Raw genomic sequence first — 56,208 nt, 5'->3', positions numbered from 1 at the left:
TAGAAGGTCGACATACTCTGGCCAATTAGGAGACCAGCCATGCGCAAGATCATTCTCATCGCTACCGCCATTGCCCTTTCCATTCCAAGCATCGCGGCCGCTGACGCCGCGACAGACGCGGTTAAGGCCCGTCAGGAACACATGAAATCCTACGGCAAGCAAATGGGCACCTTTGCCGCAATGGCCAAGGGCGAAGTCGAATACGATGCCGCTGCCGCCCAGGCCGCCGCCGACACGCTTGCGGAACTGATCAAGGTGGATCAGTCCGGTTTCTGGCTGCCCGGCACCTCTGCCGATGACATGCCGGGCGTCGCCTATGCCAAGGCCGACCTGTGGAACGAGTTCGACAAGGCCGGCGCGATCGGCGGCGAACTTGCAGCCGCCGTGGCCACGATGCAGGAAGTCGCGGGCACCGGCAAAGGCGAGATGGCCCAGGCGCTCGGCGGAATCGGCAAGAACTGCCAAGCCTGCCATAAGGCCTATCAGCTCAAGAAGGACTGACGGGAATGACGGACAGGTCGCCTGAGCCGCTTCACCGCATTCGCTTGTGGGATCCGCTTGTGCGGATTTTCCACTGGGCTCTGGCGATCTGTGTGATCGTTACCTGGTTGTGGGGGCAGATCAATCCGACCGGATATCTGACCCTGCATTTCTGGCTGGGCTATACCGTGATCGGCCTTTTGGTCTTTCGCGTGATCTGGGGACTGGTCGGACCCTGGCCGGCCCGCTTCGTGCATTTCCTGTACGGGCCGGGCACCTATGCGCGCTACATCGCGGGCATGCCGAAACGCAAGCCGAGCCATTGGCCGGGGCATAACCCGGTGGGCGCCCTGTCGGTTTACCTGCTGCTCGCTGTGCTAGCGTTGCAGGTCGTCTCCGGGCTCTTCGCTGACCCGGAAGATTACATCAATGCCGGACCGCTGGCCGACGACTTCCCGGGAATGGTGAAACTGGGAACCGAGATCCACCACACGCTCGCCCCGATCATCCTGATCCTGGTGCTGCTGCATCTTGGGGCAATCCTCTTCTACAAGGTCTGGAAAGGCGAAAACCTCGTTCCTTCCATGATCCACGGCAAGAAGGTGGTGAAGGGCGATGTGCCGGCCGACCGTATTATCGAAGCCGTACCCGAAGACGCGGCGTGAGCGGCGCAACGGCTTGACAAGCGGCCCCGGCCGCATAAGACCGGCACCATGATCCTGACAGTTCTACAAGTTGCCCTTGGCGGGGCCATCGGCGCCAGCTTCCGCTATCTGACCAATGTTGCCATGAAGGCGGTTATTGGCATCGGCTTCCCATGGGGGACGCTGACGGTGAATATCGTCGGTTCCTTCCTGATGGGGGCGCTGGTGGTGGTGCTGGAGCGCAAGGGGGGCAATCACCTGACACCTTTTCTCATGACCGGCGTTCTTGGCGGTTTCACCACCTTTTCGGCCTTTTCGCTGGATACGATCTTCCTGATGGAGGAGGGGCGCACCGAGATTGCGCTCGTCTATATCACGGCATCCGTCCTGATCTCGCTTGCTGCGCTGGTCGTGGGGCTTGCCGTGGCCCGTGGCGCGGTACCGTTGCCATGAGCCGGGTTCAGCAGATCGAAGTGAGCGTGGACGAAGCCGGCCAAAGGCTCGACCGCTGGTTCCGCCGCCATTTCCCGCATATCGGCCAGGGCCGCATAGAGAAGATGTGCCGCAAGGGCGAGTTGCGGGTCGATGGTGGACGGGTGAAAACGTCGAGCCGTGTCGAGGCCGGGCAGCTTGTGCGCGTGCCGCCGCTGCCGGACGAGGACGCGCCGCGGCCGGAAGTCCCCGCCGTCTCGGAGGCCGATGCGAAGATGATCCGCGCGACGGTGATCTATCGCGACGACCATATCATTGCGATCAACAAGCCCGCCGGGCTGCCCACGCAGGGCGGCAGCAAGCAGACGCGGCATGTCGACGGGCTGGCCGAGGCGCTTCGCTTTGGCCTGGACGAGAAGCCGCGCCTTGTGCACCGGCTGGACAAGGACACTTCCGGCGTCCTGATCCTGGCGCGCACGCGGGCCGTGGCGGGGGCGCTGACGGAAGCGTTTCGCGCGCGGGAGACGCGCAAGATCTACTGGGCCGCGGTGGCCGGTGTGCCGACGCCGCAGATGGGCACGATCCGCTTCGGTCTCGTGAAGGCCGGTGGCCATGGCGCGGGCGGCGAGGGCGAGAAGATGCATTGCATCCACCCGCGCGAGGTGGACAGCACCCCCGGTGCCAAGCGTGCCACCACCGATTACGCGGTGCTCTCCGCCCTTGGCGGACGGGTCAGCTGGGTGGCGCTGGTGCCGGTAACGGGGCGGACGCACCAGCTCCGCGCGCATATGGCCGAGATGGGTCATCCCGTTGTCGGTGACGGAAAATATGGCGGTTCCAGTCAGGAAAACCTCGGCGATGGCTGGGGTGCGGGCCTTGGCGGTGAGGTGTCGCGCAAGCTTCACTTGCATGCGCGCTCGTTGAGCCTGACCCATCCGGTTACCGGGAACCGTCTTGAGCTGACCGCCGCCTTGCCCGAGCACATGGCACGGACCTGGAAGTTGCTGGACTGGCGCACGGAAGACGTGCCCGCCGACCCGTTCGAGGAGCTGGAATGAGCGATTCCGAACTGCTGCGCCTCGTCGTCTTTGACGTCGATGGCACGCTGATCGATTCCCAGGCCCATATCATGGCCGCGATGACTCTGGCCTTCGAGAACGTGGGCCATGCCTGTCCGCCGCGTGCGCAGGTGCTCTCGATGGTCGGCCTCTCGCTGGCGGTCATGATGCCGAAACTGGCGCCCGGGCTCGACGCGGACGGGCATGACGCGCTGGTCGCGGCCTACAAGGACAGCTTCGCGGATATCCGTATGTCCGGGAACCCTCTCGAAACCGCGCCGCTCTTTCCCGGCGCACGGGAGACGCTCGATCACCTGCTGGGCCGCGACGATCTGCTGGTCGGAATCGCCACGGGAAAGTCCCGCCGTGGGCTGGACCATCTGCTGAAGGCGCATGGGCTGACCGGCGCTTTCGTCACCGAACAGGTGGCCGATCACCATCCCTCGAAACCGCACCCCTCGATGCTGCTGACGGCGATGAGCGAAACCGGTGTGGAGGCGCGGCACGCCGTCATGATCGGCGACACGACATTCGATATCGAGATGGGGCGTTCCGCCGGGTTCGGAACCGTCGGCGTCAGTTGGGGCTACCACCCGACCGAGTCGCTCGTCGCCGCCGGGGCAGACGAGGTGGTTGCGTCCTATGCGGCGCTGACGCCCGCATTGCACAAGATCTGGGAGGGGTGAATGTCCGAGTGGAAGCTCAAGCGTTTCTGGAAAACGGCCACGGCCGAGCCGGTCGATGGCGGCTGGCAGATCCTGCTCGACGGTCGGCCGGTCAAGACGCCGGCCAAGGCGTCGCTTCGGGTGCCCAGCCGCGCGCTCGCCGAGGCCATCGCCGCCGAGTGGGACGCGCAGCAGGAGGCGATTGATCCCTTATCCATGCCGCTCACCCGCTCGGCCAATGCCGCCATCGACAAGGTCGGCACGCAGTTCGACGAGGTGGCGGCGCTGATCGCGGCCTATGGCGAAACGGATCTGTGCTGCTACCGCGCCGAAGGGCCCGAAATCCTGTGCCAGGCGCAGGCGGAGGCCTGGGACGCGCTTCTTGAATTCGCACGCGACGAGTTGAACGCACCGCTGGGCGTTTGTGTCGGTGTCGTTCCGATCGCCCAGCCGGAGCAGAGCCTCGAAACGCTCCGGGGCAAGGTCTCCGAACTCGATGCCTTTGCCTTGGCTGCGCTGCACGACCTGGTCTCGATTTCAGGCTCGCTCGTGATCGGGTTCGCCGCGATCCAGGAGCGTTTCCCGGCCGAGGATTTGTGGCAGCGTTCCCGCGTGGACGAGAGTTTCCAGCAGAGTCAGTGGGGTGTTGACGAAGAAGCTGCCGCGACGTCAGCTTATAAACGGGAAGAATTTCTGCACGCTCAGAGATTCTTTTGCTTATCTCGTCCCTCTGCCTGAATTGTATCAAGTCACTGAATGCGCTGCCTAAAGATTGTGCGCACCGGGAAGGTGGCCTCTCGATCCTATAGGGGTGTTCGGTGGTGTCGGGAGAGCACTTGACGTTTTCTTGGGAATTTGCCCAAAGTTGATGCGCTGTGAGAGGGTGCCTCCTCTCGCGTGTTGTTCAAACGGGCCAATGGCCCATAAAAACCCACCCGCCCACTCACGGACGGGGACCATCAGGAAGAGGTACACATGAACAAGACCGTATTCGTTGGGGTTGTAGCGCTCGCTGGCATGTCCGCAAGCGTGGCCGCCGCCGGTCTGGTTGACGAAGTCAAAACCCGTGGAAAGCTGAACTGTGGGGTCGCCACCGGCGTTCCAGGTTTCGCCGCACCCGACGCCAACGGCGAATGGCAGGGGTTTGACGTCGCCGTCTGCCGCGCCGTCGCCGCCGCCGTCCTTGACGATCCGACCGCCGTTGAATTCGTTCCGACCACCGGCAAGACTCGCTTCACCGCGCTTGCTTCGGGCGAAATCGACATGCTGGCCCGGAACACCACCTGGACCTTCTCGCGCGATGTCGACCTCAAGTTCGATTTCGTCGGCGTGAACTACTATGATGGCCAGGGCTTCCTCGTCCGCAAGGACCTGGGCGTTTCCTCGGCCAAGGAACTCGATGGCGCCACCATCTGCATCCAGACCGGCACCACCACCGAGCTGAACCTTGCGGACTTCTTCCGCATCAACAACATGAGCTACGAGCCGGTTCCGATCGAAACCAACGCCGAAGGCCAGCAACAATACCTGGCTGGCGCTTGTGACTCCTACACGACGGACGCCTCTGGTCTCGCCGCGACCCGTGCGACTTTCGAAGATGCCGCGGAACATGTGATTCTTCCCGAGATCATCTCCAAGGAGCCGCTCGGCCCGCTCGTGCGTCACGGCGACAACGAATGGGCAGATGTTGTCCGCTGGACCCTGAACGCGCTGATCGCCGCCGAAGAGCTTGGCGTGACCTCGGCCAATGTTGCCGAACTGGCCGCCGCGCCCGGCAACAACCCGGAAATCAACCGTCTGCTCGGCACGGAAGGCACGCTGGGCGAGATGCTGGGTCTGCCGGCCGACTGGGCTGTCAAGGCGATCTCGGTTGCTGGCAACTACGGTGAGATTTTCGAGAAGAACATCGGTGAGACCACGCCGATCGGTCTGGCCCGTGGCCTGAACGCCCAGTGGACGTCCGGTGGCCTTCTCTACGCCCCGCCGTTCCGGTAATATCTTTCGGCAAGGGCGCGGGCTTCGGCTCGCGCCCTTGCCAACACCTCTCCACCAACGAGAAAACCCGGGCCAAGGAGAGCGGGCGCAAGACCCGCAAACAGGAAGCCCGGAAAAGCCGCAGGGATACACATGACCTCACTGACCGACCCGCCGAAGGAGTCGTTCAGGCTCGGCATGCTGATCTACGACACCCGGTATCGCTCGCTCACCATTCAGGTCGTTGCGCTCATCGGGTTCATGATCTTCGCCGCCTGGCTGATCAACAACACGCTGTATAACCTGGCCGAACAGGGCAAGAACGTTGCCTTCGGCTTTCTCAGCGACCCCGCCGGATATGACATCAACCAGCGATTGCTGGACTACAATTCCCAGTCCACCCATTGGCGCGCGGCCTTTATCGGCCTGCTGAACACGCTGCTGGTGGCCTTCTTGGGGTGTGTCACGGCGACGATCATCGGGGTTTTTGTCGGTGTCCTCAGGCTTTCGAACAACTGGCTCATTGCCCGCCTGATGACGGTCTATGTCGAGATGTTCCGCAACGTGCCGGTTCTGCTCTGGATCGTCTTCACCATGGCGATCATGATCGAGACCCTTCCGGCCCCGCGCGACTTCAGGGGAGAAAGCCCCGATGCCTCGATGGTGCTCTTCGATAGCGTGGCTTTCACCAATCGCGGCGTCTACATTCCCGAAGCGCTGTTCAGCAATGGCCTTGGCGATCTGGCGGTCCTGCCCGATCGTGAGAGCGCGGCCTGCCAGCCCGGCGAAGACGGCGCTGTGAGCGACGCTTGCGGCGTGTTCCAGATCAGCCTCGACCTGCTTCTGATTGTGGTCGTCCTGGGGGGCAGCCTGTTTGTCTCCGGTCTGATCCGCAAGCGGGCCGACCGTATCCAGAACGATACTGGCGAACGGCCAACCACGTGGTATTTGCGCCTCGGCGTCGTTCTGGTGCCAACCATCGCCGTTCTGGCGGTACTCGGCTTCCATCTCGGCTATCCCGAACTCAAGGGCTTCAACTTCCAGGGCGGCACGTATCTGCGCAACTCGCTCATCGCGCTCTGGCTTGCGCTCTCGCTCTACACGGCGGCCTTCATTGCCGAGATCGTGCGCGCCGGTATCCTGGCCATTTCCAGTGGCCAGACCGAAGCCGCAGCGGCGCTCGGGCTCCGATCAAACCGGATCATGTCCCTCGTGATCCTGCCGCAGGCGCTGCGGGTCATCATTCCGCCGCTGATTTCCAACTATCTCAACCTCACCAAGAACTCGTCCCTGGCGATCGCGGTGGGCTACATGGACATCACCGGCACGCTCGGTGGCATCACCATGAACCAGACCGGCCGCGAATTGGAATGCGTTCTGTTGCTGATGCTTGTCTACCTCACCATCTCTCTGAGCATCTCGGCGGTGATGAACTGGTACAACGATCGCGTCAAATTGGTGGAGCGGTAAGATGGTTGATATTCATTTCGTCCGCAAATCCATGATCGAGGAACAGGAACCGCCGGCGGCAACCACGGGTGTGGCCGGCTGGATCCGGGAGAACCTCTTCTCCTCGCCGCTCAACGCGGTTCTGTCGATCCTGTCGATTGGCTTTATCGTCTACGTGCTTTCCGCGCTTCTGCCCTGGGCCATCTCGCCGACCTGGGCGGCCACCTCGTTGGGAGAATGCCGCGAGATCCTGGCCGGGCATGAAGGCGCCTGCTGGGGCGTGATCCGCGAGCGCTGGCTGCAACTGCTGTTCGGCTTCTACCCCAAGGAGCTTTACTGGCGGGTCGTGCTCGACTTCGCGCTGTTGATCGTGGCCGTGGCGCCAGTTCTGTTCACGGGCCTGCCGCGCAAGATGCTGTACTTTTCGGCGATCTACCCGTTCCTGATGCCCTGGCTGCTATGGGGCGGTTCGGTCTGGAACCCCATCGCCGCCGCGCTTGGCTTTGTTCTGGGCTATTTCGCGCACAAGCTCGCCAAGCCGGCATTGGGCGGCCTCGCAGCGGTGATCCTCGCCTTCGTGGTGCCGATCATCTGGTGGATGGTTCTGTCGGGCCCGGTGGTCGATGCGCTCGGTTCGGTCCTGCCTCTGGCAATGGAAACGGTGCAAAGCCGGAATTTCGGTGGCTTCATGCTGTCGATCACCATCGGTGTCGTCGCCATCGCCATCTCGCTGCCCATCGGCATCCTGCTGGCGCTCGGGCGGCAGTCGAACCTCTTCATCGTCCGGTCGCTCTCGGTCGGCTTCATCGAGTTCATTCGCGGTGTGCCGCTGATCACGCTCTTGTTCGTGGCCTCCACCCTGCTGAACATCTTCATGCCGCCGGGAACGGATTTCGACATCATCCTGCGCGTCATCATCATGGTCACGCTCTTCGCCTCCGCCTACATGGCCGAGGTGGTGCGTGGCGGCCTCGCGGCCCTTCCAAAGGGGCAGTATGAAGCCGCCGACGCGCTCGGGCTCGATTTCTGGATGTCGCAGCGGCTGATCATCATGCCGCAAGCGCTCAAGATCTCGATCCCCGGCATCGTGTCGACCTTCATCGGTGTCTTCAAGGATACCACTCTGGTGTCGATCATCGGCCTTCTGGACCCGATCGGGCTGTCCACGTCCATCCGCGCCGACCAGGCCTGGAACGGCGTTGTCTGGGAGCTCTACGGCTTCATCGCGCTGATGTTCTTCATCTTCTGCTTCTCCATGTCCCGCTATTCCATGTTCCTGGAGCGCAAGCTTCAGACGGGCCACCGCTAAGGAAACGCCAAATGTCAGAAAACGCAGTTGAACGCCAAGTCGACCGCTCGCAAATGGAAGTCTCCGACAAGGTGGCGATCCAGATTACCCATATGAACAAGTGGTACGGCAGCTTCCATGTGCTCAGGGATATCAACCTGAGCGTCAACGAAGGGGAACGGATCGTCATTGCCGGTCCTTCGGGGTCGGGCAAATCAACCCTGATCCGCTGTATCAACCGGCTGGAAGAGCACCAGGCGGGCGAGATCATCGTCGACGGGACGGAGTTGTCTTCGGATCTTAAGAATATCGACAAGATCCGCTCCGAGGTTGGCATGGTGTTCCAGCACTTCAACCTGTTCCCGCATCTGACGATCCTCGAGAACTGTACGCTGGCGCCGATCTGGGTGCGCAAGATCCCCCGCAAGGAAGCGGAGGAAACGGCGATGCACTTCCTGGAGAAGGTTAAGATCCCCGAACAGGCGCTGAAATATCCCGGCCAGCTTTCGGGCGGTCAGCAGCAGCGTGTGGCCATTGCCCGCTCGCTTTGCATGATGCCGCGGATCATGCTCTTCGACGAGCCGACCTCGGCGCTTGACCCGGAGATGATCAAGGAAGTGCTAGAGACCATGATCCAACTCGCCGAGGAAGGCATGACCATGCTCTGCGTGACCCACGAGATGGGCTTCGCCAAGCAGGTGGCCAACCGGGTGATCTTCATGGACCAGGGCCAGATCGTCGAGCAGAACGAGCCGAACGAGTTCTTCAACAACCCGCAGCACGAGCGCACCAAGCTCTTCCTGAGCCAGATCCTCGGGCACTGAGCAGTTCTCCAAAGCCTGAAACAAACAAGGCCCCGGTTCCGCCGGGGCCTTTCTCGTTCTCTGACCTGTGCCTCAGTCTGTCTGATCGATGAGATCGTGCGGGGTCAGGAACTCGAGGACTTCTCCCTTGTGCGGCTCCAGCTTCGACCATTTCTTGATGTCGAAACGCGCAACCAGGGTCGCACCGGTCGGGAAATCGCCGAAACGATTGTGCTCCGGTGGGGTTTCGATCAGCTCATGGGCGAACATCGCGATACCCGGATTGTGACCGATCATCATCACGGTGGCGCCCTTGGCCGCTTTCAGTGCCGTGAGCATCGCGTCCGGACCGGCATGGTACAGCTCGTCCAACAGTTCCGGTTCGCCCTCAAGGCCAAGCCCTTCCCAGGTTTCCCGCGTTCGGCGCGCGGTCGAGCACAGGATCTGGTCCGGGTGGTACTCCGTGCCCCGCAGCCATTTTCCGAGCGCCTTGGCGCCGCGCTTGCCGCGCTTGTTCAGCGGTCGATCCATATCGTTCAGCTCGGGGTTCACCCAGCCGGATTTGGCGTGACGGAGGAGAATCAGACGTTTCATCGCTTCCCGTGAAATGCGCGCATGTGAAAAGCCGACTGCGCCGGATTGCGTCCCGAGCGCTGGCTGACGGGGCAGGCGCGGCGCGCCGCGCATCCCCGTACCATGCAATCCGACCCAGCGGAGGTGTCAAGATGATTGTAACAGGTGTCGACGGCATATTGACCGGTCCGGAAGGCGCAAACCGGGCAGGCGTCGCGGCAGGGTTGCGCCTCACAGCTCTCGCAGGGCGGTGTTCCCCAAGCGGGCGCGGGCATGGAAAAGGGCAGGGCAAGCGCACCCCGGAGCGAGACCATCAACCCGTCTTTCGCATGGGCAAGCATGTTGAGTGGCGAGGCGGCAAAGGCGCCGCTTTCCAGCGCCCAGGCGTAAAAGGGAGGGTAGGGCGGCCCGTCCGAAGGAAAGAGCGCCTGCCCGTCATGGCGCGCGGCGATCACCGTAAGAACCCGTTTGGACCAGCGGTCCAGCGGGTCCGTCGCGCCATCGCGAAACTCCTGCGAGGCGGTGAAATGGGGCCAGAAGACCGGATTGTCCGGGCCGATCAACAGAAGGGAGCGGCATCCTGAGGGAAGCGTCGGGTCCGATTCGGTGAGATCCAGCCCGCCCAGAACCGCAAGACAGTCCCGGGCGAGGCAGGCCTGTATGTCATCCGAATCCGGCACCGATCATTCGGCGCGGATCATCGAACCGGCACCATGGTCGGTGAACAATTCGAGCAGACATGCATTCGGCGCTCGACCGTCGAGAATGACCACGGCGCGCACGCCCTCACGGATTGCGGCGACGGCCGTTTCGGTCTTCGGGATCATGCCGCCAGCAATGACGCCATTCCGGGTCAATTCATCGACGGATTCGATGGTCAGGTTGGTGATCACCGACCCTTCGGCATCCTTGACGCCTTCGACATCGGTCAGCAGCAGGAGGCGATCTGCCTTCAGCGCGCCGGCAATTGCCCCGGCAGCGGTGTCTCCATTGACGTTGAATGTCTCGCCGTCGCGCCCGGCGCCGAGCGGGGCAACAATGGGAATGATGCCGTGGGAGTGCATCTGATGGATCAGGTCCGGCGTCACCTCGACCGGCTGGCCCACGAGGCCGAGCGCCGGGTCCACCGGATCGCAGACCATCATGTTCGCATCCTTGCCGGAAATGCCCACGGCGCGGCCACCTTGGCTGTTGATCGCCTGCACGATCCGCTTGTTCACCAGCCCCGAGAGGACCATCTCGACCACTTCCATCGTGGCCTCGTCCGTCACGCGCTTGCCATTCACGAACTCGCTCTTGATATCGAGCTTCGCCAGCAGGCTGTTGATCATCGGTCCGCCACCATGGACGATCACCGGATGCACGCCGACCTGGTTCATCAGCACGATGTCGCGCGCGAAGCTTGCCATCTGCTCCTCGTCGCCCATGGCGTGACCGCCGAATTTAATGACGACCGTGGCACCGGTATAGCGCTGAAGGTACGGGAGGGCCTCGGACAGGGTCCGGGCAGTGGCGATCCAATCGCGGTTCATGTTCTGCTTCTTCATTGATCCGGCTCGGGTTTTACTGGTTAGGCGTGTTACGCTGCGTAGCCCGCGCTGCCAAGAAGTTTATCCCTGCAGGCCGCAGCAAGCCGGAATGCAGCCACAACAGGCGGTCAGCTATCCGCGAGCGCCGCGATTGTGCTGCGCAATGTGGCGATGCCGTCCCCCTTCTCGGAGGAGGTGACGATCAACTCGGGGAAGGCCGCCGGATGTGCCTGAAGGCTGGCGCGCACCTGTTCGATCACTGTCTCCAGTTCGGCGGTCTTCACCTTGTCCGCCTTGGTCAGGACGGTCTGGAACGGGACGGCGGATTTGTCGAGCAGCGTGAGGATTTCTTTGTCCACGGCCTTCACGCCGTGGCGTGCGTCGATCAGCACGAAGGCCCGGCGCAGCGTCGGGCGGCCCGAAAGGTAGGCCTTGAGCAGATTTTGCCATTTCTCGACCACCGCAACCGGCGCCTTGGCAAAACCGTAGCCGGGCAGGTCCACCAGATAGTGGCTGTCGGCAAGGGTGAAATAGTTGATCTCCTGCGTCCGGCCCGGCGTGTTGGAGGCGCGCGCCAGCGCCTTGTGCCCGGTGAGCGCGTTGATCAGGGAAGATTTTCCGACATTGGAGCGCCCGGCAAAACACACCTCCAACCGGTCCGCCGGTGGCAGGCCGGACATGGCAACGACCCCCTTCAGGAAGGTGGTCTGCCCGGCAAAGAGCTTGCGCCCGCGTTCCATCATCGCGGCATCGGGTTCTTCGGCAATGGGGAAGGGGAGGGTAGTCATGTCAGGCTGGCCTCGTCGCCAATGTTGAGTGCGCCGCCTTCGATCACGGTCGCATAGACGCCAAAATCCCGGTGGCCGTAGGCTTCCTCGAGGATTCCGAGCGTGTCGACATCCGGAATTCCGGTTTCAGGGTCGACCTTCGTGGCATTGCATCGGGTGATCGGTTCCTCGACGCGCAGGAGCGCCTCTCCGATCCGAACTTCCTTGCCGATCCAGTCGAATTCTTCCCAAGGCGCGAAACCGTCGAGCCAGAGATTTCCACGGAACCGGTGGATGGACAGATCCCGGCCGGCGCGCTGGCCGAAAGCTCGCAGCGAAGACTGGTTCAGAACGGCGACGAACGGGTCCGGGACATCGCTCAGGGCCTGTGCCCCGGCCGATACCAGCCGAGCCACCTGTGGGCGCGTGTCCGGCCAGAGCGGGGCGAGCCACTCCAGTAGCGCGGCGGCATCCTGCGCCGCGTCGGGAGCGATTTCGATCACGGGACGCAAGGGATGCGTGAGGCGGATCTTCCGATCCGAATCTGTCATCTCTGCCTGAACCGCCATCAATTGCGGGCCGGCGACGCCGCGGACAAAGTTTCGTTTGGCGTACCAGCCATCCGGATCGCCATCGAATTCCGCGGCTTCGTGGGCCACGGCCCAGTGCCGGTCCAAAGGTAGAATGGCCCCGGCGGTCAGAACCACCGAGGCCAAGCTCTCCCACCCGATCGACTTGATCGGGTGGCGCAGGATATGGGTCAGCCGCCCTGTCATTCGGTGTTGGGCTTCTTGCGTTTGAAGGTCGACAGGATGTTGCCGAAGACATCAGGCTTGTAGCCGTGGCTCCGCATGATCAGGTATTGCTGCGTGAAGGTGATCACGTTGTTGGTGATCCAGTAGAGCACCAGCCCGCTGGCAAAGCTGCCCAGCATGAACATGAAGACCCACGGCATCCAGGCAAAGATCATCTGCTGCGTCGGGTCGGTCGGCGCCGGATTCAGCTTCTGCTGCATCCACATCGAAATCCCGAGCAGGATCGGCATGACACCGAGCGAGAGGATCTCGAACATACCCAGATCCGGCACTGCGAAGGGCAGCAGACCGAAGAGGTTGATGATCGAGGAAGGATCGGGTGCCGAAAGGTCCCGAATATATCCGATCCAAGGTGCATGACGCAGTTCGATCGTGACGAAGATCACCTTGTAAAGCGAGAAGAAGATCGGGATCTGCAGAAGGATCGGCAGGCAGCCCGAGGCCGGGTTCACCTTTTCCTTCTTGTAGAGCTCCATCATGTCCTTCTGGAGCTTCTGGCGGTCGTCGCCAGCGCGCTCCTTGAGCTTCTCCATCTCAGGTTGAAGCTCCTTCATCTTCGCCATCGACGAATAGGACTTGTAGGCGAGCGGGAATAGCAGCGCCTTGATGGTGATGGTCAGTGCGATGATCGACCAGCCCATATTGCCGATGAAGCCGTGCAGGAAGTGCAGGACGGTAAAGATCGGCTTGGTCAGGAAAAAGAACCAGCCCCAATCGATGGAATCGAGGAAGCCTTCAATGCCGCCTTCATTCTGGTAGTCACGGATGGCTTCCCATTCCTTCGCTCCGGCGAAGAGTTGCGAGCTCTGTTCAACGGTCTGCCCAGGCGCGATTTCGAGCGTCGGGTAGATCGTCTGGGTCTGGTAGATCCCACTGGCCGCCTGATAGAGCATCACTTGCTTGTGGCTCTGGCCGGGGGCGGGGATCAGGGTCGTCATCCAGTACTTGTCAGTGAAGCCGATCCAGCCGTTATCCCCAACTTCGACGGTTTCGCCCTGTACGCCGAGCGTCGGATCGATCTCGAAATCCTCGAAATCCTTGTACTCCTTCTCCATGAGCGAGCCGTCGGCCATGGCGACGACCCCTTCATGCAAGATGAAGAACCGTGTCAGCTCCGGGAGTCCATGACGGGCGATGATGCCATAAGGGGCCGCACGCCGCGCGGTTTCCGTGGGGTTTTCCACCGATTGGGTGACGATGAACATGTAGTTCGAGTCGACCGAGATCGTCTTGCGGAAGATCAGTCCGGCGGGGCTGTCCCAACGGAGGGTGACCGGGGTTTCGGAGGTCAGCGTCGAACCGCTTTCGACCGTCCAGATCGTGTCCGTGGCCGGAACATCCGCGGCTTCAAGGCCGCCACCGGGCGCCCAGCCGAACAGGGCGTAGTAGGAAAGCGCTTCGCCAACGGGTTCGAGAAGACGGACATTGGGCGAGCCGTCGTCAAGGGTCTCCTGATAGTCCATCAGCAGCAGATCGTCGATACGACCGCCGGCAAGAGAGATGCTACCCGAAAGGCGCTCGGTCTCGACCTGCACGCGCGGAACATCTACCGCCGGCGCTGCTTGGGTGGTGGTTGATTGTGCCGTGGGGTCGGCATTCTGCGGTACCGTGGCAATAGCACTGCCACTGGCGTCCGTGTTCGTCTCGCTAACCACAACTTCGTTGGTGGGCGCGACCGGTTCTTCCGGCGGGAATACCACGAACCAGACCAGGATCACGAGAAAGCTGAGTGCCGTGGCGAGAATGAGGTTCTTGTTCTGATCGTCCATCAGGGGATCACCGACGTCCTTCCTGTTTTCAGGTTTCGCGCCGGTTCAATCCGCCACGAGCAGAAACGTCAAGCAGAATCCCGATTTTGGGGGCTTCCTAAGCGGGCTATGGCGAAGAAAGCCGGTGCATCGCGGTTATCTGTCACTGTGTTGGGCGTCCGATCCGAGGTGGTTGGCCGATCCGGCAACTGTGTTTGTCCATCCAGGACATCGTCCCCTCGAAGGGAAGCGGCGGTGCAATGCCGTTGCCTTGGACATGGCCGCACCCCAGTTGTGCCAGCATCGCATGTTCGCCGTGAGATTCGACTCCCTCGGCCAGCGTCTGCAGATCCAGTTGTTCGGCCATCGCCAGAATCGCGGACACCATGCGCTGCTGGTCGCGCTGGTTATCCAAGCGAGTGGTGAAGGACTTGTCGATCTTGATTCGGTTGACGCCAAACCGGCGGATATTTGCAATTGAGGCATGCCGGGTGCCGAAATTGTCTAGGTCGATTTCGCAGCCGAGCTTTGCAAGCGCGGCGATATTTGCGGTGATCGTGTCGTTGTTCGAATCCGTCACGACGGTTTCCTGGATTCCGATGGTCAAGCGATCTGGCGTGAGGTCGAACCGGTCGAGTTCCCAGCGGATCTTGTCCACGAGACGTGGGTTGCGCAGTTCCGCGCCGGTGAAGTTGATGCCGACACGCGGGACGCGGTAGCCCGATTTATCCCACAGGCGAAGCGCAGAAAGGCTCTGAAACAGCATCACGTCGCCAAGGCGCTCCGACATTCCGGCGTTGTCGATGGCCTCCATGAAGTCTCTGAGCGGCAGGACACCGCGTTCCGGGTGGTCCCAACGGGCAAGAGCTTCGAAGCCGGAGACGAGGCCGGTATCGGTGGAGATCTGTGGCTGAAACCAGGGACGGACCTGGCCATCGCTGAAGGCCTGGACAATTTCTTCGGACAGGTTCTGGCGTATCTCGATCGCTTCGCCCATTTCGGAGGAATACGCCCGAATCGCGTTTTTTCCGGAGCGGCGTGCTTCGTCCATGGCCATTTCGGCGGCTTCCAGCATGGACGCCGCATCACGCGACGGTGCGCGCCGGGCAAGGCAGAAACCGACGGAGGCAGATACAAAAAACGTTCCTGCGTCGAGGCTTATCGGCTCACCGATTTCCGCCTGCAGTCGTTCCGCAACACGCAGTCCGACTTCCATATTTGCCTGGCGGACCGGCCCGAGGACAACGGCAAAACGGTGCTCGACAAGGCGCCCGGCGAGGTCGCCCGGTCGGATGGCCGTCAGGATTCGATCTGCCGTGCAGCGCAGGATTTCCTCCGTGCCGGTGCTCCCGAGGGCTTCGGCAATTTCGGAGAAATCGTCTAGTTGAATGACAAGGGCGACGGTCGACTGGCCGCGCCCCTCATAGGCTTCCAGATGGCCAGACAAGGTGTCGAGCAAGCGATCTCGGTTCGCCAGCCCGGTCAGCCCGTCGACCCAGTTCTTGTCACGATCTCCCTCCACCAAGCCGCCCAGCAGCAGCACAACGGGGAATGTCACCGCCGTGAGCATCAGCAGCCCTTCGCCTCCGAACCAGTACCCACCGAGCATCAACGCAGGCACGAAGGCCAGTGTTTGCGGGCGAATGAACGCCTGATTCAGGCGATTGCGGAACTGGCGATATCGGACGGCTTTGCGGGCCATGAACAGACTCCTCGAACTGGCGCCACGCGCCCTTCGCGGAGAAGCTAAAAGATCAAAATCAGAAGGTTCTTAATGCCAATCTGCCAATTGCCGTCAATTTTCACCAGTTTGATCCATTTTCAGCGACAGGCCGGCAAAGTCGAACAATTCCGGATCCAGCAAGTGGGACGGTCGGGCGTTCGTGAGGGCGCGGAACATCTTGTTGCGCCGGCCCGGATGGTTGGCTTCCCATCCATCGATGATCTTCTTCACCTGCTGGCGCTGCAGCCCGTCCTGGCTGCCGCACAGATCGCAGGGAATGATCGGGTAGTTCATTGCGGCGGCGAAGCGTTCGCAATCCGCCTCGGCGACATGCGCCAGCGGGCGATACACGAAGAGATCGCCATCTTCGTTCACCAGTTTGGGCGGCATGGTGGCCAGTCGTCCGCCGTGAAAGAGGTTCATGAAAAAGGTTTCCAGGATGTCGTCGCGATGGTGCCCCAGCACGACCGCCGAACATCCCTCCTCGCGCGCGATCCGGTAGAGGTTGCCGCGCCGCAGGCGCGAGCAGAGCGCGCAAAAGGTGCGCCCCTGCGGGATCTTGTCCATGACGATGGAATAGGTGTCCTGATACTCGATCCGGTGCGGCACGCCCATCCGCTCCAGGAACTCTGGCAGGACCGTGGCAGGAAACCCCGGCTGACCCTGATCGAGATTGCAGGCCAGGATCTCCACCGGCAGCAACCCCCGCCATTTCAGCTCGTGCAACACGGCCAGCATCGTGTAGCTGTCCTTGCCGCCCGAAAGGCAAACCAGCCAGCGCGCGTCGCGCTCGACCATGCCATATTGCTCGACCGCCTCGCGCACATTGCGCACGATCCGCTTGCGGAGCTTCTTGAACTCCGTGCTCGAGGGCGCGCCATGAAACAGTGGGTGAATATCGTCCAGATCGTCGAACATGGCCGCTCCTATGACAGAAATCGCCGCATGGGCAAAGCTTCCGGCAGCGTCATCTTTCCGAGAAATATCCGCGCCGGAGGCAAAGGACTCAATGCTTGCCGGAACACTCGTGCTCCGGGTCGCTCCCCGGAACCGGGTCATAACCGCAAGACCCCCAGGGGTTGCAGCGCGCGATACGCTTGAGCGCCATCCAGCCGCCACGAAGCGCGCCGTGCTCTTGCAACGCTTCCAGCGCGTACGCTGAACAGGTTGGCTGGTATCGGCAATTGAAACCAACCCAGGGGCTGAAGATCAGTCGGTAACCGCGGATCGGCAGCGAGAGGAGCCAGGCGAAAGGTTTCATGATGTCTCGGGCCGGGGCTTGTGGACCCGCTCCACGGCTTCGCGCAGTTCCTGCAGAAGCGTTTCGAATGGACGATTGGCCGTCACATTGGCCCGGCCGATCAGGACGTAATCCCAGCCCGGGCGACCCGCCTCTGGCAGAACCGCCCGCGCGATCTCGCGCAAGCGGCGCTTGGCGCGGTTGCGGGCGACGGCATTTCCGACCTTCTTGGAACAGGTAAAGCCGACCCGCACCAAGGTGGGATCGGCTTCGGACTCTTGCCGTTTGCGGGCCTGAAGCAGGAAGCCCTGCGTGCCGGCACGTCCGGCGCGGGCTGCTGCCAGGAAATCTGCGCGTCTGGTCAGGGTGGCCAGCATCGGCCGACCCATGCTTACGCGCTGAGCGATTTCCGGCCGCGGGCGCGGCGGGCGTTCAGGATCTTGCGGCCGGCCTTGGTTGCCATGCGGGCACGAAAGCCGTGGCGGCGCTTGCGGACCAGGTTGGAAGGCTGAAAGGTGCGTTTCATCGCTCCGTCTCCTTAATTATTGGTTTTCTGCCCAAATCCGGCGGCGGATTCGAAGGCCGATGTATCTCGAAGCCCGCCGAGTAAGCGAGATTCCCGGCCAAGTCAATTCGCTGACGGACAATTCCTGCAACATCCTCGAAAATCCGGGCCTGAAATGTTTCAGTGCAGGCCTTTTCTCCCGGGAAATGTCACGAAAGCGCAGCTACCCGATCAAGCGGGCGTGAGCAACCTGTCCATTGCCTCCACAAATCCGCATCTTTGTATCGACCCGGAACGGCAAGGCGACCAAGAATGTCCGAGATGACGCAAACCCCGAACTCCACGAGAACCCACCTCTGGCCACTGGCAGCGATTGCCGTGGTAGCCATCCTTGGGGGGCTGCTACTCAAGGAGTTCCTGAGCTTCGAAACGCTGGCCGCCAACCGCGAAGCGCTGATCGCCATGCGCGATGCCAATTACATCGCGGTCGTGCTGGGCTTCATTGCCTTCTACGTCGTCGTCGTGGCCTTCAGCCTGCCCGGCGCGACGGTGGCGACGCTGACCGGCGGTTTCCTGTTCGGTATCTTTCCCGGGGTCCTCCTCAACGTGATCGCGGCCACGCTGGGCGCTGTGGTGATCTTCCTGGCCGCCCGCTGGGGACTGGGTGACAAGCTCGCGGCGCGGATGGATGCGTCCGAAGGGCAGGTGAAGCGGATCAAGGCGGGAATCGACCGCAACCAATGGGAAATGCTCTTCCTGATCCGCCTCGTGCCCGTGGTGCCCTTCTTCGTGGCCAACCTCGTCCCGGCGCTGGTCGGTGTTCCGTTGGCCCGCTATGCGATGACAACCTTTCTCGGCATCATCCCCGGTGCGCTCGTCTACACCTCTGTCGGGGCAGGGCTGGGAGACGTCCTCGCCGCCGGAGAGACGCCCGATCTCGGCGTGATCTTCGAGCCCCATATCCTGCTGCCCATTCTTGGACTGTGCCTGCTTGCGGCGCTGCCGATGATCCTGCGGGCGGTTCGTGGCGGCGCGGGAGCGTGAGCATGGAACGGATCGAAACGGATCTCTGCATCATTGGCGCCGGTTCCGGTGGACTGTCGCTGGCCGCCGGGGCGGTTCAGATGGGCGCGAGGGTCGTCCTGATCGAAGGCGGCGAGATGGGCGGGGACTGCCTGAATTACGGCTGCGTGCCGTCCAAGGCGCTGATCGCTGCCGGAAAACAGGCCCACGCCATGCGGACGGGCCGCCTGCTCGGCATCACCCCCGTTCATCCCGAGATCGACTATGCCGCCGCAAAGGACCATGTCCGTCGCGCGATCGAAACCATCGCGCCGCATGACAGCCAGGAACGGTTCGAAGGGCTCGGGGTGCGGGTCATCCGCGATTGGGCGAGGTTCCTCTCGGACCGGGAGGTCGAGGCCGGCGGGACCCGTATCAAGGCCCGCCGCTTTGTCGTTGCGACCGGGTCACGCCCTTTCATCCCGCCCATCGACGGGTTGGACCAGATGCCCTTCCTCACCAACGAGACGCTTTTCGATCTGAGAGAGCGGCCGGAGCACCTGTTGATTCTCGGCGGCGGGCCAATCGGGATGGAAATGGCGCAGGCCCATATCCGGCTCGGCAGCCGGGTGACGGTCGTTGAGGCAATGACAGCGCTCGGCAACGAAGATCCCGAGATGTCGGAGCGCGTCCTGAACCGGCTTCGGGAAGAAGGCGTCGAGATCCTCGAAAACACCGCCGCGGAGCGGGTCTCCGGCCAGGAAGGCGCCGTCACGCTGGAAACAGCCTCCGGCCCGATCAAGGGAAGCCACCTGCTCGTCGCGGCTGGTCGCTTGCCAAACACGGAGAAGCTGGATCTCGACCGCGCGGGTGTGCGCTTCGACCGGCGGGGTATAGAGGTGGATCGCGGCCTGCGCGCCTCCAACCGCAGGATCTATGCCATTGGCGATGTCGCGGCGGGCCATATGCGCTTTACCCATGTCGCCGGGTACCACGCTGGCGTCATCGCCCGTTCCATCCTGTTCGGACTGCCTGCCCGGTCGGGCCAAAGCCATATCCCCTACGCGATCTACACCGATCCAGAACTGGCGCAGGTCGGGCTGACGGAGGCGCAGGCACGCAAGGCACATGGGACGGCCCTCGAAGTGGTCCGCTTCGCCTATGACGGCAATGACCGCGCGATTGCCGAGGGCAAGACGGAGGGGTTGATCAAGGTCATGGTCTATCGCGGCCGCCCGGTGGGCGCGTCGATCACCGGAGCGCTGGCGGGCGAGTTGATCGCGCCCTGGGCGCTGATGATTGCCAATCGGCTGAAAATGAAAGCCATGGCCAATACAGTGCTGCCTTACCCGACATTGGCGGAAATCGGCAAACGCGCCGCCGGGGCCTATTTCTCGCCGCAGCTCTTTGATAGTTCTATGGTCAAGAAGGTGGTCGGCTTCGTCCAGCGCCACATCCCGTAAGGCATTTACGTCTCATGTTCCTCAACTCGCTCTCCGGCCGCTTCCTGCTTCTGACGGTAGCTTTCGTAATGTTGGCCGAAGTGCTTATCTTCGTGCCGTCCATCGCGCGCTTCCGGGAGGATTTCCTGCTGTCCCGGCTGGAGCGGGCCCAGATCGCCTCGCTTGCCCTGCTCGCCACCGAGGACATGATCGACGCCGATCTGGAGGCGGAACTTCTCGAAAATGCCGGCGTCCTCAACGTCGTTCTGCGGCGGGACGAGATGCGACAACTCATCCTGTCTTCGCCCATCCCGTCCCCAATTCAGGCGACATTCGACCTGCGTCATGCCTCGGCATGGGAGTTGATCCGGGATGCGCTGGCCTGCCTTGTCGATCCCGAGCCTCAGGTGATCCGGGTCATCGGCGACCCGGTGCGCGAGGCCGGGTTGCTGATCGAGGTTACCATGACCAGCGACAGGCTCCGCATGGAGATGATGGATTACGGGCTTCGGATCCTGTTGCTCTCCGCGGTCATCTCCGCTGTGACCGCGTTGTTGCTGTTCCTGTCCGTGCGCGGCATCCTCGTCGCACCGATCCACCGGCTGGTGGAGGGCATGAAAAGCTACGCTGCCGCCCCGGAAGATGCGCGCCGCATAATTTCGCCGGAAGCGAAGGTGCTGGAACTGCGCGAGGCCGAGGAAGCGCTGCAAAGCATGCAGACAGACCTCACGGGCGCCCTGCGGCAGAAGGAACGCCTGGCCCAGCTGGGTGGCGCGGTGGCCAGGATCAGCCACGACCTGCGCAATATCCTGACCACGGCGCAGCTCTTTGCCGACCGGATGGAAACCAGCAAGGACCCGGCGGTGCAACGCGCCGCGCCGAAGCTGGTGGGCTCCATCTCGCGCGCCGTGTCGCTTTGCGAATCCACGCTGGCCTTTGGCAAGGCCGAAGAACCGGCCCCGCGGCTGGAACGCCTGCAGCCGGCGAGCCTCGTGAACGACGTGATCGAGAGCGAACGGCTGGCCGTGGGCGATGCCGATATCAGCTTTGCCGAAGACGTTCCCGCCGGCATGATTCTGCGCGCCGATCCCGAACAGCTCCACCGGGTGATATCGAACCTCGTGCGCAATGCCCGGCAGGCGATCCTTGCCACCGGCAAGCCGGGCGAGATATGCGTCTCCGCCGAGGAGCATGACGAAGGCTGGGCACTTATCGTGGCCGATACCGGGCCGGGGCTTCCGCCGAAGGCCCGGGAATACCTGTTCCAACCTTTCCAGGGCGGAACCCGCAAGGGGGGCTCCGGTCTCGGTCTGGCCATTTCCTTGGAACTCGTGCGTGGACATGGCGGACGGCTGGAACTGCTGCGTACCGGGCCGGACGGCACGGCGTTTTCCGTGTTCCTGCCCAAGTCCATTTCTCTCGCGGGATCAGACGGCAAGTAACCCGCAGGACAGGAGCGTTTTCCGCCCGACAACCACTTTTTTGTGTTTTTCCTCTTGCGCCCCCTGAAGGCCAAGGCTATTCGGTCACTCCCACGCGCTGGTAGCTCAGTTGGATAGAGTACTTGACTACGAATCAAGGGGTCGGGGGTTCGAATCCTCCCCAGCGCGCCACTTCTCCCAAGCATCCAACTGAAAACAAATAGAAATATCGCTATGAATTTCTATCGTTCCCCCAAAATACGACATTGTCGCAGACCTCGGCCCGAGGGCTGAGATGCGGTTCATGGGGGCAATGCGGGTGAGGATTTCGGCAGTTTCTTGTTCGGGCCCCTGCGCCATGATGCGCTCACTGAATGGCTTGAGGCTTCTCATTCTGGCCTCGGCGCGACTTAGGATGTGATAGCCGCTCCATTGCTTGCAGAGAGGCCCACCGACGTGGAGGGCGGAACAGCACCTTCACGCTCAGATGGAACTGAATTGCTAGGTTTGAGAAACGTCCTCTGGACGGATTTCCGATCCTCCTCATTCTGAGAATCGCTCCAGTCGCCCTGCTTTGCATTCTTCTCAGCGAGCCAGGCCATGTCGCGGTCGAACCAGAGCAGCAGTGAACCATGCTTCCGAAGTGCCTCCCTCGCCATTGTGCGCGAATCAATGGCCAGATAGCCCGATCAGGGCGTCGTGCGACAGTGGGGAGAGGCAGGCTTCGGCATGACGCTGGGCTGACCTAGATTTCTGAAGGGGGTCCCGGACGGCCTTTGTTCATCAATGCCTTGCGGATCACGGATCCACCATGCCTTGAGTAACCGAACCAGAGAGGTAACAATCGGCGCGCCGCGCAAGGGAGTCGAGCAGATGGGGTTTACCAACAAAACGGTCGCGATCACCGGAGCCGGCAAGGGGATCGGCCGAGAAATTGCTCTGCGACTTTCGAAAATGGGCGCCCAGATTGTTTCGATGGGGCGGACCGAGGCGGATTTGCAGAGCCTTTTCGACGAGGTCGGCGGACGATACATCGTTGTGGATCTCGCTGATGCCGCCGCCGCAAGGGAAGCAGCGCGGGACGCGATGCCGGCGGACTTCCTCGTGAACTGTGCCGGAACAAACATACTACAGTCATTTCTCGAGGTTTCCGCCGATGATTTTGATCGGATCATCGCGATCAACCTGCGCGCCGCAATGATTGTCTCACAGGAATTCGCAGCACACCGCATCGCCAATGGTGGCGGCGGCGCCATCGTTCAGGTGTCGAGCATGTCGGCCTTCATCGGCTGGGCGGACCACGCTGCCTATTGCGCGTCCAAGGGGGGGCTTGATGCCATGAGCCGGGTAATGGCCAATGAGCTCGGTGAACACGGCATCCGGGTAAATTGCGTCAACCCGATCATTACTATGACGGACCTTGCCGCCGAGGCGTGGAGCGACCCCGCGAAATCCGGGCCGGTTCTGGACCGGATGCCGATCCGCCGCTTCGCCGAAACCGGCGATATCGCCGGGATCGTCGCGTTTCTGCTGAGCGATGCCGCTGAAATGATCAACGGGCATTCGATGCCGGTCGATGGGGGGCTCCTGTCCCGCTAACCGAATTGGCCGGGCCCGCGGAAAAGGTCAAACGCGCCAAACCTTCGCCGCGACCGCACCAGGATCGTCGCAATTTGAACATTGCGCAGAGCGCGGATGGATGTCGTCAGGTATTTCCGAGCATCATGTCCGCGCAGCGATCCGCGATCATCATCACCGGGGCCTGGGTGTTTCCGGCGGTGATATAGGGCGTCGCCGACATGTCGCAGACCCGCAGTCCCTCGATCCCACGCACCCGTAGCTGCGGGTCGAGCACGGCCATAGGGTCGTCATCATGACCCATCTTGGCGGAACAGCAGGGGTGATAGCCAGTCTTGGCGAAACGACGGCAATGCGCCGCAATCGCCTCGTCGGACTTCAGTGTCTCGGCACTCGGCAGCACCACTTCCTTGATCTTCGACTTCAACGGCTCTTGGTTTAGCACCTCGACGAAGAATTTCTGGCCCTCGATCATCATCGCCATGTCGTCTTCGTGGCTCAGCATGTTGGGGTTGACCAGCGGCATGTCCTTTGGATTGCTCGACGCCAGCCGTAGCCAGCCCTTGGACTTCGGCTGGATCACCGAGGTTGCCACGGTCACGCCGGGCTGGTCCTTCACCAGGTCCTGCGCGTCCTTGTCGATATAGACCATGTTAACGCAGAAGGTCTGGATCGTGGGGTCTGCATCGCGATCCACCGGGTTGACGAATGCGCCGCATTCGACGCCGGTGGAGCAGACGCGGCCCGTACCGAACAGCATGAACTGGATCCCGTTCAGGATCATCCGCCATCCTTCGCCCTGCTTGTAGTAGCCATGAGGGCCGTTGAAATAGGCCGTGATCGGAACTTCAGCGTGGTCAATCAGGCCTTCGCCGACGCCGGGCAGGTCATGCGCCACCTCGACACCGACCTCGCGGAGGTGATCGGCCGGGCCGATGCCGGAAAGCATCAGGATCTTCGGCGTTACAAGCGCGCCCGCGGTCACGACAACTTCGCCCTCGGCGCGGACTTCGTGGGGCTGGCCGGACTTGTCCACGTAGATCGCGCCGACGGCGCGCTTACCTTCCAGAACGATTTTCTGCACCGAGGATTGCAGCCGCACGGTGAGGTTCGGGTTGTCCTTGAGTGGTTCTATATGTGAGTAGGCCGCCGAGCAGCGCTTGCCGTTGCGATTCATGAACTGGTAATAGCCCGCGCCGCGCTGGCTCTCGCCACAGAAATCGCTGTTGAAGGGTTCGCCCATTGCCTGCACTGCCTGCACGAACCAGCGCGAGGCGGGCTCGATATGGCCCGGATCGGAGACCTTCAGCGGGCCGCCCACACCGTGATACCGGTTGAGAAGGCGGTTGTTGTCCTCCATGGCGGTGAAGACTGGCAGGCAGGTCTCGTAGTCCCAGGGCACGTAATCCTGCGAGCCCTGCAGCAACGAATCCCAATAGTCGTAGTCACCGGGGCGCCCGCGCATATAGACCTGTCCGTTCACCGTGGAGCCGCCACCTAGGACATTGCCCTGCGGAATGAAGGGCTGCCGGCCACCGAATTGGTCCTGGGGAACGGTCTGGTGGTGCACCATGTACTTGGAGCCGTTGATCAGCTTGAAAATGCCGGGCGGCATGTCCAGCAGCGGGTGGTGGTGCGAATGGCCGCCCTCCAGCAGCAATACGCTCTGACCGGCCTCCGCCAGGCGGGCCGCGACGACGCAACCGGCGGCACCGCCGCCAATGACGATGTGATCGAAGCTTTCCATTCTGTTTCTCCTCAAGGGCCGCTGCTATGACGCGCCAAATGTCTCCCGCACATACTCCCAGGCGGTGCTCAGATGGGTCGCCAGCGCTTCTTCGGCGGCGTCCGGGTCACGTTCCAGAATGGCTGTGTAGATCGCCACGTGGCTGGCGTAGTTCACTTCGTTGCGTTCCGGTGAGCGCAGCATCTGCCCCCAATGCGGCTTGAGCCACGAGCAGTAGGCAATGTGTATCGCTGGAAAGATCGGGTTGCGCGGGATGCCGTAAAGCACCCCGTGAAAGGCCATGTCGGTTTCGTAGAAGGTCTCCGAATCGGCAATGGCATTCTTGTTTCTTGCCAGCGCTTCCTTGAGTGCGGAGATGTCCTCACGGTTTGCCGAGACAGCCGCATCCCGAACCAACCCGCGTTCGACGAAGACACGGCTCGCGAAGAGCGATTCGATGCCGCCTTCCTGCTGCAGCATGAGCTGCACGATGGAGCCCACGGAGTTGAGTGCCGTGTCATAGCCGGGCTTGCGCACGACCGGACGAAAGCGCGGCCTGGCTTCCAGCAGGCCACGGCTGGCCAGCGTTGCCACGGCCTCGCGGATGACCGTGCGACTCGTGGAGAACTGCTCCATCAAGTCCCGCTCTGAAGGTAGGAGTGAGTCGTTTTCCAGCGTCCCCGAAAGGATTTGGCGCTGAATCTGGTCGACCACTACGTCCGAGGCGCGCCCCTCCGCTGGAACGGATTCGTCGGCATTCGAATGACTCAAATGGATCACCGTTTCTCGTCCTTGGTATGACAACAAGGCGGATAATATCCACCCAAATCCAGAATTTCAATTTCTTTCAACCCATTCCGGCCGGTTTTTAGCTGGTATTTGGTCGAGATGGTTACCCATGAAGAAATTTCTTGACGTATACATTTTATCCGGTAGCCTCACGAGAACATTTTGGTAGAACCAAGATGCGATAGTTGGGTAACCATGGCCGCAAGCTGAAGTCGGCCAAAGCGGCGACCAATGGCGATTTCGGGTTCGATGAGTGCCAGCGCATGAGGTTGGGTAATCGGATCCAGGAGTGGAGTTTGGCGTTCCGAAGGGGGCGTTGAAGTAATCATGAAGCCTTCAGGTGCTTCGTGGACGTGGGTGGCTTCGAAATCAGGGGCGACCCGTATTGGCGGCAGGGGAGGGACCATTGCCGCAAAACCAGTGGAGGAAAGTCTATGAAACGCAGAATTCTGATGGGGACGGCTATCGCCTTCGGCCTTGGTCTGACCACGATGTCGGCCATGGCGGAACCGCCCCCTCTTGCTCAAAAGGAACGCTACAAGGTTGGCTTCAGCCAGATGGAGAGCAACAACCCCTGGCGGATCGCCGAAACCAAGTCGTTCCATGACACGGCCGAGGCCTGCAACTGGGACCTGATCGCGACCGACGCGGCCGGTTCTGCCGCCAAGCAGGTTGCCGACGTGGATTCGATGATCGCGCAGGGCATCGACGTGCTCTTCCTGCCGCCGCGCGAAGAGAAGCCGCTTATCCCGGCCGTGATGAAGGCGCAGGCCGCCGGTATCCCGACCTTCCTTGTTGACCGCTCGGTTGACCCGAACGTCGCCAAGGCCGGCGAGCACTATGTGTCCTTCCTCGGCTCCGATTTTATCGACCAGGGCAAGCGCGTGGCCGAATGGGTCATCGAGAATTTCGAAGGCGACAAGGGCATCATCGTCGAGCTGGAAGGCACGACAGGTTCCTCGCCCGCGAATGACCGCAAGTCCGGCTTCGATGACAACATCCTCAAGGATGACCGTTTCGAGATCGTCGCTTCCCAGACCGGCGACTTCGCTCGTGACATGGGCCGCCAGGTCATGGAGACGCTGCTTCAGGCGCATCCGGATGTGAACATCGTCTATGCCCATAATGACGAGATGGCCATCGGTGCGATCCAGGCGCTGGAACTGGCCGGGCGCAAGCCGGGCGAAGACGTGCTTGTTGTCTCCATCGACGGTACCCGCGATGCGCTTCAGGCGATCATCGACGGCAAGATGGGCGTCACGGTCGAAAGCTCGCCTTTCTTCGGCCCGCTCGCTTGCGAGATCATGGGCAAATACGCCGCCGGCGAGAGCATTCCGCCCTGGGTCAAGGTCGAGGACCGGATCTTCACCAAGGACAACGCCGCCGATCATATCGACGAGGCCTATTAACCCCTCCCTGCCGGGGGCTGCCTTCGGGCGGCCCCTGTGCGTTCTTGGCGAAAGGCCCATGATGCAACCGCTCCTGAAAATGCAGGGCATCAACAAGTCCTTTGCGGGGGTCGCTGCCCTTACATCCGCAGAACTTGAGATCGCCCCCGGCGAAGTTCACGCCGTCATCGGCCAGAACGGCGCCGGTAAATCGACACTCATCAAGATCCTGACCGGCGTCTATCGCAGGGATTCCGGTGAGATTACCTTCGAGGACAAGACGTGGAATGCTACCTCGCCGCGCGAGGCACAGGATAACGGCATTGCCACGATCTACCAGGAGTTGAGCCTCGTGCCGCTCCGCTCGGTCACAGAGAATGTCATCATGGGCTACGAGCCGCGCACGCGGCTGGGCCTGATCGACTGGAAAGCGGCGCATCGGCGCACGCGCGAGATCCTCGCCGATTTCGGCATCCATATCGACGTGACCCAACCGCTCGGTACCTATTCCACCGCCGTTCAGCAACTTACCGCGATTGCGCGCGCGGTTTCGCTGGACTCGCGGCTTGTGATCATGGACGAGCCGACCTCCTCACTCGATGACAGCGAGGTCAAGACCCTGTTCGGCGTTGTGCGCGGGTTGAAGGACAAGGGAATTTCCGTAATCTATATCAGCCACTTCCTTGATGAGCTGTTCCATATCTGCGACCGCGCCACGATCATGCGCGACGGTCAGACCGTGGCTGTGCGCGAGATCGCGCAGACAACAAAGCTCGGGCTGATTGCCGACATGCTCGGCCGCGACCCCGAAGAGATTTCCGCCGCCGGCATGACCGATCTGGGCGGGGGAACACATGAGCGTGGCGAGTTGCTGCTGGAGGCCTCCAACCTGCATACCGACCGCAACCTGCGCGACGTCACGGTGTCCGTCCACAAGGGCGAGATCGTCGGGTTGGGCGGGCTGCTCGGCTCCGGCCGCACCGAGGCCGCGCGGGCGATCTTCGCCATGGACCGACTGCGCGGTGGCGTGGTCGCCACCCATTCCCACCCTGCCGGCTTCAGGGATCCGGCAGATGCGATCCGCAGCGGCATCGGTTTTCTGACCGAGGACCGCAAGGCGGAGGGAATCGTGCCCGAGATGTCGGTGCGCGAGAACATGACCCTCGCCTTGATGCCGAGACTGGTGCGCAATGGCGCGATCGACCGGGCACGCGAGGAAGAGATCGTTCATCACTTCGTCAAGGCGCTCGGGATCAAGCTGGCCAGTATCGAACAGCCGATCCGCGAACTCTCGGGCGGCAACCAGCAGAAGGTACTTCTTGCGCGCTGGCTGGCGCTGGAGCCGGACCTGTTGATCCTCGATGAGCCAACCCGCGGTGTGGACGTCGGCGCCAAGTTCGAGATCCAGTCTATTATCCGCGAATATGTCGAGAAGGGCGTTGGCGTTCTGTTGATCTCCTCGGAATTCGAGGAACTCGTGGAAGGCGCCGACCGGATCGTGGTGCTGCAAGACGGCAAGTCCGTCTCCGAGCTGCAAAACCCCGGCATCACCGAGGAAACCTTGATCGGCGCCATCGCGCAGTCCCATGACGAGCAGGGCAAGGACGCCGCCGCATGACCGACATCACCCAAACCCCTCCGGGTCCGCGCCCGGGCCAAAGCAGGAACACCGCCATGCCCGGCCTCGACACAAGGATGCTCAGCAAATACGGGGGCCTCATCGCACTGGTGGTGCTGCTCCTGATCAATATCGCCATCACGCCGAACTTCCTGCAATTGCAGACGCTCTTTGTGAATATCTCGCAGGTGGCGACCATTGCCATCGTCGCCGTCGGCATGACGCTGGTCATCGCCACCGCCGGTATCGACCTCTCGGTCGGCGCCGTGATGGCCGTGGCGGGCGCGTTGGCGCCGCTGATTTTCCTCAGCGATTTCGCACAGGCCTATCCAGGGCTCGGGCTGGCCGCCTCGATCATCGTGCCGATACTCGTGGCGCTGCTTTGCGGCCTCTTCAACGGGGCGCTCGTGGCCTATCTCGGCGTGCAGCCGATCATCGCCACGCTGATCTTCTTCATCTCCGGGCGCGGCATCGCGCAGGTGCTGACGAACGGCAACCTGCAGACCTTCACACATCCCGGCTTTTCCTATCTAGGCACCGGCAAGATCCTCGGCCTGCCTTTCCAGGGCTGGCTCGTGCTCGTGATCGCCATCATCTTCTTCTACATCGTCAACCGTACGCTGTTCGGCCGCCGTATCCTCGCGGTGGGCGGCAACGAGAAGGCCGCGAAGCTGACCGGAACCCCGGTGCGCCGCGTGAAGACGGGCGTCTACGTGATCTCAGCGGGGCTGTCCGGTATCGCCGGGCTCATCGTTGTCGCCATCAACTCGGCCTCCGACGCGGCCCGCATCGGCAACCTGATGGAACTGGACGCCATCGCGAGCGCCGTGGTCGGTGGCACGCTGCTGATGGGCGGCAAGGCGCCGATCTTCGGGGCCGTGCTTGGCGCCGTCATCATCCAGCTCGTCAAATATACGCTGCTCGCCAATGGCGTCGCCGACGAGGTCGCGCTGATCGCCAAGGCCGGGATCATCGTGCTGGCTGTCTATGTGCAGCAAGGCCGGAAGGAGTAACCCCAGATGCTCGACCAGAACACATTCGACCTGCGCCGCTATATCCAGGGCAACGGTCAGTCCATGGGCGTGTGGCTTGCGCTGATCGTCATGATCGCCTTCGGAGCGATGCGCTACGAGAACTTCGCCGGCGCCTACAACATCTCCTCCTTCCTCAACTACAACTCGATGTTCATCGCCATCGCGCTTGGCATGTGCTTCGTCATCATGACCGGAGGGATCGACCTCTCGGTCGGCTCCGTGGTGGCCTTCACCAGCGTTTGCGTGGCCTACCTGTCGCCCTATGGCATCCAGGTGGCACTTCCGGGCGGAATCCTCGCCGGCATGGCCATCGGCAGCATCAACGCCTTCTTCGTCATCGCCATGCGAATCCCCCCCTTCATTGCCACGCTGGCCACCATGCTCGGCGCCAAAGGCGGCGCGCTGGTGATCTCGGGGCGGCAGACCATCTCGGTCGACTGGGGATCGAACTTCACCAAATTCGGCATGAACAATGTAGGCGGGCTACTGCCCTGGTCGATCATCGTTGTGGCGATCCTCGCCGTGGCACTCTGGATCGTGCTGGAGAAAACCTCCATCGGGCGCACTGTCGAAGCCATCGGCGGTGGCGAGGACGCGACCAAGATGATGGGCCTGCCCGTCAACCGCGCCAAGGCATTCGTCTACATTCTTTCCGGAGGCTGTGCAGGCCTCGCCGGCGTGATACTGGCCTCTGGCTTCGGAGCCGGTCAGCCGCTGGAAGGCGTGGGATGGGAGCTCTCGGCCATCGCTTCGGTGGTTGTCGGTGGCACGCTGCTGACCGGTGGGCTGGGCTCGGTGCCGGCGACCGTCGCGGGAGCGCTGCTGCTCGGCCTCGTCTTCAACATCCTGAACTTCGAGAACGGACGCGGTGTCATCTCCTTCTCTGCCTATTGGCAGATGGTGATCCGGGGCCTCTTCCTCTTCGTCGTTATCCTCCTGCAATCGCGCGTCTCCCGCGCGGGATCAAAACAGGGAGCCTGAACATGGCAAAAATCATCTCTCTCAAGGCACAGCATTTCGCGGTGCCTCTCGATGAAGTGCTGACCGATGCCAAGCACGGCGACCATTCCCATTTCGAACTGATCACCGTCACCATCGGCTTCGACGACGGCAGCGAGGGGACGGGCTACACCTATACCGGCGGCAAGGGCGGTTGGTCGATCCTGGCGATGATCGAGCATGACCTGAAGCCCTTCCTTCTGGGCAGGGACGGCACCGAGGTCGAGGCGCTCTACGAGGCGATGCAATGGCACGTCCATTACGTCGCCCGTGGCGGCATCGCCTCCTTCGCCATCTCGGCCTGCGACGGCGCGCTGTGGGATGCGCGCTGCAAGCGGGCGGGCAAGCCGCTCTGGCAGATGGCGGGCGGGGCATCGAACCGATGCAACTGCTACTTTGGCGGCATCGACCTGAACTTCCCTCTGCCCAAGCTGCTCGACTCGATCCGTGGCTACCTCGCCAAAGGCGCCAACGGGATCAAGATCAAGATTGGGCAGCCCACATTGGCCGAAGACGTGGAGCGCATCGCCGCGGTGCGCGATCTGATCGGGCCGGATGCTGCTTTCATGGTCGATGCGAACTATTCCATGAGCGTCGAACAGGCCATCGAGGCGGCGAAGGCCTTCAGGCCCTATGATCTGCTCTGGTTCGAGGAGCCGACGATCCCCGACGACTACGCCGGCTACGGCCGCATCGTCGAGGAGACCGGTTTCCCGCTCGCCATGGGCGAGAACCTGCACACGATCCACGAGTTCGAATACGCTTTCGAACAGGCCCGCCTCTCCTTCATCCAGCCCGACGCGTCCAATTGCGGCGGCATCACCGGCTGGCTCCAGGTGGCGGAGCTTTCCCGCAAACACGGCATTCCTGTCTGCTCGCACGGCATGCAGGAGTTGCACATTTCGCTGGTTTCGGCGCAGCCCAATGGCGGCTGGGTCGAACTGCATTCCTTCCCGATCGATCGCTACACGACGCGCCCCGTCGTGCTCGAGGACGGCCTCGGTGTCGCCCCGAACGCACCCGGTATCGGCGTGACCTTCGACTGGGACAAACTGAACGCCGCCGCGGACATGGCGGCCTGAAGAGATCTGGTCCAATGGAATTCAGAAACAACGTGAACTTCATCAACGGCGCGTTCGTCGAGGCACCGACAGATGAGGTCATCAAGGTCCTAAACCCGGCCACTGGAGAGGTGATCGGTCAGATCCCGGCCTCGCCGATCAGCGAAGCGGAGAAAGCCCTTCTTGCTGCCAAGGCCGCACAGAAGGATTGGGCGGCAACGCCTGCCCGCGAGCGGCAGGCCATTCTGCGCAGGTTCGCGCAGGGCATTCGGGACAGGCTTGAGGAACTGTCCAGGATGGTAACGCTGGAACAGGGCAAGATCCTCGACCTTGCGCGGATCGACGTCGGTGCAGCCGCAAGCTTCATCGATTACGCCTGCGACAATGCCATGACCATCGAGGGCGATATCCTCCCCTCCGACAGCCGCGACGAGAAGATCTATATCCACAAGGTTCCGCGCGGCGTGGTCGTCGGCATCACCGCCTGGAATTTCCCCGTGGCGCTTGCCGGGCGCAAGATCGGCCCGGCGCTGATCACTGGCAACACGATGGTCCTCAAGCCGACCCAGGAAACGCCGCTCACGACAACAGTTCTGGGCGAGATCGCAAACGCAGCCGGCATTCCGCCCGGCGTCCTCAATATCATCAACGGCAAGGGCTCGGTGATCGGGAACTACCTGTGCGAAAGCCCGCTGACCGCGATGGTCACCATGACCGGCTCCACCTTCGCCGGAAAACAGATCTATCAGGCGGCCGGGAAACATATGATTCCGGTTATGCTGGAACTCGGTGGCAAGGCGCCCTTCGTGGTCATGGATGACGCAGATCTGGAAAAGGCGGCCGACATCCTGATCGGGGCGCGTTTCACAAATTGCGGCCAGGTCTGCACCTGTGCCGAGCGGGTCTATCTGCACGAGGCGATTGCAGAGGAGTTCATGGCGCTCTTCCTGCCCAAGGTCGCAGCGCTCAAGATCGGCGATCCGCTCGATCCCGAAACCACCCTCAGCCCCAAGGTCAATGCCGCGGAAATCGAGAATATCGACAAGATCGTCAAAGAAAGCATTGAGCAGGGGGGCGAATTGCTCACGGGCGGCAAACGCGCGACTGTCGAGGGGTTCGAGAAGGGTTTCTGGTACGAGCCGACCGTTCTGAAGACGCGTCACGAGAATGTGGCGGTCGAAGAGGAGACCTTTGGGCCCATCCTGCCTGTCGTCACGTTCAAGACGCTGGACGAGGCCATCAGCTACGCGTCGGACAGCATCTACGGGCTGGCGGCCTATTTCTACTCCCGCGATCACGCGAACATCCAGAAATTCATCAACGAGATGGAAGCAGGAGAGCTCTACGTCAATCGCGCCATGGGCGAACAGCATCAGGGTTTCCACAACGGCTGGAAGCAGTCCGGCATGGGAGGCGAAGACGGCAAGTTTGGTCTGGAGCAATATCTTGAGAAGAAGACCGTCTATCTCTACGAGAAATGATCAACACCGGAAGATCCGTCGCCGAGGCGGTGACGGAGGGAAGGGGACTCCACGAGGGTCAGGACGCATAGCCAGAAAGCGATGGTTGCCGCGAGGGTGATCGCCGACAGGAAGGCCTTCGGGCGCCTGTTGTAGCGAGTTGCCACGCGGCGGATGTCCATGGTCCAGCGGAACATGATCTCGTGACGGTTGCGTCGTTTGGTTCAGCGCTTGTCGTGCTTCACGGAGAGTGTGCGCGGATACTGTTGTTTTCAAGCGAGTCTATGAGGAAATCAGCGTCACGGCCGCGATTTCCGAGAAGCCATTGGATCTCTGGCAGACGGCCCACCAATGCCCGTGCGCCGAGCAATCGCGGGAAGGGTCGTCCGCGACCAGATGGCCTGACAACCAGATTCTCGCATTCTCAAAAACGCTTTTACCACGAGGCTTTGCGGATCTGGATTTCAGCGGTCTGCGGCTGGCGGCGCGACCCGCGCCTGAACCAACCATCGAGATTTGCGAAGTGACGCCTGTTCCCCGTTTGATGCGGCAAGGTCGGTCAGCCGCCAAATGGCCCCACTTGCCCGTCTTCACCCGAAATCGTCTGCACACCTGGCAGCCGCACGAGGTTCTGGCTCCGATTGGCCACCAGAGGTACCAGTCCCGTGGCCTTGATCCGCTCCACCGCGCGCTCCGGCAAGAGCACCTCCGCGCAGGGCAGAAGCCGTGTTCCTTCGACCGCCTCGTAATAGACCATCGGCAAGTCGCCCAAGTCGAGATTGCCGCGCAGCCATGCGTCCCATCCTTCCTGACGGTAGGCCTGTGCGATCAGCACCGCGCCAATCACCGATGCCGCGCCCCACAGCAACGCCTCCGGCTCTTCCCCGGGCCGCTCCAGTTCCTCGAAGGTGAACCCTTCGACCGGGTCGAATTTCTTTCCATAGGGCGAGCGCAACAGGAAGCCCGGGCCGAAGCCGCAGATCCGGCCCCCAACCGCGCTTTCCCGCAAGGCCGTCCAGCCAACCGAAGGGGCAATCTCCTGCCCGGTAGCGTCCGCCAGTGCCGCCCAGTTCTGCGCCCCCAAGGCCTCCGGCCCGACAGGGGCCAGCACAACGCCCCCCGTCCGCCCGGCGATCGCGCCCAGTGTCCCCAGCAGCCGCATATCCTCCATCTCGCCGCGAAACGGAATATCGCTCACGATCAGCGAGAAGGGTGTTCCTTCGCGCTCCACGACCAGCCGTCGGTCCAGAACCGAACCTTCAAGCGCCCCTTCGCCCAGCGACGTCAGCAACTCCTCCCGCGTCACGTTCCACAGATGGAGGGAAAGCTCTTCATCCGTCTCCACCTGCGAGACCAGGAAATCGAGCCCGCGCCATGCGGCCTCCAGCGCCTGAAAATCCGGATCATGCAGGATCCCCCGCATCTGGGCTGCCAGCGCCGCGTCCACCGCGGCCACATATTGCTCCGCGCGCGGGTCTTCCTCCGCGACTACATGCGCTGCCACTGCGTCCCGGATCAGACCGGTCAGGAAGCTCTTCTGCGGCGTCGCGGGCGCAGCCGCAGCCTCTGCGGGCTTGCCCAACAGGCGCGCAAATGTGTCGCTGTCGCTTTCCGGAGCCGCCGCTGCCTCGCACGTTTCCGGCGCTTCCTGCAACAGGGCCCGAACCTCCGCCGCCGCTTCCTCGAAGCTCCCCGACATCCGCAACCGCCGCCGCAGATCCTTCAGCTTCTGAAAAGCCGGCAGGCTGCGCGCAATCTCGTCTGGCCGGAAATCCTCCACCTCGCGCGGCGCGATCTCCTCCTCGCCCAGCGAGAACACCGGCCGTTCCCGCTCGAACAGATCCTCGAACGTATCGATATCCAGAGGCAGGATCGGACGCGTCTCCAGAGGTATATCCTGCGACCGCGTCCCCGGGCCCAGGTCCAGCATCACAAGGATGCGCAGGGGTTGCCCCTCCACCCGTCGCGCGGACGGGTCCACCTTGCCGAAATCCATCGAGAATTGAAGCGGATTGGACATCGTGATCCTCCCTGACCGATGATCTGCCTCGATGGTACAGCCCGCGTCCGACGGATCGAAGGAAATTCGTTCATCCGGGTTGTGCGCGGGAATGGTGCCACATGCCGTCGATCTCGTTGTCAAAGCGCAGGCACGCCGCACTGCCAAATGACCGCCAATGCCGGTGCCGACCATGGCCAGGCCGACCGGTCAGCCGGTCCAGGGGGAAGGCGCATGTTCTTCTCCGTTTGCAGCTGTTGGAAGGGCCGACCAAAGGGCCGGCCCTATCCTGCTTCGGTGAGTGGTAATCAGTTGCCCGGGGAGAACGCCGGCAGCTTGTCGGTGTCACGCTCTCGAGCGGCGGCGCGCGGAGGTCCGGGTGAGCGCGTCAAGAACAAGGTCGGCCCGCTCCCCCATGTCTTCCGGGCCGGGCTGCAACGCCTGTTCTCCGATCTGCTGCTGCCAATTGGCGATGGCCTGGGCCATGCGGCCGGGTAGCCCCAGCCGCTCGACCATGGTGCAGGCTTCGCGCATTTCTGCCGCGCGCCGGCGGCCATGTACCATCATCCGCTCGAGGTTGCGCTGCATCGTGGCGGCCCAGTCCATGCCCGGATGGCTCTCGTTCAACGTGTCAATGACGCGCTCCTCGACGCCCAGCGTCCGCCCGGCGAGCAGGCATTCGGCGGTAAGCGCCTCCATGCCCTTGATCATGATCGAGCGGACGAGCTTGACAGCGGCTGCATCACCGACCGTCACGCCGAGCGCCTTTGCCTGCATGTCCAGTCGGTCCATCATTTCCACGGCGTGTTCGACGTGGGGGCCGCTTGCCAGCACCGGTGTTTGGTGACGCCGCGGGTGGACAGGCGCCATGACGGCGACATCAAGGTAGTGCACGCCAGCGGCGTCGAACTGCTCTGCCGACGCCTGCTTGGTCTGCGGCGCGCAGGAATTACAGTCGAAATAGAAATCCCCGGGGCGAAGGCCGGGTAGAGCGCTTCGCGCAGCCTGCTCCGCCTGGTCGGCGGTCACGAAGGAGAAGACCACATCCACTTCAGCGACGGCTTCGGGCGCCGACTTGGCGCAAGTCACGCCCTGCCGCTCACAGGCGGCCAGGATCTCCTTGCGTTGCGGGCCTGCGCTGTCCGTTTTGATATCGAAAGCGGTCAACGTCAGGGGGACGCTGCCTTGCCAACCGCTCACGAACGCGCGCGCGGCTTCGCCGAAGCCGATCAGCGCGACGGCGAGCGGGGGGCTCTGGCGGTTGTCGGGGGCGGGCATGGTTCGCGTCCTGGTTCGGTTCCGGTTCGGGGTGCATATTCGATACCATCGCCGTTGAAGAGAACGGAAATTGATTGCTCATAAAATGTATTCGATATTGGTATATGTGCTGGCTAATCGACACGTTTGTGCGCCGCCTCTGTAAGCAAATCCAGTAGCAGGGACTGGGTGGCCGTGGGCTGCCAGTGCTTGCGAGTCGAGAGGCCGATCGTTCGGCTGGCCGCGTTAAGTTCGACGTTCAGTTGACTCAGAAGGCCTTGCTCCATTTCCAGCCGAACTTGGTGTGGCGACAGAATTGTCAGCCGGTCGCTGCCCATCAGCAGCCCACGCAGGACGATCTGGGACGAGGTTTCCACGATCCGCCTCGGCGCCTCGATGCCGGCCTGGAAAAACAGGGAATCGAACAGGACCCGGGTCGGAACACCTTCTGGCGGCGTCACCCAGGCATAGGCGGCCAGGTCTCGGATGGTGACGGTCTCTTGCTCCGAAAGCGGGTGGCCGCTGCGCGCGAGGATCGCCAGTGCATCGTCGAAAAGTGGCGCTTGTTCCACATCGTCAGCCGGAACCGGATCGCGCAGGGCGCCGACCAGCAGGTCGAGCTGGCCATGGCGTAATCCGTGCAGAAGATCCGCATAGGGGCCATCGACCACCCGGACCCGAACATCCGGACGCAAGTGGGTTAATTCATTGATTGCCATTGGTAAAACATGGGATCGGGCGAGCGGCATCGTGCCAATGACCACTTCGGCGCTGTCATGGCCCAACCAAGCGTTGATCTCGTCGATCCCCTGTTTCAGCTCCGCATATGCCAATCGTGCCGAGAGCGCGAGCGCCTGTGCGGCCGGAGTCAACGCGATCCCCTGGGCGGTTTTCTCGTAGAACGTTACGCCCGAAAGCCGTTCCACGTCCCGCGCGGTCCGATAGAGCGCGGGCTGGGCAATGCCGACCCGCCGCGCGGCCCAGGAGAAGTTTCCCGCGTCCTCGACAGCCAGTAGAGCCCGTAATTGGGCGCTGGTCAGAAGGTGGTCGAAATGCTGGAAACCGCCCGATCTCTTGCGGCCACCCGCCCGGCTGCAACGCTCCGCGCCCTTCTGGAGGTGGTCCTGTACCCGTGCAACGCGGTCGTGAAAACGTGCGCCCGGCTCGGTGAGGAATATGCCGCCACGGCTGCGAACGAAGAGCGAGACACTCAGCGTCTTTTCGAGTTTGGCCAGCGCCTGGGTGACTGCGGGCTGCGACAGGTGAACCTCTGAAGCCGCCGCCGAAATGCTGCCCGCGCGCGCGGTTTCGTGGAAGGCGCGCAGATGGCGGAGATTGATTTTGTGTATGTTCATTGCAGCGTGTCCGGGAAGGCCTTGTCCGTCTATACCTGAAAATTATACGACTTCCACTGGTTTGAAATGGTTATGTGGCGGGCGCGCGTTCTATGAAAAGTCTCAGAAAACAGGAATGCTCCCCGGAGGACCAAGATGAGTAGCCCCAAGACCGCACTGGTGATTTCCGCCCACGCAGCCGATTTCGTCTGGCGCTGTGGTGGCGCAATCGCGCTGCACCAGAAGCTCGGCTACGAGGTGACTGTTGCCTGCCTGTCCTATGGCGAGCGCGGCGAGAGCGCGCGGCTGTGGAAGGAAGGGAAGACGCTCGACGAGGTGAAGGCGATCCGCCGCAAGGAAGCGGAAAATGCCGCCGTTGCGCTCGACGTGCATGACATCCAGTTTCTCGACCTCGGCGACTACCCGCTGGACCTTGGCGAGGAAGCCCAGGCGCGCGTGGTGGATATCATCCGCGCCGTGCAGCCGCGTTTCATGCTGAGCCATTCGCAATACGACCCCTACAACACCGATCACATGCGCACGACGGAGTTCGTGCTGACCTGCCGCATGATCGCACAGGCCTGGGGTCACAACCCGGGAGAGAAGGTGCTTGGCGCGCCGCAGCTCTACCTGTTCGAGCCGCACCAGACCGAGCAGATGGGCTGGAAGCCGGACACCTTCCTCGACATCACCGACGTCTGGGACAAGAAACGCGCCGCCATCGAATGCATGGAGGGCCAGCATCACCTGTGGGATTTCTACACCAACGTGGCCGAGAACCGTGGCAACCATTTCCGCCGTAACTCCGGCGGACAGGCCGGCGGACGCGCGGCGAGATATGCCGAAGGTTTCCAGTCGGTCTTTCCGCGCACCGTGGACGAGCTTTGAGCGGGTCGCAGGCAGGAGGAGAACCAGAATGAATGTTGTCGTCCAGACTATCGACCGCGCCGATCAGGCCATCATTGACGGGCTTGCCGCGCTTGGCGTCTCTACCGTGCACGAGGCGCAGGGGCGCAAGGGGCTTTTGGCCGATTACATGCGCCCGATCTATTCCGGCGCCCGGATCGCCGGATCGGCGGTGACGATCTCGGCGCCGCCCTGCGACAACTGGATGGTCCATGTCGCCATCGAACAGATCCAGGCGGGCGACATCCTGTTGCTGGCCCCGACCTCGCCCTCCAATGCCGGCTATTTCGGAGACCTGCTGGCGACTTCTGCCATGGCACGGGGCTGCCGCGGGCTGGTGATCAACGCGGGCGTGCGCGATGTTCGCGAGCTGAAGGAGATGGGCTTTCCGGTCTGGTCCAAGGCGATCTTCGCCCAAGGCACGGTCAAGGAAACGCTCGGATCGGTCAATGTGCCGGTTGTCTGCGCGGGGGCGTTGGTGAACCCGGGCGACGTGGTTATCGCCGATGATGACGGTGTCTGCGTCGTGCGCCGCGGAGAGGCCGCTCAAGTGCTGGAGCAAGCGCGCGCGCGGGAGGCAAACGAGGCAGTCAAGCGCAAACGGTTCGAAGCCGGCGAGCTTGGGCTCGATATTTACAAGATGCGTGAGCGGCTGGCCGCGGAGGGTTTGAAATATGTCTGACGGCGGATTGGGAGCGCTGCTCCCGAACCCCCGGAGGTATTTCCATCAGGATAAGGGAGTGCATGCAGGTGGCTGACGGCATTCGATGCATGTGGATGCGGGGTGGCACGTCGAAGGGCGGCTATTTTCTTGGCGCCGATCTGCCTGGCGACAGGGATGAGCGGGACAGGTTGTTGCTCGCAATCATGGGGTCCCCCGATCCCCGCCAGATCGACGGCATGGGCGGGGCAGATCCGCTGACATCCAAGGTGGCCGTGGTTGCGCCGTCAGAGCGCGAAGGTGTGGATGTCGACTACCTCTTCCTGCAGGTCTTCGTGGACCGGCCCATCGTGACGGATGCGCAGAATTGCGGCAACATCCTCGCCGGCGTCGGCCCCTTTGCAATCGAACGCGGGCTGGTCGCGGCGCGGGACGGCGAGACGCCGGTGACGATCTACATGGAAAACACCGGGCAGGTTGCCGTCGCCCGGGTGTGTACGCCGGGCGGCCGCGTCGATTACGCGGGCGATGCTTCCATCGATGGCGTGCCGGGAAGCGCTGCTGCCGTTCCGCTGGAGTTCAAGGATACGGCCGGTTCGAGCTGTGGTGCGTTGCTGCCCACCGGCAATGTCGTGGACATGGTCGAGGGCGTCGAGGTCACGTTGATCGACAATGGCATGCCCTGCGTGGTGCTGCGGGCGTCGGATATGGGCATCAGCGGGACGGAGGCGCCGGAAGAGCTGGAGGCCAACAGCGCGCTGACCGCCCGGTTGGAGCGCATTCGGCTGGCTTGCGGGCCGTTGATGAACCTCGGGGACGTCTCCGAGAAATCCGTTCCGAAGATGACCATGGTCAGCACGCCCCGGCAGGGGGGCGCGATTTCCACGCGAACCTTCATTCCACATCGCTGTCACAAGACGATCGGGGTGCTGGGTGCCGTGAGCGTCGCAACTGCCTGCCTGATCGAAGGATCTCCGGCTTATGCGCTTGCGCAGCGCGGCACGGGCAAGGAACGGGCGCTGGCCATCGAACATCCGACCGGCGAGATGACTGTCGTGGCAGAGCTGGATGCGCAAGGCGCCGTCAAGAGCGCCGCCATCCTGCGCACGGCCCGAAAGCTGATGGACGGGGTCGCCTTTTCCCGTTGAATGGCCCGCCCACGCGACGGGCAGAGCCGATGAACAGGGCCGATTTCCGGATGACGCTGTCGGGGCAGGACGAGACCAGCGCCTGTCTGCGGGCCTGGGACCATTACGAGTTCCACTCCCACGGTAGGCCGCCTGTTGGGTAAAGCCGTGTGGACGCGCCCGGCGTTCAGGGTTGCGCGCAGGCAAGCAGGATCTGCTGGCGCAGCCAGGCATGCGGTTCGTCCGCGTCGAAACGCTTGTGCCATATCAGTTGGTTTGCGATTGGTGCGACCTCAAGCGGTACCGGAACGATCACGAGGTCGAAACGGCGGGCGAAGTATTCCGCCGTTCGATGGGTAAATACCCCGACGAGGTTCGATTGCTGCAACAATTCCGGTACGATGGTGAAGCTGGTCATCGTGGCGGCGATGGCGCGTTGCAGCCCGTGGCGCGCAAGGATCGTGTCGAAAACGGCCCGGCGGCCGCCGGACGAGCTGACCACGAGATGAGGATAATCCAGAACCTCCTGCAGTTCCGGCCGGGGGCCGTGCGCGAGCAACGGGTGGGCCGCACGGCACAGGCATACGAACTTGTCCTCGAAGGCGAATTGCTGGCTCACGTACCCCGGCACATTGTCGAACCAGCCGATCGCCACGTCGATCTCCTCCTGCTCGATCATCCGGATCGCGTAGGCCCGGTCCGTGGCCCGGAGCGTCACCGAAATGCCGGGCGCGATCTTGCGCATGTTTTCCAGAAGCGGCAGGAAGACCGGCAGGCTGAACCGGTCTGGCGCGCCCAGCATGAAACGCGCTTCGGCGGTGGTCGGATCGAAACGACGCTCGCGTTCGACGCAGCCGGTGGATAGCCGGATGATCTCGGCAACTTGTGGTGCAAGCTCCTGTGCGCGCGGTGTCGGTCTCAGCCCCTCGGGCGTACGCACCAGAAGCGGGTCGTCGAAATGATCGCGCAGACGCTTGAGGGAATTCGAGATTGCCGATTGCGTCCGCCCCAGGCGTTCGCCCGTTCGGGTGACATTTCGTTCTTCGAGCAAGGTGTGAAGCACAACAAGGAGATTCAGATCGAAGGTCCGCAGCATGGCAACCTCAACATCACACAGAATGATTTTCAAGATTTCTACTATCAATTTTGAAAATGTGAAAGCACCGGGTAGCCTCGCCGGCAAATGAGAGGACAACAAGATGACCCAGCCTGCAAAGGTCTCGGGCGAAGGCATCTCTGCCGCCGCCTACCTGCCGTATCATTCCGCTCCCTCGGTGCCGTCCTTCGACGTGCCGAAGGGGGCGGTCGATGCGCATTGCCACGTTTTCGGGCCGTCCGCGCGGTTCCCCTTCGCACCGGAGCGTAAATACACACCCATCGATGCGGCGGCCGAAACGCTCTTCACCCTGCGCGATCACCTTGGCTTTTCCCGCAACGTGATCGTGCAGGCCACCTGCCATGGCCGGGACAACAGCGCCATGCTGGATGCCATCGCGCGCTCCGGCGGTGCGGCGCGTGGGGTCGCGGTGGTCGGAGAGGAGATCACCGAGGCCGAGCTGGACGCCCTCCATGCGGGCGGGGTGCGCGGGGTGCGCTTCAACTTCCTCAAGCGGCTGGTCGGAAACGCGCCGAAGGATGCCTACCAGCGGATCGCGGCCCGGCTGGCCGATCGCGGTTGGCACATCGTCGTCTATTTCGAAATGGCCGAACTTGACGACCTCAGACCTTTCCTTCTGTCGCTCCCCGGTACCATCGTCGTCGACCACATGGGGCGCCCGGAGGTGCCCGAGGGCATCGACAGCCCGGCCTTCCAGGGCTTCCTGCGGCTTCTGGAAGACAATGAGCAGTTCTGGGTCAAGGCGACCTGTCCGGAGCGCCTCACACAGGCCGGGCCGCCCTATGACGATGTGATTCCCTTCGGGCGGGCGCTTGTCGCTGGTTTCCCTGACCGGGTGCTCTGGGGCACTGACTGGCCGCACCCCAACATGCGCTCGCATATGCCCGACGACGGTGCGCTGGTTGACGTGATCCTGCGCATCGCGCCGACGGAAGTGCTGCAACGCAAATTGCTGATCGACAACCCGATGCGACTCTACTGGCCCGAAGAGGTAACCCCATGACAGAGGCGGCAACCAGCAGGACGCCGGTGCAATGGATCATTGCCGGGCTCGCCACTACTATGGTGCTGGCATGCATCCTGTGGAACGTCGAGGCGCATACGCGCCTTGGCTTCGCGATCCTGCGCCAGCAATACATGGCGCTCCAGCTTGGTCTCGCGCTCACCATCGCCTTTCTGCAATACGGGCCGGAGGGCAAGGTGAAGGACCGAGTGGGCTGGCTCGATGGCCTCATCGCCGTCACCGCCTTTCTCGTGCTGCTCTATGCGGCCTGGGATTTCGCCTGGTTGCTCAAGGAGCAGGCCTACCGTCCCTGGCAGATCACCCTGATCGGCGCGGTGGTCACCGTGGCGGTGATGGAAGGCATTCGACGCCGTGCCGGCTGGATGCTGTTCTCCATCGTGGCGGTCTTCCTTGTCTACGCGCTCTTTGCCGACAAAGTGCCCGGAAAGCTGATCGGCAAGGAACTGACCCCCGAGCGCCTCGTGCAATATGTCGGCTTCGACCCTTCGGCGGTCTTTTCCTCGCCGCTTGCCGTCGGCACGATCATCGTGCTGCTCTTCGTCTTCTTCGGCCAGTTGCTGTTTGCCGCCGGTGGCGGGGCTTTCCTGACCGATCTCGCCATGGCAATGACCGGCCGCTCGCGCGGCGGCAGCGCCAAGGTCTCGATCGTCGGCTCGGCGCTTTTCGGGTCGATCTCCGGCAGTGCCGTTTCCAACGTTGCCACGACCGGCGTCATCACCATCCCGCTGATGAAACGCGGCGGCTATTCGGACGAGGATGCCGGCGGTATCGAGGCCGTCGCTTCCACCGGTGGCCAGTTGACTCCGCCGATCATGGGCGCGGCCGCCTTCCTGATGGCCGAGTTTCTCGAAATTCCCTACGTCACCGTGGCGAGCGCCGCGCTGATCCCTGCCATCCTCTATTATCTCGGCGTCTTCCTGCAGGTGGACCTGATCGCGCAGCGCGATGGCATCCACAACGTCGAGGCCGAGAAGCTGCAAACGCGGCAGGTGCTGGCCGATGGCTGGCATTTCCTGCTGCCCTTCGCGATCCTGCTCTTTGCTCTGTTCGGGCTTCGAATGGATCCCGAGGATTCGGCCCTGCTTGCTTCCCTTGCCATCGTCGCCGCCGGTTTCCTGCGCGGCTATCGCGGCGAGAAGCTGACGCTGGCGGGCTTCGGCGAGGTCTTTGTGAATACCGGCCGGTCGATGGTGGATCTGATCCTCGTTGTCGCCGCCGCGGGTTTCGTCATCGGTGTGCTGAACGTGACCGGGCTTGGCTTCGCGCTGACGCTGCTGCTGGTCGATTCCGTCGGCTCCAACATCGTGCTCCTGCTCGCGATCTCGGCGGTGATCTGCATCATCCTCGGCATGGGGATGCCCACCTCGGGGGTCTATGTGTTGCTGGCAGCGCTGGTCGCGCCCTCGCTGGTCGAGGCCGGCGTGCAGCCGATCGCGGCGCATCTCTTCATCCTCTATTTTGGCATGATGTCGATGATCACCCCGCCAGTGGCGCTTGCGGCTTTCGCGGCGGCGGCGATCACCGGTGCCGGCGCGCTGGCGACCGGTGTGGCGGCCATGCGCATCGGCTGGGCCGCCTTCATCCTGCCATTCGCTTTCGTCGCCACCCCGGCACTACTGCTGGAGGGCAGTCTCGCGGCCAGCCTGCTTGCCGCCACGCTGACAGCCATCGGCATTGCCGCCGTCACCGCAGGGATCGTGGGGTACTGGGGCAGGCGGTTGAACAGTGTGATGCGACTGATCGCGGTCGTGCTGGGCTTTCTGACATTGCCACTGGGCTTTATCGGCCTGCCGGACGTGCTTCACGCCGTCGTCGGAGCCGCGACCGCGGCACTTGGCTTTGCGCTGATCTACTTCGCTTCGACGTCCGCCGACGCGCCATTGCGGCAGAGCCGGCGGGCCGACTGACCAATGCTTTCACTCAGGGAGGAAATCGTGAAACATCTCAAATCCATCGCCTGCGGCACCCTTGCCGCCATGGCTGTCGCCGCCGGAGCGGCCGACGCCCAGGTCGTAACCATCGCCACCGGCGCTCAGGGCTCGCTGGCCTACAGTTCTGGTCAGGCCGTTGCACGGGTGGCAAATGACGTCGGTATCACCGCGCGCACGCAGCCGCTGGTCGGCTACCTGCCGCTGATCAACGCGGGCGAGGTCGATTTCGGTTTCTCCAACGGGGTGGAGGCGGCTTTCGCCTATACCGGCACTGGCAACTACGACCGCGAAAACCCGAACATGCGCCTCGCTGGCGTCATGTTCCCGCTTACCACCGGGCTGATGGCGCCCTGCGATCTCGGGCTGAAGACCGCTGCCGATCTGGCTGCGAAGGCGTCGGAACTGCGGATCGCGTCGGAATACACCTCTTCGACGATCATCCCCTTTTACATTCAGGGCGGGCTCGCGAATGCGGGCGTGAGCTATGATGATTTCAAGAAGGTCCCGGTGGCGAGCTTCGTGGACGGCATCAACGCGCTCGGTGACGGGCTGGTGGACGTTGCACTTGTCAGCCTGAATGCAGGTGCCGGCCAGCAAGCGGCGGTCCAGCTCAAGGGGCGCGGCGGGCTATGTTATATTTCTCAGGATGAGTCCGACGAAGGCGTCGCCGCCTTCAAGGGGCAACTTGCCTCCGGCTGGCTGGTGCCGTTCAAGCAGAATCCCAACATCAACGGTCTGCAGGAGCATGGCGCCACGATCATGCGCATTCCGTGGGTGCTTCTGACCAATGCCGACGTCGACGACGATCTCGTCTACAAGCTGGTCAAGAGCGTGGCCGAGGGAAAGGAGGCGCTGACGGACGCCTTCGGCCTGTTCCGGCTGGCCGATGCGCAGAAAATGGCCCCGGCAAGCGAGGTCCCCTATCACCCCGGCGCCCTGCGCTATTTCGAGGAAGCCGGCATTCCCGTCGGCGAATGATCTCACGGGCACGCGCCGGGGCTTCCCGGCGCGTGTGTCTTTGAAACAAAGGAATTCGGGCACATGATGACAGAGCTCAAGGCCTCGGACGGCCACGCACTCGACTGCTGGATGGAACCGGCGCAAGGCGACCGCAAGGGCGGAATCGTGATCCTTCAGGAGATCTTCGGCGTCACCGATCAACTCAAGGGGGTCGCGGCCCGCTACGCCGCGCTTGGCTACGACGTCGCCATTCCCGCGCTTTTCGACCGGTTCGAGAAGGGGGCGGTCATTCCCTTCAGCGAGGGGCCCCGTGGACGCGACATGATGCTGGCATCGGAGCTCGAAACGACGATGCTGGACGTGGATGCCGCGGTTCAGGCGCTGAAAGCCAATGGCGGCAAGGTCGGTGTGATCGGCTTCTGCTGGGGCGGCGGGCTGGCCATTCGTGCCGCCCAGATCCTCGATATCGCTGCGGCGGTTGCCTTCTACGGCACCCGGCTGCCCCAGTACCAGATTGCTCCGCTCAGGGCCCCGGTTCAGGGCCATTATGGCCGCAAGGACAGCCATGTTCCCGCCGAGATGCTCGACGCCGCACAGGCGTATTTCCCGGACATGGAAGTGTTCACCTATGACGACGCCGGTCATGCCTTCGCCAACGATGCCCGCCCCGCGGATTATGTGGAGCAGGCGGCCGAAACGGCACATCGGCGTGCGGCGGAGTTCCTGAGCGCCCAGCTGACTTAACGGAGCTGACGCCCAACGCGCGGATCTGCGAAGTCCCGACTTGAGAGCCGGGCACAATCGCGGCCGATGTGGGTCAGACCGAGCACGTCCCCAGAAACAGCGCGCCCAGGCTCGTGGAACGTTGCGCGAAGCCAGGGCCGCATCTGCTTGGCCGCGGCATTTTCGTTTGCAGCCTGATTGCCGTTCGATCCGGATTGTATCTGCTCCTTGGCAGAATTATCCCCCGAGGCCAAAGGTCTATGGAGCAAGGACATGACGAAGGTTGACACCATTTCGACGGCACTGATCGCAGCCCACCAGACCGGCCAGCGTGCGGATGCCAGCAAGCTTCCGGTGCCGGACTATGACGAGGCGCTGGATATCCAGCGGCATGTTCAGGCGGAGCTTGGGCCGGTCAGCGGGTTCAAGGTGATCGAACGCCCCGATACGCGCCCGTTCCTGGGCCCCATTGCCGTCGCGTCGACCGTGCCTACCGGCGGGAGCGTGACGGTGAAGGATCAGATCGGGATCGAGCTGGAGATCGGGTTCGAACTGATCGCCGAGCCCGCCGATGACATGACGAGCGACCCGAAGGCCTTTTTCCGGCCGCGTCTGGTGATCGAACTGGTGGACACGCGACTGGATCGCGCCGACGATCTGGCGATGTTGAAACTGGCCGACATGCAGCTCAACGCGGGCCTTGTCGTCGGTCCGGAGCTGACTGACTGGGATGGCCGGGATTTCGGCGCGACCACCGCATTCCTGCGTTGTGGTGATGAGCAGATCCTTGACGGCGAGACCACCGTGCCGGGCGGATCGGCATTGTCCAACCTGGCGCTGTTCTGTGCCAATATCGGCGGGCATCTCGGCGGCCTTCAAAAGGGTCAGATCGTGATCACGGGCTCGCTGACGGGCTGCGACTTCTTCCCCGGCGGCATCGACGTCATTGGCCGGGTCGAAGGATTTGGCAAAATCTCCGTACATCTGGTGTGACGGAGGACTGGGCGCTTCCACGCGCCCGGATGGCTCCGAACTTCCCTGAAAGAGCCACAAAAACCGGATGCAGCCTCGATGGGGTCCGTTTCATCGGTCCTGCGGGGCTGTGTCCAGCAAGGCCCTGATTATCGGCAGCTTGTTCAACCCCCGGAGGCGAGGATCGATGCCGGTCTGCTGCGAAGTGCGCCCGGGACCAAGCTCGGCGGGGGATAATCAACCGACGAGCTGGAGCGTATGGCGCAGTATTACCTTGATCGTTATGCCATCACGGACGCACCCTCGCCCCGTCTACATACAACCACACCCGTCCGCATCAGGCGTTCGGAATGCGCCTACCTGTGCCGGGAACTCTACTGAGAAGTGGCCAATCGAAATGGGGCAGGACACATGTTCGAGCAGACCGACGGGGCCTGTGCTGACGCGGTTCCTTTGTCGCGCGTTCAATTCGCGGTGGCAGCTGAAATGTAGAGCGGGTCGGAACGGCTGAGGTGGTCGCGCATCATCCGGATGGCGCCTTCCCGGTCCCGCTGACCAAGAAGATCGGCGATCTTCTCATGCTCCTGCAGCGTGGTATTCTCGCGGCCCTCCCAATGCAGGACGGGTTGGTAATACTCGAGCAGCCAAGTCAGCATCGCCCGCGTCACGCTCACCAGCAGCGGGTTTGTCGTGATCTCCGCGATCCGGACGTGAAAGGCGATATCGGCCTGGATAAAGGCTTTTTCGTCGCCAAGCAGGCCACGCTGCTCTTCGATCAGGTTCCGCAAATCCCGCACGTCCTCGGCCCCGCAGATTTCAGCGGCGAGACGAACGGTTCCCGCCTCAAGGATCTTGCGAAGCTGCTTGAGGTGGTCGACATTCGACGGCTCGGCCGACAACAGAAGCTTGGCGATCTCGTCGACCTGGCCGAGCGCCGTCGTGGCGTTCAACTCGTTCACACGGCTGCGTTCGCCATGGGTAATGGAGATCAGCCCCTTGTTGGCGAGCGTCTGCAGCGCCTCGCGAACCGCTGGACGTCCGACGCCGAACAGCTCCATGAGCGCACGTTCGGAGGGCATCGCATCGCCCGGCGCAAGTTCGCCCGACTTTATCATGCGCCAGAGGCGGTCAAACACCTGGTCGGACAGCTTCTGCCGCTGGATCGGCTCGACCGGTGTCTTGGAAAAAGGAGTGTCCTGGGGCATGGGGCGACCATTTTGTTTCTCCCTAGGGCTTACTTGAGCACTATTGGTATGACAAGGTGATGACCTGCATTTGGGGCCTGCTTTGGGGTAAACGTACCCGTTTTGTGGCTTCTGCGGACATTTTGGCCTGGATCTTCTTCACCGGAACGCTGAAGCGGGAGGTGGCGGGCGTAAAGACGGTTTCTGTGCAGAGCGTCAAACCTGTTGACATACCGACTCGAAAACTGCACTAGGCACCTCTGACATTCTCTGCCGCGTGAGCAGAATGCAGTCTCCCCGAGCGGATGACGCAGAATGTCCACTTTTCCCAGGTTCCCAGATCACGCGGGGGTCCGACGCGGTGAAAACCGTCGAGGCAATGCGGCCTCGTGGTCATGTCATCGCGCAACCCGACTGCACCCGCCACTTCGATGCGAAGGGCGGCAGCTCTTTTTGGCACGGCCAAAGGCCGGCGCCGCGATTGGAAACAGACATATGACTTTTGAAACACTCGGGCTGGCACCGCGCCTTGTTCGCAAACTTGCTGAGCAGGGCATCACCGACCCGACGCCGATCCAGACCAAAGCAATCCCGCATGCGCTCGCCGGGCGCGACGTCATGGGCATCGCCCAGACCGGCACCGGCAAGACGGCGGCTTTCGGCCTGCCGATGGCCCATAACCTGCTTGGGATGGGCAGCGCGCCCGAACCGAAATCGGTGCGCGGACTGATCCTCGCCCCGACCCGCGAACTGGCCAAGCAGATCGCCGACAACCTCGCGGCCTATACAAACGGCACGCATCTGAAGGTGAACCTTGTCGTCGGCGGCGCCTCCCTCAACGCGCAGGCAAACCGGCTTCACCGGGGCACGGACCTGCTCGTGGCAACGCCCGGCCGGTTGATCGACCTGATTGAACGCAAGGCTGTCCGGCTCGACCAGACCCGCTACCTCGTTCTCGACGAGGCCGACCAGATGCTGGACATGGGCTTCATCCACGCACTTCGCCGCATCGCGCCGCTGCTGTCGAAGGACCGCCAGACCATGCTGTTCTCGGCCACCATGCCGAAGCTGATGGCGGACCTGTCGAAAACCTATCTCACAGACCCGATCCGTATCGAGGTCAGCCCTCCGGGCAAGCCTGCCGACAAGGTCGAGCAGGGGCTGCATTTCGTCGAACAGGCCGGAAAGACTTCGCTCTTGATCGAGCATCTCGATGCGCATCGCGCCGAAATGGCGCTGGTCTTCACGCGCACGAAACATGGTGCGAACCGCCTGGCCGGGGCGCTGGAGAAAGCGGGTTACGCCGTTGGCGCGATCCATGGCAACAAGTCCCAGGGCCAGCGGGACCGGGCGATCAAGGCATTCAAGTCGGGCGAGCTGAAAGTGCTGGTGGCCACGGATGTCGCGGCGCGCGGGCTGGACATTCCGGGTGTGCGGCATGTCTACAACTACGATCTGCCCAATGTTCCCGACAATTACGTGCACCGTATTGGCCGTACCGCGCGGGCTGGCCGCGATGGCCGCGCCGTTACCTATTGTGCGCCGGCGGAAATGTCGGAGCTGAAGGCGATCCAGAAGACGATGGGGCGCGAGATCCCCGTGCAGGGCGGCACGCGCTGGTCCGGGTCCCAGGCCGAGACCCCGCGGCGTGGTAACCAGTCCAAACCGTCGCGTCCGAATGCCAAAAGCCGCCCGCGGCGCCGGACTGGCGGTCGCAAGGCGGCCTGACGCAAAAAAGCGTTTCGGGGAAACCATGGGACATTCGTATCGCCTTTTTGCGTCTGAAGGGACGCCGGGAGGTGAGGGAAGGCGATCTGTTTTCCCCGAAACTCTGTAACGTACCGCGCGTCGGGCCTGGCTTTGTATCAGGCCCGGGCGCTGCGGCCCCCGCGATGTTGTCGGGAGCCGGTTTGGGCGTTTGCGCTGGGCGCGATCAGGTGATCCGCTCGACGCTCGCGGCGATCTCGTCATCGTCGAAGCAGCGCTTCCAGTCATCCTTCATCAGCACGGGAATGCCGTATTCGATGGCCTTGTTGGCCGCATCGGAGAAGACGCCCTTGTGCTGGTCGAAGGTCACCGCACCCATGATGTTCATGTGCCCAAGCAAGAAGTCGCGCGCGCAATCATAGCTCACGCCCTTGGAGATCACCTCGTCCATCGCCTGACGCAGCACCGCCATCAGCGAGCCGTTGACTGTCTCGGACAGGCCCGGCTCCAGCAGCGCGAACTGTTTCAGCGTCACGCGGTGCGAGCGCGCAACCGGCGCGTAGATCGTCCGGGCGACCTCGTTGCCAACCTCGTAATCGCCCTCCGGCCCCTGGATCAGAACGTTGACGACGCCTTGTTTGGCAGCGATCCCGCCAAAATAGTCGCGCCGGCCTTCCGGCGTATCCTCGTCGTTCCAGATCGGCGGATGGCAGGGATGAGACATGAAATAGGTGACGTCCGCGCGTTCCGGCAGGTGGCCGGCAAAGGGCGCCGCGCCGTCGAGGCAGAAGAGCATCGCGCCGGGCTTCACCTTGTCGATGATGGCATGGGAGATCTTGCCGATCAGCGTGTCCGGCACGGCGAGCACGATCACGTCGGCGCCCGCGAGCGCGGTATCGGGATCGACGCAATCGACGCCGAACGTTTCCTTCACGCGTTTTTGCCCGTCCTCAGACACTTCCACATGAAGGGTCTCGAAGGCGTCCGTCTTGGCGAGGTTCGCGCCAAGACGCATCCCCATTTTTCCGCCAGCTCCAAACAAGGCCAATTTCGTCACGTCTGTTTCTCCTTCTGTCCACTCCCGCCACGGCAGGAATCAGGTTGACAACTGGTATGATGAGTTAATAACTATGCCAGCATAGCGACTGTCAACAAAAAAGCTGCAGCGATGGGGAAACAAATGTCGAAATCGGACCGCCTCGATGCGGGCATTCTCGTTGCCTGGTATGGCGATGACTTCACCGGAGCGGCCGCGACGATGGAGGTGCTGACCTTCTCGGGGCTTCCGGCGATCCTGTTTCTCGATGTGCCGACGGCCGAACAGCTGGAGCGGTTCCCTGACCTGCGTGCAATCGGTGTCGCCTCCACTGCGCGGACGATGTCGCCGGCTTGGATGGACGAAAACCTGCCGGCAGTGTTCCAACGGCTGAAGGCCTTTGATCCGGCGCTCGTCCACTACAAGGTCTGCTCCACGCTCGATTCCTCGCCCGAAACCGGTTCCATCGGGCGCGCCATCGAGATCGGAGCAGCCACCTTCGGAGCAAGAGTCGTGCCCGTGCTGGTGGCCGCGCCGCAAATGCGCCGCTACCAGTGCTTCGGCCATCTCTTTGCCGGAATGGGCGATCAGGTCTTCCGGCTTGACCGGCACCCGGTGATGTCACGCCATCCGGTCACGCCGATGGACGAGGCCGATGTCGCCCTGCACATCGCCCGGCAATCGGACCGGCTCGACACCGCCTTGCTGTCGCTGGAGGACCTCGCACGCGGCGCTGACTTGCCGGAGATTGAAGCGGGACGGCTCTGCGCGGTGACGATCGACACCATGGATGCCAGTTCCGATGCCGCCGCCGGGCGCGCGATGTGGGAGGCGCGGGAGCGCAGCCGCTTCGTGATCGGCTCCCAAGGCGTCGAATATGCGCTGGTCGAGCATTGGTGCCAGAGCGGCCTGCTGGAGAGGGCGACCCCGCCGACCGGCATCGGGCGCTCAAATGGCATGATCTCGGTCTCCGGCTCCGTGTCGCCGACAACGGCCGCGCAGATCGCATGGTCGAAGCAGAACGGCTTCGCCTGCGTCGCCTTCGACGCCACGCAGGTCTGCCACGGACAAGAGGCCGTTGAGCGCGAGATCGAGCGCAGCGTCGCGGCCTGTCTGGCGGCCCTCTCCGAAGGGCGCGACCCGTTGGTGCATACGGCCGAGGGGCCGGACGATCCGGCAGTGCAACGGTTCCGCGAGGAGATCGCCGCGACGGGAACACCGATACAGGATGCCAACCGCACAATTGGCGAGTCGCTCGGCAAGATCCTGCACGAAGTGCTCCAGCGCAGCGGCGTGCGCCGCGCCATCGTCTCCGGTGGCGACACCTCGGGCTTTGCCACCCAGCAGCTCGGCATCTACGCACTGTCCGCCCTCGCGCCGACCATTCCTGGCGCTTCGATTTTCCGCGCCCACGCCGACGGACCGATGGATGGGCTGGAACTGGCGCTGAAAGGCGGCCAGATGGGCTCGCCGGATTACTTCGGCTGGGTGCGCGACGGCGGCGGGCCGCGCTGAGACAGGGCAACAGGGAAAACAGGGAAAAACCATGTCACGCAGCACGATCAAGGTCACATATCGGCTTGAAACGCCCGGTGATATCGAAGCGCTCGCCGCCAAGATCGCCTCGGATCAGTCCACCGGCACTTTCACCGAGCTTCCCGGCGAGACGGAGGCGGTCCGCGCCCGGTGCGCCGCGCGGGTCGAAGCCATCACCCGGCTTGCGCCGTCCGACACCCCCTCCTTTCCCGATCCCGGCGGCAGTGGGCCCTATAACCGTGCCGATGCGGTGATCTCTTATCCGCTGGAAGCGGTGGGGACCGATATCGCCGCGCTGATGACCATCACCGTCGGGGGCGTCTTTGCCGTGCGTGGACCCACCGGCATTCGCGTCATGGATTTCGACCTGCCACAGGAATGGGCGATCCATCCCGGCCCGCAATTCGGCATTCCTGGCTCGCGCCAACTGACGGGCGTGACCGAAGGGCCGATCATCGCCTCGATCATCAAGCCGTCGCTCGGGCTTCTGCCGGAGGAAACTGCAACGGTCGTCAAGCAGCTCTGCGAGGCCGGGGTCGACTTCATCAAGGATGACGAGAAGTTGATGAGCCCGGGCTACTCCTCGCTGGAGGACCGGGTGAAGGCGATCATGCCTGTCATTCTCGATCACGAGCAGAAGACCGGCAAGAAGGTGATGTATGCCTTTGGCATCTCCTCGGCCGACCCGGACGTGATGATGCGCAACCACGACTGCGTGGTCGCGGCCGGCGGCAACGCGGCGGTGATCAACATCAACTCCATCGGCCATGGTGGCATGTCCTTCCTGCGCAAGCGCTCGAAGCTCTGCCTGCATGCGCATCGCAATGGCTGGGACATTCTCACCCGCCATCCCGGCCTTGGCATGGAGTTTCGCGCCTACCAGAAGATCTGGCGCCTGCTCGGCGTCGACCAGTTCCAGATCAACGGCATCCGCGCGAAATACTGGGAGCCCGACGAGAGCTTCGTCCGCTCCTTCCACGACCTCGCCGAGCCGATCTTCTCACCGGCGGACCGCTCGCTGCCGGTTGTCTGTTCCGGCCAATGGGGCGGGCAGGCGGTGGATACCTATCGCCAGACCGGCCGGACGCTGGACCTGATGTATCTCGCCGGCGGCGGGGTTCACGGCCACCCGATGGGGCCGGCCGCGGGCGTGCGGGCCGTTCACCAGGCGTGGAAAGCCGCGGAAAGCGATGTCGAGCTGGCCGATTACGCGCTGGACCATCCGGAACTCGCGGCCGCGCTCGCCAAGTGGGGCTAGGTTCGAAGCCTCCGACACCCATGTGAGAGTAATAAGCGCGGGAGAGGGGGCAACACCCCCGTTTCCCGCGCTATTTCATGGCGTTGGCACACGGCGCGTGCCCGGCAGATGGATCAATCCAGTTCCTTGTCCTGCCTGTTTGCCCAGAATCTGCGCCAGCGCGTGTAGATCGCCAGCCAGATACATCCCAGAACGACGAGGATCGAGATCGAGATCCACGGGGTGACCCGCGCATCCGGCCCGTCGACCGGCTTCACCGAGATCGCGTTGGGATAGATCGAGGCATAGGGCAGGCGCCAGCCGTATCTCTTGACCGCCACCCATTGCGGGTTTTCCTTGGTCGATTTCAGGTCGGCCGCGATGGTTTGCAAGTTGGAGGTGTGGAACTTGAAATAGGGTGGCCAGCCCCAGCCCGTATCCTCGTTGCGATAGACCATCGGCTTGTCCTTGGCGCTCATCGCCTGGATGAAGAACACGTCGCGGCTGGTGGTGTTTACCGCCTCGCCGGTGCCCGAATGGGACCAGAAGATCGAGTTCTCGCCGAAATCGACGCGTTTTTCGTAGGTGTCGGTGATCCGCACCACGTCGTTGCGTGGCAGGGTGTAATGCAGGAAGCCCGCGATAACGGCCAGGATCAGAAGCCAGAGGGTCCAGCGGATGTAGTACCACATGGGGGAAGGTCCTCAGTTGTAATTCGTGAAATAGATGATGATCCCGATCAGCACGATCGGGACGATATAGACACCCAGGATTAGCTTTCGCCGCAGGGAGCCGTCGTATTCTTCGAGACCTTCGCGGATGAAGGCCTCCCGGTCGCCGGAGCGGATTTCCTCGTCCCATTCCTCTTCGAGCTTGTCGCGTCGTATCGCGCGCGAGTAGAACGACAGGCTGACATAGACGACGCTCAGCACGACGAAAAGGATCAGCAGCAGTCTGGCAAGCGCGGCCATCGGTAGCTCCGGGGTGGAGGCGCGACGGGCGCGCCCGGGTTTCCCCTCGTGATAGACCGACTGGCGGCCAAGCGCGACGGCTAAATTCGGCAGCCGGGCCATCCTGTCGCGGCTCAACGCCATTGCGGGCGCCATGTCACGGGCCTAGCCTGCAGGTATGGCCACGGATACAGACTCCCGGCTCGTCACTGCCATCGAGGCCCGGCGGGACGACCTGATTTCACTGACACAGGACCTCATCCGGATACCAACGCTGAACCCGCCGGGGCGGTACTACCGGGATATTTGTGAATATCTCGACGGGCGGCTGTCGGAAGCCGGCTTCCATGTAGAACTGGTGCGCGCCGAAGGAGCGCTCGCCGATAGCGACCGTTACCCACGCTGGAACATCGTCGCGAGCCGCGAAGGGCGCGCGGGCGGCGACACGGTGCATTTCAACTCTCACCATGACGTGGTCGAGGTGGGCAATGGCTGGAAATTCGATCCCTTCGGCGGCGAGCTTCACGACGGCCGCATCTATGGGCGCGGCGCCTGCGACATGAAGGGCGGGCTGGCCACCTCGATCATCGCGGCGGAAACCTTTGTCCACACCTTCCCCGATTTTCACGGTTCAGTGGAGATATCTGCAACCGCGGATGAGGAATCGGGTGGTTATGGCGGCGTGGCCTATCTTGCCGAGCAAGGCTGGTTCGACCCGATCCGCGTGCAGCACGTGATCATCCCCGAGCCGCTCAACAAGGACCGCATCTGCCTCGGTCATCGCGGCGTCTGGTGGGCGGAGATCGAAACCATGGGCCGGATCGCACATGGCTCGATGCCGTTCCTCGGCGACTGCGCGGTGCGCCACATGGGGGCCGTTCTGAGCGAGATGGAAGCCTATCTCTTCCCGCTGCTGGCCACCAAGCGGACAGAGATGCCGGTTGTGCCCGAAGGCGCCAAACAGTCCACGCTCAATATCAATGCCATCCATGGCGGTGAACCGGTTCAGGAAGACGATTATACCGGCCTTCCCGCGCCCTGCGTGCCGGACCGCTGCCGCATAACCATCGACCGCCGTTTCCTCATCGAGGAGGACATTGCCGAGGTGAAGGCCGAGGTGACCTCCATGCTGGAGCGGGTGAAGGGCGAGCGGCCCGGCTTCGAATACGAACTGCGGGACCTCTTCGAAGTGCAGCCGACCATGACGGCGGAAAATGCGCCGGTCGTGACCTCCGTTGCCCATGCCATCGAAAAGGTCCTGGCGCGCGCGCCGGATTACGTTGTCAGCCCCGGAACGTATGACCAGAAACATATCGACCGTATCGGGCGGCTGAAA

Annotated in this window: 53 protein-coding genes, 1 tRNA gene and 2 pseudogenes (1 of these 56 only partly in view); 33 read left to right on the top strand and 23 right to left on the bottom strand. The window is 62.7% G+C overall.

The window, feature by feature from the left end:
* Positions 1-39: 39 nt before the first annotated feature.
* The 10 genes from AX756_RS10800 (at position 40) to AX756_RS10755 (ending at position 8,814) form a co-directional block, all read left to right on the top strand.
* Entirely contained in the window at positions 40-501 is a 462-nt protein-coding gene (locus AX756_RS10800; RefSeq protein WP_068310972.1) for a c-type cytochrome, read from the top strand.
* Between the two features lie 5 nt (positions 502-506).
* Positions 507-1,145, top strand: coding sequence for a cytochrome b/b6 domain-containing protein (locus tag AX756_RS10795; RefSeq protein WP_068310969.1), 639 nt, complete (start codon positions 507-509; stop codon positions 1,143-1,145).
* A 48-nt stretch (positions 1,146-1,193) separates the two neighbouring features.
* A complete protein-coding gene (gene crcB, locus AX756_RS10790; protein ID WP_068310966.1) occupies positions 1,194-1,577 on the top strand; it encodes a fluoride efflux transporter CrcB in 384 nt (127 codons plus the stop codon).
* Positions 1,574-2,614: an RluA family pseudouridine synthase gene (locus AX756_RS10785; RefSeq protein WP_068310963.1), complete on the top strand. Its 1,041-nt coding sequence runs from the start codon at positions 1,574-1,576 to the stop codon at positions 2,612-2,614. Before crcB ends, AX756_RS10785 begins: the two co-directional genes overlap by 4 nt.
* Complete coding sequence (locus AX756_RS10780) at positions 2,611-3,300, top strand: HAD-IA family hydrolase (RefSeq protein WP_068310960.1); 690 nt, start codon at positions 2,611-2,613, stop codon at positions 3,298-3,300. Before AX756_RS10785 ends, AX756_RS10780 begins: the two co-directional genes overlap by 4 nt.
* A complete protein-coding gene (locus tag AX756_RS10775) occupies positions 3,301-4,017 on the top strand; it encodes an ATP12 family chaperone protein (protein WP_068310957.1) in 717 nt (238 codons plus the stop codon).
* A gap of 237 nt (positions 4,018-4,254) precedes the next feature.
* Complete coding sequence (locus tag AX756_RS10770) at positions 4,255-5,274, top strand: amino acid ABC transporter substrate-binding protein (RefSeq protein WP_068310954.1); 1,020 nt, start codon at positions 4,255-4,257, stop codon at positions 5,272-5,274.
* Between the two features lie 132 nt (positions 5,275-5,406).
* A complete protein-coding gene (locus tag AX756_RS10765; protein ID WP_068310951.1) occupies positions 5,407-6,723 on the top strand; it encodes an amino acid ABC transporter permease in 1,317 nt (438 codons plus the stop codon).
* A 1-nt stretch (position 6,724) separates the two neighbouring features.
* The gene (locus tag AX756_RS10760) at positions 6,725-8,011 is read left to right on the top strand and encodes an amino acid ABC transporter permease (RefSeq protein WP_068310948.1); all 1,287 of its coding nucleotides are present in this window, start codon (positions 6,725-6,727) and stop codon (positions 8,009-8,011) included.
* Between the two features lie 11 nt (positions 8,012-8,022).
* The gene (locus AX756_RS10755) at positions 8,023-8,814 is read left to right on the top strand and encodes an amino acid ABC transporter ATP-binding protein (RefSeq protein WP_068310945.1); all 792 of its coding nucleotides are present in this window, start codon (positions 8,023-8,025) and stop codon (positions 8,812-8,814) included.
* 72 nt (positions 8,815-8,886) lie between these two features.
* On the opposite strand, the gene AX756_RS10750 is transcribed toward AX756_RS10755, so the two are convergent.
* The 11 genes from AX756_RS10750 to rpmH all read right to left on the bottom strand — a co-directional run bounded on the left by AX756_RS10750 (position 8,887) and on the right by rpmH (position 17,714).
* Positions 8,887-9,387 (bottom strand): SixA phosphatase family protein, encoded by a 501-nt coding sequence (locus tag AX756_RS10750; RefSeq protein WP_068310942.1) that lies wholly within the window; start codon positions 9,385-9,387, stop codon positions 8,887-8,889.
* A complete protein-coding gene (locus tag AX756_RS10745; RefSeq protein ID WP_231701032.1) occupies positions 9,384-10,046 on the bottom strand; it encodes a ferredoxin in 663 nt (220 codons plus the stop codon). Before AX756_RS10745 ends, AX756_RS10750 begins: the two co-directional genes overlap by 4 nt.
* Positions 10,047-10,049: 3 nt before the next feature.
* Positions 10,050-10,913: an acetylglutamate kinase gene (gene argB / locus AX756_RS10740; RefSeq protein WP_068310937.1), complete on the bottom strand. Its 864-nt coding sequence runs from the start codon at positions 10,911-10,913 to the stop codon at positions 10,050-10,052.
* Positions 10,914-11,023: 110 nt separating this feature from the next.
* On the bottom strand, positions 11,024-11,683 hold the full coding sequence (gene yihA, locus AX756_RS10735; RefSeq protein WP_068310934.1) for a ribosome biogenesis GTP-binding protein YihA/YsxC: 660 nt from the start codon (positions 11,681-11,683) through the stop codon (positions 11,024-11,026).
* On the bottom strand, positions 11,680-12,438 hold the full coding sequence (locus AX756_RS10730; RefSeq protein WP_068310932.1) for an MOSC domain-containing protein: 759 nt from the start codon (positions 12,436-12,438) through the stop codon (positions 11,680-11,682). Before AX756_RS10730 ends, yihA begins: the two co-directional genes overlap by 4 nt.
* Complete coding sequence (gene yidC / locus AX756_RS10725; protein ID WP_068310929.1) at positions 12,435-14,246, bottom strand: membrane protein insertase YidC; 1,812 nt, start codon at positions 14,244-14,246, stop codon at positions 12,435-12,437. The genes AX756_RS10730 and yidC overlap by 4 nt, the downstream gene beginning before the upstream one ends.
* A 142-nt stretch (positions 14,247-14,388) precedes the next feature.
* Positions 14,389-15,927, bottom strand: a complete 1,539-nt coding sequence (locus tag AX756_RS10720) for a putative bifunctional diguanylate cyclase/phosphodiesterase (RefSeq protein WP_068310928.1) — start codon at positions 15,925-15,927, stop codon at positions 14,389-14,391.
* A gap of 93 nt (positions 15,928-16,020) precedes the next feature.
* Complete coding sequence (gene ttcA / locus AX756_RS10715; protein ID WP_068310926.1) at positions 16,021-16,866, bottom strand: tRNA 2-thiocytidine(32) synthetase TtcA; 846 nt, start codon at positions 16,864-16,866, stop codon at positions 16,021-16,023.
* A gap of 88 nt (positions 16,867-16,954) precedes the next feature.
* Positions 16,955-17,209 (bottom strand): membrane protein insertion efficiency factor YidD, encoded by a 255-nt coding sequence (yidD, locus tag AX756_RS10710; protein ID WP_068310924.1) that lies wholly within the window; start codon positions 17,207-17,209, stop codon positions 16,955-16,957.
* Positions 17,206-17,577 carry a ribonuclease P protein component gene (gene rnpA, locus AX756_RS10705; RefSeq protein WP_068310921.1) on the bottom strand — a complete coding sequence of 124 codons (372 nt, stop codon included), beginning with the start codon at positions 17,575-17,577 and terminating at the stop codon, positions 17,206-17,208. The genes yidD and rnpA overlap by 4 nt, the downstream gene beginning before the upstream one ends.
* Positions 17,578-17,579: 2 nt before the next feature.
* A complete protein-coding gene (rpmH, locus tag AX756_RS10700) occupies positions 17,580-17,714 on the bottom strand; it encodes a 50S ribosomal protein L34 (RefSeq protein ID WP_012177012.1) in 135 nt (44 codons plus the stop codon).
* Positions 17,715-18,005: 291 nt separating this feature from the next.
* On the opposite strand from rpmH, the gene AX756_RS10695 reads away from it, so the two are divergent.
* From AX756_RS10695 to AX756_RS10680, 4 genes are all read left to right on the top strand, one after another.
* On the top strand, positions 18,006-18,737 hold the full coding sequence (locus tag AX756_RS10695; protein ID WP_068310918.1) for a TVP38/TMEM64 family protein: 732 nt from the start codon (positions 18,006-18,008) through the stop codon (positions 18,735-18,737).
* Positions 18,738-18,739: 2 nt separating this feature from the next.
* Positions 18,740-20,158: a dihydrolipoyl dehydrogenase family protein gene (locus tag AX756_RS10690; RefSeq protein WP_068310915.1), complete on the top strand. Its 1,419-nt coding sequence runs from the start codon at positions 18,740-18,742 to the stop codon at positions 20,156-20,158.
* Between the two features lie 14 nt (positions 20,159-20,172).
* Positions 20,173-21,579, top strand: a complete 1,407-nt coding sequence (locus AX756_RS10685) for a sensor histidine kinase (RefSeq protein ID WP_068310912.1) — start codon at positions 20,173-20,175, stop codon at positions 21,577-21,579.
* Positions 21,580-21,673: 94 nt separating this feature from the next.
* Positions 21,674-21,750 (top strand) — tRNA-Arg (locus AX756_RS10680).
* A gap of 250 nt (positions 21,751-22,000) precedes the next feature.
* Here AX756_RS10680 and AX756_RS26870 read toward each other — a convergent pair.
* Positions 22,001-22,238, bottom strand: a pseudogene (locus AX756_RS26870) (transposase); the annotation flags it as partial.
* A gap of 193 nt (positions 22,239-22,431) precedes the next feature.
* Between AX756_RS26870 and AX756_RS10675 the strand changes: the two are divergent.
* The gene (locus AX756_RS10675) at positions 22,432-23,157 is read left to right on the top strand and encodes an SDR family oxidoreductase (protein WP_068310910.1); all 726 of its coding nucleotides are present in this window, start codon (positions 22,432-22,434) and stop codon (positions 23,155-23,157) included.
* Positions 23,158-23,263: 106 nt separating this feature from the next.
* On the opposite strand, the gene AX756_RS10670 is transcribed toward AX756_RS10675, so the two are convergent.
* Both AX756_RS10670 and AX756_RS10665 read right to left on the bottom strand, forming a co-directional pair.
* Positions 23,264-24,883 (bottom strand): GMC family oxidoreductase, encoded by a 1,620-nt coding sequence (locus tag AX756_RS10670; RefSeq protein ID WP_068310907.1) that lies wholly within the window; start codon positions 24,881-24,883, stop codon positions 23,264-23,266.
* 24 nt (positions 24,884-24,907) lie between these two features.
* Positions 24,908-25,642: an FCD domain-containing protein gene (locus AX756_RS10665; protein ID WP_068310904.1), complete on the bottom strand. Its 735-nt coding sequence runs from the start codon at positions 25,640-25,642 to the stop codon at positions 24,908-24,910.
* 443 nt (positions 25,643-26,085) lie between these two features.
* Between AX756_RS10665 and AX756_RS10660 the strand changes: the two genes are divergently transcribed.
* From AX756_RS10660 to aldA, 6 genes are read left to right on the top strand one after another with little or no spacing between them, the layout of a single operon-like run.
* Positions 26,086-27,060, top strand: a complete 975-nt coding sequence (locus AX756_RS10660) for an ABC transporter substrate-binding protein (RefSeq protein ID WP_068310902.1) — start codon at positions 26,086-26,088, stop codon at positions 27,058-27,060.
* Between the two features lie 58 nt (positions 27,061-27,118).
* Complete coding sequence (locus AX756_RS10655; RefSeq protein ID WP_231701031.1) at positions 27,119-28,657, top strand: sugar ABC transporter ATP-binding protein; 1,539 nt, start codon at positions 27,119-27,121, stop codon at positions 28,655-28,657.
* A complete protein-coding gene (locus tag AX756_RS10650; protein WP_082739044.1) occupies positions 28,654-29,670 on the top strand; it encodes an ABC transporter permease in 1,017 nt (338 codons plus the stop codon). Before AX756_RS10655 ends, AX756_RS10650 begins: the two co-directional genes overlap by 4 nt.
* A gap of 6 nt (positions 29,671-29,676) precedes the next feature.
* Entirely contained in the window at positions 29,677-30,672 is a 996-nt protein-coding gene (locus AX756_RS10645; protein ID WP_068310896.1) for an ABC transporter permease, read from the top strand.
* 2 nt (positions 30,673-30,674) lie between these two features.
* Entirely contained in the window at positions 30,675-31,772 is a 1,098-nt protein-coding gene (locus AX756_RS10640) for a mandelate racemase/muconate lactonizing enzyme family protein (RefSeq protein WP_068310893.1), read from the top strand.
* Between the two features lie 14 nt (positions 31,773-31,786).
* Entirely contained in the window at positions 31,787-33,232 is a 1,446-nt protein-coding gene (aldA, locus tag AX756_RS10635; RefSeq protein ID WP_068310890.1) for an aldehyde dehydrogenase, read from the top strand.
* Between the two features lie 68 nt (positions 33,233-33,300).
* Here aldA and AX756_RS26865 read toward each other — a convergent pair.
* The 4 genes and pseudogenes from AX756_RS26865 to AX756_RS10615 all read right to left on the bottom strand — a co-directional run.
* Positions 33,301-33,453: pseudogene (locus AX756_RS26865) on the bottom strand (IS5/IS1182 family transposase); the annotation flags it as partial.
* Positions 33,454-33,770: 317 nt separating this feature from the next.
* Positions 33,771-35,231 carry a type VI secretion system contractile sheath domain-containing protein gene (locus AX756_RS10625; RefSeq protein ID WP_068310885.1) on the bottom strand — a complete coding sequence of 487 codons (1,461 nt, stop codon included), beginning with the start codon at positions 35,229-35,231 and terminating at the stop codon, positions 33,771-33,773.
* 324 nt (positions 35,232-35,555) lie between these two features.
* On the bottom strand, positions 35,556-36,488 hold the full coding sequence (locus tag AX756_RS10620; RefSeq protein WP_068310882.1) for an NAD(P)-dependent oxidoreductase: 933 nt from the start codon (positions 36,486-36,488) through the stop codon (positions 35,556-35,558).
* 113 nt (positions 36,489-36,601) lie between these two features.
* Positions 36,602-37,822 (bottom strand): LysR family transcriptional regulator, encoded by a 1,221-nt coding sequence (locus AX756_RS10615; protein WP_068310879.1) that lies wholly within the window; start codon positions 37,820-37,822, stop codon positions 36,602-36,604.
* A 135-nt stretch (positions 37,823-37,957) separates the two neighbouring features.
* On the opposite strand from AX756_RS10615, the gene AX756_RS10610 reads away from it, so the two are divergent.
* From AX756_RS10610 to AX756_RS10600, 3 genes are all read left to right on the top strand, one after another.
* Positions 37,958-38,689, top strand: coding sequence for a PIG-L deacetylase family protein (locus AX756_RS10610; RefSeq protein ID WP_068310876.1), 732 nt, complete (start codon positions 37,958-37,960; stop codon positions 38,687-38,689).
* Positions 38,690-38,717: 28 nt separating this feature from the next.
* A complete protein-coding gene (locus tag AX756_RS10605) occupies positions 38,718-39,389 on the top strand; it encodes a 4-carboxy-4-hydroxy-2-oxoadipate aldolase/oxaloacetate decarboxylase (RefSeq protein ID WP_068310873.1) in 672 nt (223 codons plus the stop codon).
* A gap of 62 nt (positions 39,390-39,451) precedes the next feature.
* Positions 39,452-40,516, top strand: coding sequence for a 4-oxalomesaconate tautomerase (locus tag AX756_RS10600; protein ID WP_199288095.1), 1,065 nt, complete (start codon positions 39,452-39,454; stop codon positions 40,514-40,516).
* Positions 40,517-40,682: 166 nt separating this feature from the next.
* On the opposite strand, the gene AX756_RS25610 is transcribed toward AX756_RS10600, so the two are convergent.
* Positions 40,683-41,591: a LysR family transcriptional regulator gene (locus tag AX756_RS25610; RefSeq protein WP_068310871.1), complete on the bottom strand. Its 909-nt coding sequence runs from the start codon at positions 41,589-41,591 to the stop codon at positions 40,683-40,685.
* 103 nt (positions 41,592-41,694) lie between these two features.
* On the opposite strand from AX756_RS25610, the gene AX756_RS10590 reads away from it, so the two are divergent.
* From AX756_RS10590 to AX756_RS10570, 5 genes are all read left to right on the top strand, one after another.
* Positions 41,695-42,615, top strand: coding sequence for an amidohydrolase family protein (locus AX756_RS10590; RefSeq protein WP_068310869.1), 921 nt, complete (start codon positions 41,695-41,697; stop codon positions 42,613-42,615).
* Entirely contained in the window at positions 42,612-44,543 is a 1,932-nt protein-coding gene (locus AX756_RS10585; RefSeq protein WP_068310867.1) for a TRAP transporter permease, read from the top strand. The genes AX756_RS10590 and AX756_RS10585 overlap by 4 nt, the downstream gene beginning before the upstream one ends.
* Positions 44,544-44,570: 27 nt before the next feature.
* On the top strand, positions 44,571-45,545 hold the full coding sequence (locus AX756_RS10580; protein ID WP_163886969.1) for a TAXI family TRAP transporter solute-binding subunit: 975 nt from the start codon (positions 44,571-44,573) through the stop codon (positions 45,543-45,545).
* A 63-nt stretch (positions 45,546-45,608) separates the two neighbouring features.
* Positions 45,609-46,271 carry a dienelactone hydrolase family protein gene (locus AX756_RS10575; protein ID WP_068310863.1) on the top strand — a complete coding sequence of 221 codons (663 nt, stop codon included), beginning with the start codon at positions 45,609-45,611 and terminating at the stop codon, positions 46,269-46,271.
* Positions 46,272-46,523: 252 nt separating this feature from the next.
* Complete coding sequence (locus tag AX756_RS10570) at positions 46,524-47,243, top strand: hydratase (protein WP_068310860.1); 720 nt, start codon at positions 46,524-46,526, stop codon at positions 47,241-47,243.
* Positions 47,244-47,686: 443 nt separating this feature from the next.
* Here the strand turns inward: AX756_RS10570 and nanR are convergent, their stop codons facing one another.
* A complete protein-coding gene (gene nanR / locus AX756_RS10565; protein ID WP_068310858.1) occupies positions 47,687-48,427 on the bottom strand; it encodes a transcriptional regulator NanR in 741 nt (246 codons plus the stop codon).
* Positions 48,428-48,901: 474 nt separating this feature from the next.
* On the opposite strand from nanR, the gene AX756_RS10560 reads away from it, so the two are divergent.
* A complete protein-coding gene (locus AX756_RS10560; protein WP_068310855.1) occupies positions 48,902-50,134 on the top strand; it encodes a DEAD/DEAH box helicase in 1,233 nt (410 codons plus the stop codon).
* Between the two features lie 205 nt (positions 50,135-50,339).
* Here the strand turns inward: AX756_RS10560 and AX756_RS10555 are convergent, their stop codons facing one another.
* Positions 50,340-51,170 (bottom strand): phosphogluconate dehydrogenase C-terminal domain-containing protein, encoded by an 831-nt coding sequence (locus AX756_RS10555; protein WP_068310852.1) that lies wholly within the window; start codon positions 51,168-51,170, stop codon positions 50,340-50,342.
* A gap of 123 nt (positions 51,171-51,293) precedes the next feature.
* Between AX756_RS10555 and AX756_RS10550 the strand changes: the two genes are divergently transcribed.
* Complete coding sequence (locus AX756_RS10550) at positions 51,294-52,664, top strand: four-carbon acid sugar kinase family protein (protein WP_068310849.1); 1,371 nt, start codon at positions 51,294-51,296, stop codon at positions 52,662-52,664.
* A gap of 31 nt (positions 52,665-52,695) precedes the next feature.
* Positions 52,696-53,943, top strand: coding sequence for a 3-oxo-isoapionate-4-phosphate decarboxylase OiaX (gene oiaX, locus AX756_RS10545; protein ID WP_068310847.1), 1,248 nt, complete (start codon positions 52,696-52,698; stop codon positions 53,941-53,943).
* Between the two features lie 113 nt (positions 53,944-54,056).
* On the opposite strand, the gene AX756_RS10540 is transcribed toward oiaX, so the two are convergent.
* Together AX756_RS10540 and AX756_RS10535 are read right to left on the bottom strand one after the other, a co-directional pair.
* Positions 54,057-54,614 (bottom strand): DUF1523 family protein, encoded by a 558-nt coding sequence (locus AX756_RS10540; protein WP_068310844.1) that lies wholly within the window; start codon positions 54,612-54,614, stop codon positions 54,057-54,059.
* Between the two features lie 12 nt (positions 54,615-54,626).
* Complete coding sequence (locus AX756_RS10535) at positions 54,627-55,028, bottom strand: hypothetical protein (RefSeq protein ID WP_321186406.1); 402 nt, start codon at positions 55,026-55,028, stop codon at positions 54,627-54,629.
* 22 nt (positions 55,029-55,050) lie between these two features.
* Between AX756_RS10535 and AX756_RS10530 the strand changes: the two genes are divergently transcribed.
* On the top strand, positions 55,051-56,208 hold the 5' portion of the coding sequence (locus AX756_RS10530; RefSeq protein ID WP_068310837.1) for an acetylornithine deacetylase/succinyl-diaminopimelate desuccinylase family protein. The gene runs 135 nt beyond the window's last position; 1,158 of the gene's 1,293 nt are visible here — the first part of the coding sequence; the start codon lies at positions 55,051-55,053; its stop codon lies off the right edge, out of view.

It is taken from the genome of Aliiruegeria sabulilitoris, from assembly GCF_001558155.1.
GTDB lineage: Bacteria > Pseudomonadota > Alphaproteobacteria > Rhodobacterales > Rhodobacteraceae > Tropicimonas > Tropicimonas sabulilitoris.
The sequence above is the reverse complement of the archived record's forward strand: the minus strand, read 5'-3'. Positions and strand labels throughout refer to the sequence as shown.

Excerpts from the sequence above, each read along its gene's own strand:
- AX756_RS10800 (WP_068310972.1), top strand. The coding sequence starts at position 40 with ATGCGCAAGATCATTCTCATCGCTACCGCCATTGCCCTTTCCATTCCA.
- AX756_RS10795 (WP_068310969.1), top strand. The coding sequence starts at position 507 with ATGACGGACAGGTCGCCTGAGCCGCTTCACCGCATTCGCTTGTGGGAT.
- crcB (WP_068310966.1), top strand. The coding sequence starts at position 1,194 with ATGATCCTGACAGTTCTACAAGTTGCCCTTGGCGGGGCCATCGGCGCC.
- AX756_RS10785 (WP_068310963.1), top strand. The coding sequence starts at position 1,574 with ATGAGCCGGGTTCAGCAGATCGAAGTGAGCGTGGACGAAGCCGGCCAA.
- AX756_RS10780 (WP_068310960.1), top strand. The coding sequence starts at position 2,611 with ATGAGCGATTCCGAACTGCTGCGCCTCGTCGTCTTTGACGTCGATGGC.
- AX756_RS10775 (WP_068310957.1), top strand. The coding sequence starts at position 3,301 with ATGTCCGAGTGGAAGCTCAAGCGTTTCTGGAAAACGGCCACGGCCGAG.
- AX756_RS10770 (WP_068310954.1), top strand. The coding sequence starts at position 4,255 with ATGAACAAGACCGTATTCGTTGGGGTTGTAGCGCTCGCTGGCATGTCC.
- AX756_RS10765 (WP_068310951.1), top strand. The coding sequence starts at position 5,407 with ATGACCTCACTGACCGACCCGCCGAAGGAGTCGTTCAGGCTCGGCATG.
- AX756_RS10760 (WP_068310948.1), top strand. The coding sequence starts at position 6,725 with ATGGTTGATATTCATTTCGTCCGCAAATCCATGATCGAGGAACAGGAA.
- AX756_RS10755 (WP_068310945.1), top strand. The coding sequence starts at position 8,023 with ATGTCAGAAAACGCAGTTGAACGCCAAGTCGACCGCTCGCAAATGGAA.
- AX756_RS10750 (WP_068310942.1), bottom strand. The coding sequence starts at position 9,387 with ATGAAACGTCTGATTCTCCTCCGTCACGCCAAATCCGGCTGGGTGAAC.
- argB (WP_068310937.1), bottom strand. The coding sequence starts at position 10,913 with ATGAAGAAGCAGAACATGAACCGCGATTGGATCGCCACTGCCCGGACC.
- yihA (WP_068310934.1), bottom strand. The coding sequence starts at position 11,683 with ATGACTACCCTCCCCTTCCCCATTGCCGAAGAACCCGATGCCGCGATG.
- AX756_RS10730 (WP_068310932.1), bottom strand. The coding sequence starts at position 12,438 with ATGACAGGGCGGCTGACCCATATCCTGCGCCACCCGATCAAGTCGATC.
- yidC (WP_068310929.1), bottom strand. The coding sequence starts at position 14,246 with ATGGACGATCAGAACAAGAACCTCATTCTCGCCACGGCACTCAGCTTT.
- AX756_RS10720 (WP_068310928.1), bottom strand. The coding sequence starts at position 15,927 with ATGGCCCGCAAAGCCGTCCGATATCGCCAGTTCCGCAATCGCCTGAAT.
- ttcA (WP_068310926.1), bottom strand. The coding sequence starts at position 16,866 with ATGTTCGACGATCTGGACGATATTCACCCACTGTTTCATGGCGCGCCC.
- yidD (WP_068310924.1), bottom strand. The coding sequence starts at position 17,209 with ATGAAACCTTTCGCCTGGCTCCTCTCGCTGCCGATCCGCGGTTACCGA.
- rnpA (WP_068310921.1), bottom strand. The coding sequence starts at position 17,577 with ATGGGTCGGCCGATGCTGGCCACCCTGACCAGACGCGCAGATTTCCTG.
- rpmH (WP_012177012.1), bottom strand. The coding sequence starts at position 17,714 with ATGAAACGCACCTTTCAGCCTTCCAACCTGGTCCGCAAGCGCCGCCAC.
- AX756_RS10695 (WP_068310918.1), top strand. The coding sequence starts at position 18,006 with ATGTCCGAGATGACGCAAACCCCGAACTCCACGAGAACCCACCTCTGG.
- AX756_RS10690 (WP_068310915.1), top strand. The coding sequence starts at position 18,740 with ATGGAACGGATCGAAACGGATCTCTGCATCATTGGCGCCGGTTCCGGT.
- AX756_RS10685 (WP_068310912.1), top strand. The coding sequence starts at position 20,173 with ATGTTCCTCAACTCGCTCTCCGGCCGCTTCCTGCTTCTGACGGTAGCT.
- AX756_RS10675 (WP_068310910.1), top strand. The coding sequence starts at position 22,432 with ATGGGGTTTACCAACAAAACGGTCGCGATCACCGGAGCCGGCAAGGGG.
- AX756_RS10670 (WP_068310907.1), bottom strand. The coding sequence starts at position 24,883 with ATGGAAAGCTTCGATCACATCGTCATTGGCGGCGGTGCCGCCGGTTGC.
- AX756_RS10660 (WP_068310902.1), top strand. The coding sequence starts at position 26,086 with ATGAAACGCAGAATTCTGATGGGGACGGCTATCGCCTTCGGCCTTGGT.
- AX756_RS10655 (WP_231701031.1), top strand. The coding sequence starts at position 27,119 with ATGATGCAACCGCTCCTGAAAATGCAGGGCATCAACAAGTCCTTTGCG.
- AX756_RS10650 (WP_082739044.1), top strand. The coding sequence starts at position 28,654 with ATGACCGACATCACCCAAACCCCTCCGGGTCCGCGCCCGGGCCAAAGC.
- AX756_RS10645 (WP_068310896.1), top strand. The coding sequence starts at position 29,677 with ATGCTCGACCAGAACACATTCGACCTGCGCCGCTATATCCAGGGCAAC.
- AX756_RS10640 (WP_068310893.1), top strand. The coding sequence starts at position 30,675 with ATGGCAAAAATCATCTCTCTCAAGGCACAGCATTTCGCGGTGCCTCTC.
- aldA (WP_068310890.1), top strand. The coding sequence starts at position 31,787 with ATGGAATTCAGAAACAACGTGAACTTCATCAACGGCGCGTTCGTCGAG.
- AX756_RS10625 (WP_068310885.1), bottom strand. The coding sequence starts at position 35,231 with ATGTCCAATCCGCTTCAATTCTCGATGGATTTCGGCAAGGTGGACCCG.
- AX756_RS10620 (WP_068310882.1), bottom strand. The coding sequence starts at position 36,488 with ATGCCCGCCCCCGACAACCGCCAGAGCCCCCCGCTCGCCGTCGCGCTG.
- AX756_RS10615 (WP_068310879.1), bottom strand. The coding sequence starts at position 37,822 with ATGAACATACACAAAATCAATCTCCGCCATCTGCGCGCCTTCCACGAA.
- AX756_RS10610 (WP_068310876.1), top strand. The coding sequence starts at position 37,958 with ATGAGTAGCCCCAAGACCGCACTGGTGATTTCCGCCCACGCAGCCGAT.
- AX756_RS10605 (WP_068310873.1), top strand. The coding sequence starts at position 38,718 with ATGAATGTTGTCGTCCAGACTATCGACCGCGCCGATCAGGCCATCATT.
- AX756_RS10600 (WP_199288095.1), top strand. The coding sequence starts at position 39,452 with ATGCAGGTGGCTGACGGCATTCGATGCATGTGGATGCGGGGTGGCACG.
- AX756_RS25610 (WP_068310871.1), bottom strand. The coding sequence starts at position 41,591 with ATGCTGCGGACCTTCGATCTGAATCTCCTTGTTGTGCTTCACACCTTG.
- AX756_RS10590 (WP_068310869.1), top strand. The coding sequence starts at position 41,695 with ATGACCCAGCCTGCAAAGGTCTCGGGCGAAGGCATCTCTGCCGCCGCC.
- AX756_RS10585 (WP_068310867.1), top strand. The coding sequence starts at position 42,612 with ATGACAGAGGCGGCAACCAGCAGGACGCCGGTGCAATGGATCATTGCC.
- AX756_RS10575 (WP_068310863.1), top strand. The coding sequence starts at position 45,609 with ATGATGACAGAGCTCAAGGCCTCGGACGGCCACGCACTCGACTGCTGG.
- AX756_RS10570 (WP_068310860.1), top strand. The coding sequence starts at position 46,524 with ATGACGAAGGTTGACACCATTTCGACGGCACTGATCGCAGCCCACCAG.
- nanR (WP_068310858.1), bottom strand. The coding sequence starts at position 48,427 with ATGCCCCAGGACACTCCTTTTTCCAAGACACCGGTCGAGCCGATCCAG.
- AX756_RS10560 (WP_068310855.1), top strand. The coding sequence starts at position 48,902 with ATGACTTTTGAAACACTCGGGCTGGCACCGCGCCTTGTTCGCAAACTT.
- AX756_RS10550 (WP_068310849.1), top strand. The coding sequence starts at position 51,294 with ATGTCGAAATCGGACCGCCTCGATGCGGGCATTCTCGTTGCCTGGTAT.
- oiaX (WP_068310847.1), top strand. The coding sequence starts at position 52,696 with ATGTCACGCAGCACGATCAAGGTCACATATCGGCTTGAAACGCCCGGT.
- AX756_RS10540 (WP_068310844.1), bottom strand. The coding sequence starts at position 54,614 with ATGTGGTACTACATCCGCTGGACCCTCTGGCTTCTGATCCTGGCCGTT.
- AX756_RS10535 (WP_321186406.1), bottom strand. The coding sequence starts at position 55,028 with ATGGCGCCCGCAATGGCGTTGAGCCGCGACAGGATGGCCCGGCTGCCG.